Annotated in this window: 42 protein-coding genes; 7 read left to right on the top strand and 35 right to left on the bottom strand. The window is 46.9% G+C overall.

Annotation, left to right across the window (positions count from 1 at the left end; all coding sequences use genetic code 11):
• On the bottom strand, positions 1–241 hold a 241-nt coding region (locus F8N00_RS01370; protein ID WP_421017624.1), incomplete at its 3' end, for a Mur ligase domain-containing protein.
• Positions 242–498: 257 nt separating this feature from the next.
• On the opposite strand from F8N00_RS01370, the gene F8N00_RS01365 reads away from it, so the two are divergent.
• Entirely contained in the window at positions 499–927 is a 429-nt protein-coding gene (locus tag F8N00_RS01365; protein ID WP_023469008.1) for a MarR family winged helix-turn-helix transcriptional regulator, read from the top strand.
• Positions 924–2111 carry an MFS transporter gene (locus F8N00_RS01360; RefSeq protein WP_035396569.1) on the top strand — a complete coding sequence of 396 codons (1188 nt, stop codon included), beginning with the start codon at positions 924–926 and terminating at the stop codon, positions 2109–2111. Before F8N00_RS01365 ends, F8N00_RS01360 begins: the two co-directional genes overlap by 4 nt.
• A gap of 65 nt (positions 2112–2176) precedes the next feature.
• On the opposite strand, the gene pheT is transcribed toward F8N00_RS01360, so the two are convergent.
• The 8 genes from pheT to infC all read right to left on the bottom strand — a co-directional run bounded on the left by pheT (position 2177) and on the right by infC (position 9522).
• Positions 2177–4573 (bottom strand): phenylalanine--tRNA ligase subunit beta, encoded by a 2397-nt coding sequence (pheT, locus tag F8N00_RS01355; RefSeq protein ID WP_174316481.1) that lies wholly within the window; start codon positions 4571–4573, stop codon positions 2177–2179.
• Positions 4574–4585: 12 nt separating this feature from the next.
• Entirely contained in the window at positions 4586–5608 is a 1023-nt protein-coding gene (pheS, locus tag F8N00_RS01350; protein ID WP_421017623.1) for a phenylalanine--tRNA ligase subunit alpha, read from the bottom strand.
• Between the two features lie 308 nt (positions 5609–5916).
• The gene (locus F8N00_RS01345) at positions 5917–6702 is read right to left on the bottom strand and encodes a TrmH family RNA methyltransferase (RefSeq protein ID WP_371811222.1); all 786 of its coding nucleotides are present in this window, start codon (positions 6700–6702) and stop codon (positions 5917–5919) included.
• Entirely contained in the window at positions 6677–7759 is a 1083-nt protein-coding gene (locus F8N00_RS01340) for a M42 family metallopeptidase (protein WP_023469013.1), read from the bottom strand. The genes F8N00_RS01345 and F8N00_RS01340 overlap by 26 nt, the downstream gene beginning before the upstream one ends.
• 12 nt (positions 7760–7771) lie before the next feature.
• A complete protein-coding gene (locus F8N00_RS01335; protein ID WP_023469014.1) occupies positions 7772–8254 on the bottom strand; it encodes a dUTP diphosphatase in 483 nt (160 codons plus the stop codon).
• Positions 8255–8372: 118 nt separating this feature from the next.
• Positions 8373–8732 carry a 50S ribosomal protein L20 gene (gene rplT / locus F8N00_RS01330; protein WP_012371057.1) on the bottom strand — a complete coding sequence of 120 codons (360 nt, stop codon included), beginning with the start codon at positions 8730–8732 and terminating at the stop codon, positions 8373–8375.
• 37 nt (positions 8733–8769) lie between these two features.
• Entirely contained in the window at positions 8770–8964 is a 195-nt protein-coding gene (gene rpmI / locus F8N00_RS01325) for a 50S ribosomal protein L35 (protein WP_023469015.1), read from the bottom strand.
• 27 nt (positions 8965–8991) lie between these two features.
• Entirely contained in the window at positions 8992–9522 is a 531-nt protein-coding gene (infC, locus tag F8N00_RS01320; protein ID WP_029342318.1) for a translation initiation factor IF-3, read from the bottom strand.
• 434 nt (positions 9523–9956) lie between these two features.
• Between infC and F8N00_RS01315 the strand changes: the two genes are divergently transcribed.
• Positions 9957–11426 (top strand): catalase, encoded by a 1470-nt coding sequence (locus F8N00_RS01315; RefSeq protein ID WP_023469017.1) that lies wholly within the window; start codon positions 9957–9959, stop codon positions 11424–11426.
• Positions 11427–11473: 47 nt separating this feature from the next.
• On the opposite strand, the gene F8N00_RS01310 is transcribed toward F8N00_RS01315, so the two are convergent.
• The 13 genes from F8N00_RS01310 to F8N00_RS01250 all read right to left on the bottom strand — a co-directional run bounded on the left by F8N00_RS01310 (position 11474) and on the right by F8N00_RS01250 (position 26994).
• Complete coding sequence (locus F8N00_RS01310) at positions 11474–12682, bottom strand: right-handed parallel beta-helix repeat-containing protein (protein ID WP_174316482.1); 1209 nt, start codon at positions 12680–12682, stop codon at positions 11474–11476.
• Positions 12683–12882: 200 nt separating this feature from the next.
• The gene (gene thrS, locus F8N00_RS01305) at positions 12883–14823 is read right to left on the bottom strand and encodes a threonine--tRNA ligase (RefSeq protein ID WP_421017622.1); all 1941 of its coding nucleotides are present in this window, start codon (positions 14821–14823) and stop codon (positions 12883–12885) included.
• Between the two features lie 311 nt (positions 14824–15134).
• Positions 15135–16052, bottom strand: coding sequence for a primosomal protein DnaI (dnaI, locus tag F8N00_RS01300; RefSeq protein ID WP_023469020.1), 918 nt, complete (start codon positions 16050–16052; stop codon positions 15135–15137).
• Positions 16053–16064: 12 nt separating this feature from the next.
• Positions 16065–17426, bottom strand: a complete 1362-nt coding sequence (locus tag F8N00_RS01295; RefSeq protein ID WP_023469021.1) for a replication initiation and membrane attachment family protein — start codon at positions 17424–17426, stop codon at positions 16065–16067.
• Between the two features lie 72 nt (positions 17427–17498).
• Positions 17499–17975, bottom strand: a complete 477-nt coding sequence (gene nrdR / locus F8N00_RS01290; RefSeq protein ID WP_023469022.1) for a transcriptional regulator NrdR — start codon at positions 17973–17975, stop codon at positions 17499–17501.
• 13 nt (positions 17976–17988) lie between these two features.
• Positions 17989–18357, bottom strand: coding sequence for a hypothetical protein (locus tag F8N00_RS01285; protein ID WP_023469023.1), 369 nt, complete (start codon positions 18355–18357; stop codon positions 17989–17991).
• A gap of 107 nt (positions 18358–18464) precedes the next feature.
• Positions 18465–18851, bottom strand: coding sequence for an adenosylmethionine decarboxylase (gene speD / locus F8N00_RS01280; protein WP_023469024.1), 387 nt, complete (start codon positions 18849–18851; stop codon positions 18465–18467).
• A gap of 258 nt (positions 18852–19109) precedes the next feature.
• Complete coding sequence (locus tag F8N00_RS01275; protein WP_023469025.1) at positions 19110–20153, bottom strand: glyceraldehyde-3-phosphate dehydrogenase; 1044 nt, start codon at positions 20151–20153, stop codon at positions 19110–19112.
• Between the two features lie 132 nt (positions 20154–20285).
• On the bottom strand, positions 20286–20891 hold the full coding sequence (gene coaE, locus F8N00_RS01270; protein ID WP_023469026.1) for a dephospho-CoA kinase: 606 nt from the start codon (positions 20889–20891) through the stop codon (positions 20286–20288).
• Positions 20888–21718 (bottom strand): DNA-formamidopyrimidine glycosylase, encoded by an 831-nt coding sequence (gene mutM, locus F8N00_RS01265; protein WP_035396555.1) that lies wholly within the window; start codon positions 21716–21718, stop codon positions 20888–20890. The genes coaE and mutM overlap by 4 nt, the downstream gene beginning before the upstream one ends.
• A gap of 16 nt (positions 21719–21734) precedes the next feature.
• On the bottom strand, positions 21735–24332 hold the full coding sequence (polA, locus tag F8N00_RS01260) for a DNA polymerase I (protein ID WP_035396554.1): 2598 nt from the start codon (positions 24330–24332) through the stop codon (positions 21735–21737).
• 212 nt (positions 24333–24544) lie between these two features.
• Complete coding sequence (pnpS, locus tag F8N00_RS01255) at positions 24545–26278, bottom strand: two-component system histidine kinase PnpS (RefSeq protein ID WP_023469029.1); 1734 nt, start codon at positions 26276–26278, stop codon at positions 24545–24547.
• Positions 26275–26994 (bottom strand): response regulator, encoded by a 720-nt coding sequence (locus F8N00_RS01250; RefSeq protein ID WP_370448377.1) that lies wholly within the window; start codon positions 26992–26994, stop codon positions 26275–26277. The genes pnpS and F8N00_RS01250 overlap by 4 nt, the downstream gene beginning before the upstream one ends.
• Before the next feature lie 212 nt (positions 26995–27206).
• Here F8N00_RS01250 and F8N00_RS01245 point away from each other — a divergent pair, with 212 nt between their 5' ends.
• Positions 27207–27632 (top strand): divergent PAP2 family protein, encoded by a 426-nt coding sequence (locus F8N00_RS01245; protein WP_421017621.1) that lies wholly within the window; start codon positions 27207–27209, stop codon positions 27630–27632.
• Between the two features lie 59 nt (positions 27633–27691).
• Here F8N00_RS01245 and F8N00_RS01240 read toward each other — a convergent pair whose 3' ends face one another.
• The 11 genes from F8N00_RS01240 to dnaE all read right to left on the bottom strand — a co-directional run bounded on the left by F8N00_RS01240 (position 27692) and on the right by dnaE (position 41971).
• Positions 27692–28831 (bottom strand): zinc-dependent alcohol dehydrogenase, encoded by a 1140-nt coding sequence (locus F8N00_RS01240; protein WP_023469032.1) that lies wholly within the window; start codon positions 28829–28831, stop codon positions 27692–27694.
• A gap of 455 nt (positions 28832–29286) precedes the next feature.
• The gene (gene mdh / locus F8N00_RS01235; protein WP_058713773.1) at positions 29287–30225 is read right to left on the bottom strand and encodes a malate dehydrogenase; all 939 of its coding nucleotides are present in this window, start codon (positions 30223–30225) and stop codon (positions 29287–29289) included.
• A gap of 22 nt (positions 30226–30247) precedes the next feature.
• Positions 30248–31522 (bottom strand): NADP-dependent isocitrate dehydrogenase, encoded by a 1275-nt coding sequence (gene icd, locus F8N00_RS01230; RefSeq protein WP_050677651.1) that lies wholly within the window; start codon positions 31520–31522, stop codon positions 30248–30250.
• Positions 31523–31593: 71 nt separating this feature from the next.
• Positions 31594–32706 (bottom strand): citrate synthase, encoded by a 1113-nt coding sequence (gene citZ / locus F8N00_RS01225; protein ID WP_053454034.1) that lies wholly within the window; start codon positions 32704–32706, stop codon positions 31594–31596.
• Positions 32707–32924: 218 nt separating this feature from the next.
• Entirely contained in the window at positions 32925–33395 is a 471-nt protein-coding gene (locus tag F8N00_RS01220; protein WP_023469036.1) for a DUF441 domain-containing protein, read from the bottom strand.
• A gap of 59 nt (positions 33396–33454) precedes the next feature.
• Positions 33455–35203, bottom strand: coding sequence for a pyruvate kinase (pyk, locus tag F8N00_RS01215; RefSeq protein ID WP_058264723.1), 1749 nt, complete (start codon positions 35201–35203; stop codon positions 33455–33457).
• A gap of 65 nt (positions 35204–35268) precedes the next feature.
• Positions 35269–36237 carry a 6-phosphofructokinase gene (gene pfkA / locus F8N00_RS01210; protein WP_023469038.1) on the bottom strand — a complete coding sequence of 323 codons (969 nt, stop codon included), beginning with the start codon at positions 36235–36237 and terminating at the stop codon, positions 35269–35271.
• Positions 36238–36384: 147 nt separating this feature from the next.
• A complete protein-coding gene (gene accA, locus F8N00_RS01205; protein WP_023469039.1) occupies positions 36385–37320 on the bottom strand; it encodes an acetyl-CoA carboxylase carboxyl transferase subunit alpha in 936 nt (311 codons plus the stop codon).
• Positions 37307–38167 (bottom strand): acetyl-CoA carboxylase, carboxyltransferase subunit beta, encoded by an 861-nt coding sequence (gene accD / locus F8N00_RS01200; protein WP_023469040.1) that lies wholly within the window; start codon positions 38165–38167, stop codon positions 37307–37309. The genes accA and accD overlap by 14 nt, the downstream gene beginning before the upstream one ends.
• 21 nt (positions 38168–38188) lie before the next feature.
• A complete protein-coding gene (locus F8N00_RS01195; protein WP_023469041.1) occupies positions 38189–38707 on the bottom strand; it encodes a FadR/GntR family transcriptional regulator in 519 nt (172 codons plus the stop codon).
• A gap of 102 nt (positions 38708–38809) precedes the next feature.
• A complete protein-coding gene (dnaE, locus tag F8N00_RS01190) occupies positions 38810–41971 on the bottom strand; it encodes a DNA polymerase III subunit alpha (RefSeq protein WP_421017620.1) in 3162 nt (1053 codons plus the stop codon).
• Positions 41972–42117: 146 nt separating this feature from the next.
• Between dnaE and F8N00_RS01185 the strand changes: the two genes are divergently transcribed.
• Positions 42118–42312: a hypothetical protein gene (locus F8N00_RS01185; RefSeq protein WP_023469043.1), complete on the top strand. Its 195-nt coding sequence runs from the start codon at positions 42118–42120 to the stop codon at positions 42310–42312.
• Positions 42313–42377: 65 nt separating this feature from the next.
• Here F8N00_RS01185 and F8N00_RS01180 read toward each other — a convergent pair whose 3' ends face one another.
• Entirely contained in the window at positions 42378–43313 is a 936-nt protein-coding gene (locus F8N00_RS01180) for a DHH family phosphoesterase (RefSeq protein WP_421017619.1), read from the bottom strand.
• 63 nt (positions 43314–43376) lie between these two features.
• Between F8N00_RS01180 and F8N00_RS01175 the strand changes: the two genes are divergently transcribed.
• Positions 43377–43685, top strand: a complete 309-nt coding sequence (locus F8N00_RS01175; RefSeq protein WP_023469045.1) for a YtpI family protein — start codon at positions 43377–43379, stop codon at positions 43683–43685.
• Positions 43686–43736: 51 nt separating this feature from the next.
• On the opposite strand, the gene F8N00_RS01170 is transcribed toward F8N00_RS01175, so the two are convergent.
• The gene (locus F8N00_RS01170; RefSeq protein WP_023469046.1) at positions 43737–45047 is read right to left on the bottom strand and encodes a DRTGG domain-containing protein; all 1311 of its coding nucleotides are present in this window, start codon (positions 45045–45047) and stop codon (positions 43737–43739) included.
• 155 nt (positions 45048–45202) lie between these two features.
• Between F8N00_RS01170 and F8N00_RS01165 the strand changes: the two genes are divergently transcribed.
• Positions 45203–46306, top strand: a complete 1104-nt coding sequence (locus F8N00_RS01165; protein ID WP_055968759.1) for a M24 family metallopeptidase — start codon at positions 45203–45205, stop codon at positions 46304–46306.
• Positions 46307–46429 lie beyond the last annotated feature (123 nt).

Here is a 46429-nt window from a genome sequence, read left to right as displayed (position 1 = left end):
CGGTAATGACGGGAATCGGGCAATCCGGAAACGATCGTTCAGCTAAAATCGCCACAGCCCCGTTCTCGATTGCCTGATTGATATAATCGTGACCATCAACCGTGTAGCCGTTGATACAGATGAATAATCCGCCAGGTGTGATTTGTCGCGAATCGGTTGCGATATTCGTAATGAGTGGATTGATTGCTTCCTTTATAGTGAGTGGTAATAGTTCATTCAGAAGCTTCGCTAGTCGATTCATGATGTACTCTTCCCTTCTTGTCTCTTCTCTATGTCAAGATGAATTAGTCAACCAATCACATAAACAGTCGTATCCATTGTTTCAAGTAAATCAAATACTCTTTTACGGAACATACCCGCTTTAAGACCTGCCTAATCTTTTATCATGCTAGAAAATTATTCTCTTCAATGCTCGAAATGAGTGTTTCTTCCCTTGCACCTCTTAATCAGCTTTGATACACTCTTAAAGTTAACTAGTTAACTAAAAGGAGAAATAGGATGCTTTACACACAAGAAGATGTACTCGGACAACTATCAAAAGTCTCACGTCTCGTAAAACGAGAGATTGATGCTACCTTGCTTCCCTACTCGTTACATACGGGTCAATGGGCACTAATAAAAGCAGTTGCATTACTACAACCTGTCTCACAAGTCCAACTGGCCGATTACTTAATCATTGAAAAACCAGCTGTGACGAAAACCGTCTCACGTCTTGAGACGCTTGGTTTCATCACTCGGATAAAAGAAGGACGAACACACTTTGTCTCATTGACACCTTTAGCCATTGAACGGTTCGACCAAATCGATGCTGCGGTCCAAGAGACCCACCAACGCTTACTCGCCTCCTTCTCCCTCACCGATCAGCAACAGCTTGGTGAGTGGATGACGCACCTACTTACTCTACATCGACAGGAGGAATCTTCATGACCACTCGGTTATTCTCGCGTCATTACGTCATGACGCTGATCATTAACTTATTGCTCTTCATCACGTTTTATCTACTTAATGCCTCACTTCCTTTACTCGCTGCTAAACAGTTTCCAGTCTCCGCTTCAGCACTCGGGTGGATCGTGACGAGTTTCATCCTGGCAACCGTCTGTTCTCGTCCACTGATCGGTCACTGGTTAGATCGTTATGATTTAAAGCGTGTCTTAATGGTCTCTGCAAGTCTCTTTACATTAATGAGCCTCTGCTACTTGCTTGTCCTACCACTGGAATCATTCTTCTATTTAATCGTTATTCGTATCATCCACGGGTTTAGTTTCGGAATGTTATCTTCTTCGATCAGTCTCGCCGTTACGACATTGATTCCAAAAACACGTCAAGGTGAAGGGATGGGCTATTTCGTCCTATCGATGAACTTGGCATCCGTCCTCGGTCCTGTCATTGGTCTAACCTTTATTCAAGAAAAAGCATTCGTTCTGTACTTCGTGACAGTTGCTGCCCTAGCAGTCATCGCCTTGTTGTTAATGATGCGTCTACCGCTGACGAGTCAACATATTCCAAGCACGTCCGCGTTTCGTTTAAGTCAGTCCCTCTTCTTATCACGTCCGCTTTTATTGATAGCAACTCTGTTGGCAGGCGTTGCGATTTCTAGTACATCAGCGTTTATCTCACTGTATACGGACTCGATCGGACATGTCGCATATGCTTCTTATTTTTATGCATTAGTCGCTCTCGGGATGGTCGGGATTCGACCGATTGCCGGAAAATTGTTTGATCAGCGAGGAGCTGCATTCGTGTTGTTGCCATCGTATGTTCTTTATATGATAGGCTTTGTCATTCTCGGCATGTATCCTTCGTTTGCCGGTTTATTGCTTGCAGCCGTCATTATTGGAGTCGGTTCTGCTTCCATCTTCCCGGGCCTTCAAACCGTCCTCTTGAATTTCGCACCTCCTGCACAGAAAGGGAAAGCCATCTCGACCTTTTTCCTTGCTTACGACACAGGTTTTGGAATCGGTGCCTTGATTCTTGCTTCTGTCGCAAGCGGTATCGGCTATTCCAATATGTTCTTGTCCTGTAGTCTGATCGTTCTCGTAAGTGGTCTACTGTATTTCACCTTTACGAAACGACAAGCTGCTTCATCTGAAACAGAAGAACTTGCTTCTTGAATCTGTCGTCAAACGAAAAACAGCCGCCTTCCTCTGAAAGGAAAGCGGCTGTTTGTTTATCCTGATTATGCGCGAAGTTCCGCATTGAACGTTTCTTTCACTGCATCTACGACTCGCTGTTGCGCTGTCGTGATTTCTTCATCGACTAACGTCCGTTCTTTGTTTTGATAACGGAGGGAGAAAGCGAATGATTTTTCATTCTCTCCGACGTTCTCACCCGTGTAGACATCGAACAATTCGATTGTCTGAAGAAGTGGACCGGCTGCTTCCGTCATGACATCGACGATGGATTGCGCCGTCACTGATCGCTCGACGACGATTGCTAAGTCGCGTGTCATTGATGGGAAACGTGAAATTTCCGAGTAGACCTGCTCTTCTTTCGTACGCAGTGCCATCGCCTCTAATTCAAAGACGTACACTTCTTTTAGACCATACTGTTCTTTTGACAGACCAGGATGCACTTGACCGACGAATCCGATCGCTTCTCCGTCAAGCAAAATGCGCGCCGTCCGTCCTGGGTGCATCGATGGAATGCTCGCTGCCTCGAACGTCAACGTAACACCGACTGCAGAAGCGAGTGTCTCGACGATTCCTTTCATGACGAAGAAATCTGTTTTGACGAGCGTTCCGTGCGCACGGTGTTGTTCTGACACACCGACTGCGACGCCACCGATCATTTCTTGTTCAATCGGGAGTGTCTCAAGTGACGCATCCCGTTGCAGATAAACACTGCCGAGTTCATAAAACGCGACATCGGCATGCTGTCGTGCGACGTTATGCTGCGCGACTTCAAGGAGTCCCGGAATGAGTGACGTCCGCAGTGTCGAACGTGCTTCACTGATTGGCATCGCCAGTTTGACCGGATGCAAATCTTCTCGTTCATTGAATTGCATCGCGCGTTGTTCGCTCGTCAATGAATACGTGATAGCTTGCGAAAGACCTGCTCCCTGCAATGTCCGGCGTAAATGACGACGGTGAATGTTCCGTTTTGGTAAGAAACCACGGCTCGCTTCAGACGGTAAGCTTGAAGTCAGTGCATCATATCCATAGAGACGAGCGACTTCTTCCGCTAAATCAGCTGGAATTTTCAAGTCTTGGCGGCGAGTCGGTACGCTGACTGTCAAGGCATCACCCGATAATTCAACACCGAGACCAAGACGTTCGAGTAACGTTTGCATGACCGTTCCTTCAATCTCCATACCAAGACGGTGATTGATGTACGAGACACTCGCTTCAATCAAGTGATCGTCAAGCTCGAGCGTTCCTGCTTGAGCGACACCAGCCTGAACCGCTCCACCCGAGAGTTCAGCAATCAAAGTTGCAGCCCGATCGAGTGCTAACAAGACACGACGTGGATCGACGCCCTTTTCGAAACGAGCACTCGAGTCCGAGCGAAGTCCAAGAACACGGCTCGTCTTCCGGACGGAAATCGGTGCGAAGTAAGCTGATTCTAAAATGATCGATGTCGTGTTTTCATCGACTTCGGTATTCGCTCCACCCATGACACCAGCAAGCGCGACCGGGCGTTCACCGTCTGTGATGACGAGCATCGAAGAATCGAGCGTCCGCTCTACTTCGTCTAACGTCGTGAACAACTCTCCTGCGTGCGCTTGACGCACGACGATCCGTTTTCCAAGTTTTTCAGCATCAAATGAATGAAGCGGTTGACCTGTCTCGAGTAAGACGAAGTTCGTAACGTCGACGACGTTGTTGATTGGACGAATGCCGTTCGCGATCAAGCGGTTTTTTAACCAAGTCGGTGATTCTTGAATCGTCACGCCTTGAATTTCTCGTGCCGCGTAGAACGGGCAGTCCTCTGAATCAAGCGTCACGTCGACTGCCGTCGCAGTTTCTGCTTCTTTGACTTCAACGGCCGGGAAAGTCGGTGTCGTATCATAAAGCGCAGCCACTTCGTATGCGACACCATACATGCTGAGGCAGTCCGAACGGTTCGGCGTTAACCCAAGTTCGAGGATTTCATCGCGTAGACCGAGTAACTCCAAGACGTCCTGTCCTGGTGTGACTGGTTCTCGGAACGTATGGATCCCGTCCTGCTCATCTTCTCGGATATATTTCTTTTCGAATCCGAGTTCTTCGAGTGAACAGATCATCCCTTCTGAGACGACACCTCGTAATTTAGCACGTTTGATTTTAATACCTGGCAGGCGAGCTCCGACGCGTGCGACGATGACATCTTGTCCGGCTTCGACGTTCGGTGCACCACATACGATTTGGACCGGTTCGTCTTGCCCGATGTCGACCGTCGTGACATTCAATTTATCTGCTTCTGGATGTTTTTCTTTCGTTAATACACGTCCGACGACGATGTTGTTCAATGCCTCATCCCGGACATCTACGCCTTCGACTTCGATTCCGCTCTTTGTAATCAAATCAGCCAAATCTTGTCCTGATGTATGACTGACATCCACATATTCGTTCAACCATTGTTTTGAGACTAACATCTGCGTTCCCCCTTAAAACTGTTCGCTGAAGCGAACGTCATTCGTATAGAAGTGGCGAATATCATCGACACCGTATTTCAACATGGCAATCCGTTCGATACCCATCCCGAATGCGAAACCTGACATTTTCGTGCTATCATATTCGGCCATTTCGAGCACGTGAGGATGAACCATTCCAGCGCCCAGAATTTCAATCCATCCCGCCTGTTTACAGATGTTGCATCCTTTACCGCCACATTTGAAGCACGAGACGTCGACTTCGACGGACGGCTCCGTGAACGGGAAGAAACTTGGGCGTAAGCGGACTTCACGTGCTTCACCGAACATCTGCTTCGCGAAGGCTTCAAGCGTTCCTTTTAAGTCTGCCATCGAAATCGATTCTCCGACGACGAGTCCTTCGACTTGCATGAATTGGTGCGAATGCGTCGCATCATCTTCGTCTCGACGATAGACTTTACCTGGGCAGAGAATGCGGATCGGTTCACCTTTAGAAGCGAGCATCGTCCGTGCTTGGACCGGTGACGTATGCGTTCGCATCAAAATTTCTTCCGTGATGTAGAACGAGTCTTGCATATCACGTGCCGGGTGATCCTTCGGTAAATTCAACATCTCGAAGTTGAACAGATCTTGCTCGACTTCTGGACCTTCCGCAATCGTATAACCGAGTCCGACGAAGATGTCTTCGATCTCATCCGTCACCTGTTGCAAGAGATGCGCATGACCGACCTTTTTCGGACGTCCTGGTAACGTGACGTCAATTGCTTCCGCTGCCAGTTTTGCATCCATTTCTTGTTGTTTGACAGCTGTCAGACGTCGTTCCAATTGCTCTTGGATCGCTTGACGAACCGTATTTGCGATCTCACCGACAACTGGTCGTTCTTCCGCTGATAACTTTCCCATTCCTCGTAATACTTCTGTGATTGGTCCCTTTTTCCCGAGATACTTGACTCGGACGTCATTGAGATCTTTTTGAGTTGTTGCCTGATCGACTAATGTCAACGCTTCATCGCGTAATGCTTCTAATTGCTCGCGCATCTTTCCCACTCCTTTAGTTGAAGATATAAAAAAACGTCCCTCCGGCAAATGCCGAAGGGACGATGTAAACACCGTGGTACCACCCTTGTTTGACTTTTCAATCGAAAAGTCCTCCAATTGCGCGATAACGGGCGCATCCCGTCACGATCTCTCGTGCGACTCCGGAGTGAATTCGGTTAGCAGATTCATGAAGCAGTTTTCAGTCTACGACCGCTTCTCCCTGATTGAATCGTTCCCTAACGTACTCTGTTCCATCAACGTCCATGATGTATTCCTGATGTTCACTTTAGCATGAACGCTTGTCGGTTTCAATCCACGCTTGCAAAATGATAGAGCAAAATACCAGCCGCTACTGCCGCATTCAACGACTCCGCTTTACCGCGGATCGGGATGTAGGCACGCTCATCACAGTAAGAGAGCAATTCTGGCGCAACGCCTTGTGCTTCGTTCCCGATGATTAAACCGAGTGCATCCATCGGTGCGATCGTTTGATAAGACGTCGCTCCTTCTAACGCCGTGCCGATTACCGCAATTCCTTGTTCGTGCAGGGCATTGACTGCCTCTTCGAGCGGCATGGAGATGACAGGTAGATGGAACAGCGATCCTTGCGTCGCACGGATGACTTTTCCGTTATAGACGTCAACTGTTCCCGGTCCGACGACGACACCATCGAATCCAGCTGCGTCAGCTGTCCGAATCATCGTCCCGACGTTCCCTGGATCTTGTAGACGATCGAGCAACAAATAGCGTCCTCGTTCTAATTGTGCCGAAGCTTGTTTCATCTCACAGACAGCGAAGATGCCTTGCGACGTTTCCGTCTCAGCCAGTACTTTGATGACGGCTTCATCGATCGTAAAGACATCGGCATTTCGTTTCCAAGAACCGGGTACTTGGTACGATTCACGCACGATCAATTCCTTGACGATTCCAGCGCGAACAGCTTCTTCAATCAGATGTTCTCCTTCGATCAAGAAACGGTTCGTCTGCAGACGTCCTTTTTTCGTTAAGAGTTTTTTCCATTGTTTAACGATTTCGTTCTTTGCTGATGCGATGTGCTTCATTATTTTATTACCCCTCGTAGATCGCTTGGACAGTCTCCGCATCAAGACGTTTTGTCACAGCAACGACTAAATCGACGGCTGCTTCGAAATCGGCTTTATGCATGATTGAGACGTTCGTATGCAAGTAACGGATCGGTACAGTCAATGCAAGTGATGGAACACCTGTATTAGACAAATGGAATTTCGCTGCATCCGTTCCGCCACCTGGTGTTAAGTCCAGTTGATACTTGATATTTTCTTCTGTTGCGACTTTCGTCACGAAATCGATCAATCCACGATGTGCGATCATCGTTGCATCGAACATGATGACTTGAACGCCTTCACCTAATTTCGACAATGCTTCACGATCGGTCATTCCTGGCGTGTCACCCGGGATACCTGTATCGACAGCAAAGGCGATTGATGGTTTCAGCAGGTGTGCGACAGTTTGAGCCCCACGTAATCCGACTTCTTCCTGAACAGTCGCTCCTGCGAAAATCGTGTTCGGATGACCGTCTGCTTTTAAGCGTTTGATTGCTTCGATTGCGATGGCACAACCAATCCGGTTGTCCCACGCTTTTGCCATCAAGAAGTTCTCATTTTTCATCACAGTAAATTCGCAATGTGGAACGACCGTATCACCCGGACGAATTCCCCAACCGTCGACTTCTTCTTTTGATGAAGCACCGATATCGATGAACATGTCTTTAATGTCGACCGGCTTATTGCGCGCTTCCGGTGGTAAAACATGAGGTGGTTTTGCTCCGATTACACCTGGAATGACTTCACCAGATGACGTCACAATATTCATACGCTGTGCCAAGAGGACCTGACCCCACCAACCGCCGAGTGGTTGGAAACGAAGGAATCCTTTTTCATCAATCTTCGTGACCATGAATCCGACTTCATCCATGTGACCCGCAATCAATACACGTGGCGCATCTTCGCCTGCGCCTTTATGTTCAGCAAAGAGGCTACCGAGACCATCCTGGTGGAATGCTTCTGCATGAGGTTCTAAATATTCACGCATGAGGTTCCGGACTTCTTTTTCGTTTCCCGGTACACCTGTTGCGTCCGTGAGACGTTTTAGCATATGTAATTGTTCGTTCATCTGATTTCCTCCTTAGTAACCGTTGTCTTGTCGCACATGGTTTGCTTCATTTTTAGAAATGTAAGCCTTGAAAATCATATCCTGTGTAAAGCCTAGTGTAGCACCTAATGCAAGGTATGCACCAATTAGAACATCATAACTTTGTTCCGTCCGCGAAATCGCAAAGACGTTCGTTTTGTTATAGACGTCTAAAAAAGCATCTGTTGCTGTCAAATAGAAGTCACCTTCTGTAAAATGACTTTTCTTGTAATCAAGTGCTAAACCTAGTGAGAGTAGAAAATGGACGCCATCGACATATTCCTCAAGAATTGTGACTTGAGCGGATGGTCCCTTCTTCGACCAGAACTTAAAGCAACGTGTCTCGTTCGCAAGTTCACCGAGTTCGACCAATAAGGCGAGCAGACGCTCGTCGAATTGATTGCCTGTCAATTGATGTTCTGACTGAATCCGTTTATCCAACTGTTCTTGCATCTCAAAAAGTGTCAACCAATCCATCTTTAATTCTCCTTCTATCTAAAAAAATCATATGACCGTCTCATCGACGTGCCTTCTTATTTTATCATTAAATCGAAAAAAACGTCGGAGAATTAAATTCCCCGACGAATTGTAGAACTTAAGCGTTCAATTTTGCTTTTGCTGTGTCAGCAAGTGAAGCAAATGCAGTTGCATCTGTAACTGCGAGGTCAGCGAGCATCTTACGGTTAACGTCGATACCTGCTAATTTAAGACCATGCATCATGCGGCTGTAAGAAAGACCGTTGATACGTGCTGCCGCATTGATCCGAGTGATCCAGAGGCGACGGAAGTCACGTTTCTTTTGACGACGGTCACGGTAAGCGTACATGAGAGATTTCATGACTTGCTGTTTCGCAACCTTGAAGAGTGTATGTTTCGAGCCGTAGTAGCCCTTAGCTAATTTGAGTTGTTTTTTACGACGTTGACGAGTCGTATATCCGCCTTTTACGCGTGGCATATAAATTCCCTCCTAAATCTGTATACGATTGGATAAATTACTTCGCGATCATGTGACGGATGCGTTTGAAGTCACCCGTAGATACCATGCTAGCTTTACGTAATTTACGTTTCGCTTTTGTTGATTTGTTACCGAACAAGTGGCTTGTGTAAGCACGACCACGTTTCAATTTGCCAGAAGCAGTACGTTTGAAACGTTTAGAAGCACCGCGGTGCGATTTCATTTTAGGCATGAGAGATTCCCTCCTACTTCGATTCGATTAGTCTTCTTTCTTAGGAGCAAGCACGAGGAACATGCTGCGTCCTTCCATCTTCGGTCTCTGTTCCACAACACCGAACTCACTTAAATCCGTTGCGAGGCGTTCGAGAACGCGTTTACCGATTTCCGAGTGAGTGATGGCACGACCGCGGAAACGAATGCTCGCTTTCACTTTGTTACCATTCTCCAAGAATTTCTTCGCATTACGGAATTTCGTTTGGAAGTCGTTCTCCTCGATCGTCGGGCTAAGACGAACTTCTTTCATCTGAATCACTTTCTGATTCTTCCGAGTTTCTTTGTCCTTCTTTTGCATCTCGAAACGGTATTTACCGTAGTCCATGATCTTACAAACTGGCGGCGTCGCTTGTGGAGCGACCATGACGAGGTCAAGTTCCGCTTCCTCTGCGAGACGTAGCGCTTCGTTGCGTGATTGGACACCTAGTTGAGCACCATCCGCTCCGATAAGACGAACTTCCCGGGCACGGATGCTTTCATTGATTAACAGATCTTTGCTAATGGTTAGCACCTCCATCGTGCATTGCACGAAAAATGAATGATAGAAAACGCTATAAAAAAAGCGTCGGCAGTTCTTCCCGCCCACACTCATAAGGAACGTCAAAGCATAGCAGTCGCTACACATTGCGTATCTTCATGATGAACCAGTACGAGTCGTCATACATGGTGAGAAGCGGGATGCTTCTGCTTTGTTGTCATTTCACTTTGCTATCATAGCACTTGTTTTCCCGTGATGTCAAGCCGCTTTCTATGTTCTTACAGAACGTTGCTCACATACTTGATTATAATAGCAATCCTTTGACGGATAAGCAAGAAGTTTCTAACCTGTTTTTCACGGGTACACTCTTAACATGGAAAAAAAGATTCAGAACATTCGCAAGCAAAATTGTTTATTTAGAATGATTATTGTTTTATAATCAATTTAATCTTACATAAGGGGGAGAATAACAGATGACTGAAAAACGATTAACGACCAATCAAGGTGTACCAATCGGAGACAACCAGAATTCACGTACGGCTGGACGTCGCGGACCAACGTTATTAGAAGACTATCAATTAATTGAAAAGATGGCCCATTTCGACCGGGAACGTGTACCTGAGCGTGTCGTACACGCTCGTGGATTCGGTGCTCACGGTGTCTTCACTGTCAAAAACTCAATGAAAAAGTACACGAAAGCTGCGTTTTTACAAGAAGAAGGGACAGAAGTTCCTGTCTTCGCCCGTTTCTCGACTGTTATTCACGGCACGCATTCTCCAGAGACACTCCGCGATCCACGTGGATTCTCTGTCAAGTTCTATACAGAAGAAGGAAACTGGGATTTCGTCGGGAACAACCTTCCTGTCTTCTTCATTCGTGACGCTATGAAGTTCCCGGATATGGTCCATTCACTTAAACCAGATCCACGCACGAATATTCAAGATCCCGACCGTTACTGGGACTTCATGACACTTCGTCCGGAATCGACGAACATGCTCATGCATCTCTTTACGGATGAAGGGATTCCTGCAAGTTACCGTAAAATGCGTGGTTCTTCCGTCCATTCATTCAAATGGGTGAACGCTCATGGCAATACGGTTTACGTCAAACTACGCTGGGTACCGAAAGCTGGCATTCATAATCTCTCAGCAGAAGAAGCGACAGAGATTCAAGGAAAAGACTTCAACCACGCTTCAAACGATACGTTCCAAGCGATTGAAGACGGAGATTATCCGGAATGGGATCTGTTCGTACAGGTGCTCGATCCGGCTGACGTCGATCAGTTCGATTTCGATCCGCTCGACGCAACAAAGGATTGGTTTGAAGATGTCATCCCGTTCCAACACGTTGGTACGATGACACTGAACAAAAACGTCGATAACTACTTCGCTGAAACAGAATCTGTCGGATTCAACCCAGGTGTCTTGATTCCAGGAATGTTACCATCTGAAGATAAGTTGTTACAAGGTCGTCTATTCTCTTACTCAGACACACAACGCTACCGTATCGGAACGAACTACCAACAACTTCCGATCAACTGTCCGTTCGCACAAGTGAACAACTACCAACGTGATGGTGCAATGCCAGTTGGTCAGCAAACGAGTCCGGTGAACTACGAACCAAACCGATATCAAGAAGAACCAAAAGAAACACCAGAGTATACGGAAGAAAACCAGCCGTTACTTGATGATAAACACGGTCGTCTCGAAATCGAGAAGACGAACAACTTCGGTCAAGCCGGCGAAGTATACCGTCGTCTGACAGAAGACGAGCAAGCAGCTCTTCTGAAGAACCTCGTCAATGATCTCGAGCAGGTTCGCCATGAGAACACAGTCTTGCTCGCAATCTGTAACTTCTACCGTGCTGATGCTTCACTCGGTCAGAAACTATCAGAAGCGCTTCAAGTCGATATCGAACCGTTCTTGCAACAAATGCGTTCATAACGTAAAACAAGCACCCTCGACGCTAGTCTTGGGTGCTTTTGCTTGGTTTAGTACGGAACAAAGTCATATCGTTCAGCTGTTGCATACGTATATTCATTTAGTTTCGTAAATAAGACGATTCTATTTAATTGAACATCTTTGGCAGTATTTTGTTGCATGTACTGTTTTTCTGTTTCCGTAAATGAGTTATAAATTGGTGCATATCCATCGCTTTGAAACGGTTGCATTTGAATCGCACGATCGGCGTTTTCGAATGTATTATAGCGAATCGTCCCACCGATGATGCCTCGCCCTAAAATCGTCATTGCTTTTCCGTCTGCCCGGTGTACATCTCGAATCGTATTGTTGATGACGGTCGGATTTTTCCAGTTCATCATCGAAATGGCATAGTCCTTCGTCTTTTCGATCAAGTTATTTTCAATCCGGATATTCGTGTGTAAACGATTCTCTGTATATTGATGTGTGCCAATGGCGACGTTGATGTTAGAAAAAACATTGTTTCGAATCGTGATATCCGAATTTGGTGTACCATCTTGAGCAGACCACTTCCACGGAAAACCTTTCGTGATTGGATCCGGTGTATCTAAGTTAATCGATTCATTTGGTCCTGTATTCGCTATCATTGTCGCATCCACGAACTTCATATTTTCAATCGTCGCGTTTTTCGTCGCGTCTAACTCCATCGCATGTGATCCTTTTTGATTACGCACTGTGATGCCACCGATATATAAATTTTGGTTGTGTGCAATCGCAAAGGCAGATCCTCGCGAAAAGCCGTTTAAGTCGATTTGTGCGTTTCCTTTTCCGATGATCCGTGCGTTTTTCGTACCGTTGTATTTCGACATTTTTTTATTCAGACGTAACACAGACGGTGCTACTAAATCAAAGACACTCGTCGTCGCACTGATTTTTGACGTCCCCGTTTCAGATGTCTTTTTGATGATGACTCCGTCTTCTAAAATGACCGTCGTGTTCGATGGAATTCCGACACGCAGTGGAGATAGATACGTTCCTTTTTTTAGAACAAGCGTGCCTCCCCCTTCTTTTTCAAGTCTTTCTAAATAAGAACGCATCGTATAATGATTCCGGGTTTTCGCATTATACGTCGTGTATTTTCGAATCAAGGGATCAATAGGCTTTGTTGTAGGGTCAATAATATAATATGGTTTTTTTGTTGTCGCTGCTTTTGGCTGTTCAGCTGAAGTTCCCATAAACAAGAGGGAGGCAGCAAGCGTTACTGTCAGTGTTCGTTTCAATGTCATACGTCCTTTCTACTCATAAAACAAATTTATCCATTTCCCATTACATTCTAATCCTTTTCCAAATAAAAATAAATATTTCCATCTTCTTTTTTTTTAAAACTAACTCTCTTGTTTATCGGATCTACTGCAGTTGTTTTAAAGGACATACAAAAAAACCGATCATCCCGTAAAACGGAACAATCGGTTATTCTTCATTATTTTGAACGGTTCGCGATTTCTGTTTCTAAATCGGATACGAATTGTTCAAGTGATGCGTTGCTTGAGTCTTTTGAGCCGTAGCGACGAATGTTGACTTCGCGTGATTCGACTTCTTTATCACCTAAAACGAGCATGACAGGTACTTTGTTGACTTGTGCTTCACGAATCCGGTATCCGAGTTTCTCGTCACGGAAATCTGTTTCGACACGAATTCCTTTTTTCAGCAAGATTGCTTTGATTTCACGGGCATAGTCTTCATGCACTTTAGAAACCGGAATCAATTTCACCTGAACAGGTGCGAGCCATGTTGGGAACGCGCCTTTGTATTCTTCGATCAAGTATGCGACGAATCGTTCCATCGTCGAAACGACACCACGGTGTAAGACGACCGGACGGTGATCTTGTCCGTCATTTCCTTTGTACGTCAATTCGAATCGCTCTGGTAAGAGGAAGTCGAGTTGAACTGTCGAAAGCGTCTCATCTTTACCAAGTGCTGTCCGAACTTGAACGTCAAGCTTCGGTCCGTAGAAGGCAGCTTCGCCTTCTGCTTCGAAGTATTCCAGTTCAAGCTCATCCATTGTTTCTTTTAACTCACGTTGTGCCATTTCCCAAATTGCATCGTTATCGAAGTACTTCTCTTTATCCGCTGGGTCACGGTACGAAAGACGGAATTTGTAATCTGTGATTCCGAAGTCCGCATAGACTTCTTGAATGAGGTGAACGATGGCTTTGAACTCATCTTTCATTTGGTCAGGACGGACGAACGTATGGCCATCGTTTAGGACCATGTAACGAACACGCTGAAGACCAGTTAAGGCACCAGACATCTCATAACGGTGCATACCACCAAGCTCCGCGACACGAAGCGGTAAATCACGGTACGAACGCGGTTCGTTCTTGTAGACCATCATGTGGTGTGGACAGTTCATCGGACGAAGAACGAGTTCTTCATTGTCCATCTCCATTTTCGGGAACATATCATCTTGATAGTGATCCCAGTGACCCGATGTCTTGTATAGATCGACTGAACCGAGGACCGGTGTGTAGACATGCTCATATCCAAGTTCGAGTTCTTTATCGACGATATAACGTTCGACTGTCCGACGGATCGCTGCTCCTTTTGGTAGCCACATCGGGAGTCCTTGACCGACTTCTTGAGAAGTGAAGAACAATTCAAGTTCCTTCCCGAGTTTACGATGATCCCGCTCTTTCGCTTCAGCAAGGAAGTGGAGATGTTGTTTCAACTGATCTTTTGTCGCCCATGCTGTACCGTAAATCCGTTGTAACATCTTGTTTTTTGAATCCCCACGCCAGTAAGCACCAGCAATGCTCATCAATTTGAAGACTTGTAGCTTAGCTGTTGCTGGAACGTGTGGTCCACGGCAGAGATCGAAGAATTCGCCTTGACGGTAAATCGTCAAATCCTGATCAGCAGGAATCGATTCGATCAATTCGACTTTCAACGGATCATTGAGTTCTTTATAAATCGCGAGTGCTTCGTCACGCGAGACGACTTCCCGTTCGATCGGCAAGTTCTCACCGGCGATTTTATTCATCATTTTCTCGATTTCTGGTAAGTCTTCTTCTGTCAGACGACGTTCCATATCGATGTCATAGTAGAAACCATTCTCGATCGTCGGTCCGATTCCAAGATGAATCGTTTCATCCGGATACAGACGTTTGATGGCTTGTGCCATCAAGTGAGCTGAAGAGTGACGAATCAAATCGAGCCCTTCTTCTGAATCCGGCATGATCAATTCGATTGTGCCGTCCTCTTCGATTGGACGACGGTAATCGATGGCGTGCCCGTTTAGTTTGGCAGCAAATGCTTTTTTACGAAGTCCTGGGCTGATTGATGCAGCGACTTCTTCTGCTGTCGTACCGACTGCGAATTCCTTTACGGCGCCATCTGGAAATGTAAGTGCGATATTTGACATGACTGTTTCCCCCTTTAACAAAATAAAAAAGACTCATCCCTAAAAAGGGACGAGTCTTAATCTCGTGGTACCACCCTCGTTCCCGGACCATTCACTGGTTCGGCTCGAACACGCGTTAACGGGCGTGAGGCGCAAACGGATTAGCCCCGTTCGTGCTATGAGGGAGTAAAGACATGAATGATTCCATGAGAAGCTTCCACCGTTCTTCTCTCGCTAGTTTGGTCCATTTCATACTTCATATCCTCAATCGTTGCATCGTCTATTGACGTGTCATTAGTATAACGAATCGGTCGCTTCCTTGACAAGGAAAATTAGTAGCGACGTCGATTTTCGCCAAGGAACTCGATCGGTTGTGTCGTCGTCCGGATCCGCTCCATCAGTCGTGCGGCCTTTAATTTATCGCCTTGATCGTTCGTGATCCCGAAATGGAGCTCAAGTTCATCATACGATAAGTTCGAGCTGAACAATGTCGGCAGACGATGCATCATGCGGTATTGCAAAATGATTCCGAACAATTCATCCCGTACCCACGGACTGATCGATTCTGCACCGATATCGTCAATCAGCAATACTGGAATCGTTTGGAATCCTTCGAGGAACGTATCGAACGAGTCCGACCGGATCCGTCGTTTCGCTTCAGCGACGAAACCAGGAGCATGGACGAGAATCGTTGCAATCCGTTCTTTCTTCAGTGCATTCCCGATCGCAGCCAAGAGATACGTTTTCCCGACACCAAAGCTACCGTGCAGGTACAGTCCCTTTACATGCTCTTTTGAACGCAGATGATTGAGGAACTGAGACGCCGCACGTAAGGCGAGCTTCCGGTCCGTCGTCGACAAGTCGAAATCACTGAAGTTCGCATCACGCACTTCATCCGGCAGGAACAGGCTCTTGAATTTCTTCTCAAGTGCACGTTCATCTTCTCGGTCTTTGAGTGCTTGTGACTTCTCATACGAGACGACGATCTGTCCTTTTTCGACGTGCAGGATCGGCTGATAACCTTCAATGACGGCCTTACTTTCAATCAGTCGATTCCCGTCCATCTGTTCCGCGTATTCATTCAGCTTGAGCATGCCCCGCTCGATCATTCGTTGATCGATTTCCGGATGGGTCCGTAAGAACATGACGACCCCCGGATGAGACAACACCCGTTGTTGAATCGCTCGAACCGATTCTGCGACATCCGGTCGACTTAATATTTTTTCGATAGATGATTGGATATGTTCCATGTCCCGACTCCTTTAGTTCCCCTTCAGTTCTCGTAAGATTCGTTCCATCTCTTCATCGTCTGGAACATCCGCTTCGAAACTCGCTTTTTTAGAGGCTTCATACTGTTGCTGTTTCGCCTTCTCTTCTTGCAACCATTTCGGATTCGGACCGCCGTTCGTATTGCTGGTCCGTCCCCGACGTCCACCAACGGTCTGACGCGCGCGTTCTTGTTTTTGCTCCTGCTTCTTCGCGATCAAGTCATCCTGCTCCTGCGTCTTCGCCAGTGCCTCGGATGCTGTCACGTACCCCTTCTGTTTCCAATCATCGACGATCGATAAGAGGAAGTTCTTACTGAAGCGATTATCCTTTTTAACGACGAGCGCATAATAGTAGGCGGCATTGACGATCCCAGACGACATTTCATAATCGATGATCAATTGCTGGATCAGCTCTTCATCTCGTTCTGACAGCGCTTTGACCTTCCGCAACTTCGCGACATAATGCTTCGGATGGGTGCTTTCCATCGTCTCCGTTGCTTCGACGTCTCCGACCTCGATCGTGTCGAGTGAGGCGACCTTCGCTTTTTTCTCTCGGCTGAGTTTTTGTTTCGCTGACAACATCATCTGTTTGCAACGTTCTTGTTTCTCAGCATCGGTCATCGGCAAGTATGCTTCGTGACGGAAACGGGCATTCAACAGTTCCGCCATCAATGCTTCATTCGACTGCGTGACGTAAGCAAGCTTCACGAGCAGATGATCGATCGCCTTTGAGTAAAAGGTCCGTGGTAAAAAGCGATCGGTTTGACGTTTCATCTCTTCTAAATCAAACGAATAATCGAATTCATATACTGCTCGTTCCTGTTTCGCATAGGCCTTCGGCTGATGCGCGGAAGCAAGACCAGCTTTCACATCGAACACTTGATCAAACCTGACCGTCCGATCAACGATGTTCTTCGGAAGCGGTTCTGTCCGGAAACGATGCTGGAGGGAGCGGAAACGAATTTCACCGACGCGGTAAAATAGCAGACTCGATAACACCCCGTCATTCAAGAAAGTGTTCGGCGCGAGCGGCACCCGGATTTGATAGATGTAGCGATACGCGGCTTGGCGCGCTTCGAACGTCCGGATCAAACCGATCCCTTCTAGCTTGAATAACTCTTCCTTGAATTCATCGACGGAAAAACCGAGTAGCGTTCCGAGTTCCGCATGGGAGATGTATTGGGATTTTGTTTTTCCCGGAATCATCTCGCTCCAAAACGTTTGATAGAGTCCAAGAGCTTTGACACCAATGATCGGCTGGTACAAATAATATAAAGATTGATAGGCTTCACGGTCGACGACACCATTGCTCATCACTAAGCAAAGATCGGTACCGGAAAGTTCACGTTCTACCATCTGACTCGTCCTTTCCTTAGGGAGAAAAAGAGAGGTGCGCTGACCGGACAGACGACCTCTCTTATATCACGTTCAATTTTCACGGTCATTTTCTTGATGTCGCTCCATCAGCTCAGAGAGCTCTTGGAAGAAGACATTGATGTCCTTGAATTGTTTATAAACACTCGCAAAGCGGACGTATGCCACTTCATCGACGGAAGCTAATTCATTTAACACGAGACGTCCGACCTGCTCACTTGGAATCTCATGCTGAGCCGTCGCCCGCAATGCCTTTTCGACCCGACTGACGACTGTTTCTAGCTGTTCAATCGAAATCGGTCGTTTTTCACAGGCACGCACTAGTCCCCGCAAAATTTTATCACGATTGAACTCGTCGCGCGTTCCGTCTTTCTTTACGATGATTAAAGGGGTCTGTTCGACCATTTCGAAAGTCGTAAAGCGATAGCCGCAAGACTCACATTCACGTCTCCTCCGAATCGAACCGAAATCCTGGACCGGTCTTGAGTCCAGTACTTTTGTTCCGTTAAAATTACAGGCTGGACAGCGCATGCCGTACCTCCGTTCACGTGATTTCTTTTGTTCCAATCATTTTTAATCGATATCCCGCATCAAGTGATGCATAGATTCGCTCGATGTGTTTTTCGAGATCAGGTCCGAGAAGACTTTCACGATGTAAGAATAAATCGACGGCCGTACGTCCGCCCGCCACCATAATGACGGTCGCGAGTCCGTCGACTTCTTTTAATGTAAAAGCGAGTTCTCCACGTTCCGCGTCAACACGACGAACCGTTCCGCCCTCTTGCTTTAAGATATTTTCTAAACCAGCAAACAACATCTCGACTGTTGCCGCATAGTAGTGTGTGCGTAAATTTTCGTTTTTATGTGTATCGGATGTCTCTAGCTGTTTTTGCAAGCGTTCCTTCAGTCCCATGGTCATCCTCTTTTCTTTGTTTCTTCTACTATTAAGAATAACAGACGTCAGACATATTAAAAAGCCCTCGTCTGAACGACGAGGGCTTGACGAATTCGTGTGTGTTGTCAGTTGACGTGCTGGACAGTAGCCGCTGGAACTTGAACTGGTCCCATACCACGTGGAATTTCGACATTTTCACGGATTTTCGCATCGAGCTTTTCAGCAATGTAGTTCGCTGCGATGGCTGGATCGATCCGATCCCCACAAGTAAAGACATCAACCGATGCATACCCGTGCTCTGGGAAACTGTGAATCGTCAAGTGCGATTCAGAGATAATGACGACGCCACTGACGCCGTGTGGTGCAAACTTGTGGAATGCTACTTCTCGTACTTCTGCACCTGCTTGAAGTGCTGCGTCAACGAAAAGTCGTTCAACGAATTCCATGTCGTTCAATTTTTCAGGATTACAATCCCAAAGTTCTGCAATAATGTGTCTTCCCATAGTATCCATTTGTGGATCCCCCCTACATTCAATGGTCTTCAAAGTAGTTGATCACTTACTTTGCGCCTGAGTCGTTCGCACCCACGGGGGAAAGTTAGTCCAGAGAGGTCCTAACCCTTTAAGCTGCGATTGCCAGACCGATTGAAGTTCACGATTTGAATTATAGCGAGTATCAAAAAGATACACAAGGATAAATTTCAAAAATTAATACATTTCTAGAAAAAAAACGGGACAGGTCCCGTCGTTACTGGGATCTGCCCGTTGTCATTAATTCAATTCAAGTTCTTTTTCAACCGTTCCCATCGCCTCTAAGTGCGCCGAAACAAGGTGTACGAGGTCGACGACGCGGCAGGAGTAACCCCACTCATTATCGTACCAAGCGAGGACCTTCACCTGACGACCACCCATGACCATCGTCGAGAGTCCATCGACGACCGTCGAACGCTCTTCACCGTTGAAGTCGATCGAAACGAGCGGTTCCATCGTCATTCCGAGAATGCCTTCAAGCGCACCGTCCGCTGCTTTCGTGAACGCTTCGTTCACTTCAGCAACCGTCGTATCGCGACTGACTTCGACGACGAGATCGACGAGTGAGACGTTCGGTGTCGGAACACGAAGCGCGAGTCCATTCAATTTTCCTTCCAAGTGTGGCAAGACGAGAGAAATCGCCTTTGCCGCACCTGTCGATGTTGGAATGATGGATGAGCCACATGCACGGGCGCGTCGTAAATCCTTATGTGGATTATCAATATTATTTTGATCGTTCGTAAACGCGTGAACCGTCGTCACGAGACCCGATTCGATTCCGAATGCCCGGTCGATGACTTGCACGACAGGTGCGAGACAGTTCGTCGTACACGATGCGTTCGAGACGATAGCATCTGTTTCATGATCATACATGTCGTCATTGACACCCATGACGATCGTCCGGACATCCCCTTTAGCAGGTGCCGTGATGACGACCTTTTTTGCGCCTGCCACTAAATGCTTCGCAGCACCCGTATCTGAGTTGAACTTTCCTGTCGCTTCGACGACGATATCGATGCCGAGTTCCCCCCACGGCAATAGTTCAGGATTGCGTTCACTGACGATTTGAATTTGTCTTCCGTCAACCATCAACGCCCCATCGATGATGTCGACCGGATAATTGAATTTCCCATGTACCGTATCGTACTTGATTAAATGTGCGAGTGTTTCGACTGGATAGCTTGCATTGATTGCTACGACTTCGCTTTTCCCCTCAGCGATCAGACGTCGAAAGACCATTCGACCAATTCGACCAAAACCATTGACTGCCACCTTGACTCCCATGTGCGGATCCCCCTTCAATGTGACGGATGTAGCTCCGTTTACAGATAGAACTATATCATGAAATGTAAGCGATTTCATTATGTTCTCTAAAAAAAGTGAGAGAAGATGGAAACTTCTCTCACTTCACACTTTTCATGTACCACTCTCATGCTTATCGGTGTCATATAATACTAACCATTTATCGATTTGTTGATATAACGAATCAAGACTCCCATCATTGAAGAACACATCATCCGCAAGCTCTTTTTTCTGTTCAATGCTAAGTTGCGAATGAATACGTGCATATGCTTCTTCTTCCGATAGATCATTACGTTGCATCAATCGTCTTAACTGCATGTTTTCCGGACAATAAACGACTACGACACGGTCGAACAGCGTCCGCCAATCGCCTTCAAGTAATAACGGAATATCAAATACGACGAGCGAATGTCCTGAACGTTCATAGGCATCTGCTTCATCAAGCATCTGTTGTCGAATACTTGGGTGCATCAACTGATTCAGCTGTTGTCGTTTTTCGCTATCCTGAAAAATGATTTGTCCGAGTTTTGGACGAACGAGACGTCCTTCTTCGAATGCTTCCGGGAAGGCCATCTTGACCCCATCATAGGCTCGCCCTCCTGGTTCAATGACTTCTCGCGCAACAAGATCCGCATCGATGACCGCTATTCCTTTTTGCTTCAGATAGCTAGAGACCGTACTTTTACCGGTGGCGATACTGCCCGTCAGACCAACCCTCATAAGGCGACCTGTTGGCACGTCGGACAGAAGTGCGTTCCTCGTCCACCGACTTTGATTTTTTCAATGGCAGTGCCGCAACGGGGACATGGTTCGCCCTTTTGACCGTATACCGCGAGTTGAAGCTGGAACTCACCTTTTCCGGAAGGTGAGACATAACTTCGGATCGTACTTCCCCCTGCTTCTACCGCTTGTCGTAAGACGTCGACACCGGCTTGATGGATGCGTGAAATATCATCAAGCGTCAAGGCACCAGCCTTCGTCAACGGATGGACACGTGCCGCATGAAGGGTCTCATCGACATAGATGTTACCGAGACCAAGGAAGATCGATTGGTCGAGCAATGCCGTTTTGATTGGACTTCTTTTTTTACGAATTAAATTCTCCGCTAACACTTCTGCTGTGAACTCTGGATCAAATGGTTCACGCTCCAGCTGTGCCAGTGGAGCAGTTTGCATCGCTGTTTCCTTATCACGTAATTCCATCGTTCCGAACTTCCGGACGTCATTGTAATGCAGCTCCGAACCATCCGTGAAACGGAAGACGACATGAGTATGTTTATCCCGCTCGACCGGTTGCGGATACGGGAAGTACTTCCCTTCCATCCGCAAATGGCTGACGAGATAAAAACGATCAAAATCAAAGAGTAGGAACTTACCGCGACGTTCGACGCGTTCGATCCGTTCTTGATGTAAGGCATCTGCAAATGGTGCCACTTCCATCCCCCGAATCATTTTCGGGTGGTAGACTTTGACGGAAGAGACTGTTTTTCCAGAGACCGAACGTTCTAAACTGCGACGAACGGTCTCGACTTCAGGTAATTCAGGCACGTCTATTCCTCCTTGCTTACTTCGTTTCGTACCACGTATGTCCTGCGCCCCCATCAACGCGTAGCGGTACGGATAATTCGACGGTCTGCTCCATCGCTTGTTTGACAAGCGCTTGTAAAGCGTCGAGTTCCTCGTCTGGTGCTTCAAAAATCAACTCATCGTGTACTTGTAATAACAAACGCGCTTTCAGATCAGATGCCTGTAAAGCAGCATGGACATCAAGCATCGCTTTTTTTATGATATCCGCAGCGGAACCTTGAATCGGCGTATTGATTGCCGTACGTTCCGCAAAACCACGTAAGTTGAAGTTTTTCGAATTGATATCCGGGATGTTACGGCGCCGGTTCATCAACGTTTCGACGAATCCATTCGCTCGTGCCGTCTCGATTGCCGTGTCCATGAACTGTTTGATTTGCGGGAACAGCTCGAAATAACGATCGATGAACGATTGTGCTTCCTTCCGCGTGATGTTCAAGTTTTGTGACAGTCCATAATCGCTGATTCCATAAATGATGCCGAAGTTGACAGCTTTCGCCTGACGCCGCATATTTCCTGTGACATCCTCCGGTTCAACACCAAAGACACTACTTGCCGTTTGAGTATGGATATCCTCATCATGTAAGAACGCATCGACAAGCGTCTGATCCTGCGACATATCGGCCATGACACGTAATTCGATTTGTGAATAATCGGCAGCGTACAGTGACCAGCCTGCTTCACTTGGAACGAAGGCTTTTCGAATCTTCCGTCCTTCTTCAATCCGAATCGGGATATTCTGAAGGTTCGGATTGACCGAACTTAAACGGCCTGTCTGGGCAATCGTCTGAGCAAAACGGGTATGAATCTTTCCGTCTTCCTTGATGACTTTTTGTAAGCCTTCGACATACGTCGACTGTAATTTTTGGAGCTCCCGGTATAACATGATGTGATCGATGACCGGATGCAGCGGACGCAGTTTTTCAAGGACGTCTGCGGCAGTCGAGTAGCCGGTCTTTGTTTTCTTGAAGGCGGGCAGTTCGAGTTTTTCAAACAGAATCACACCAAGTTGTTTCGGTGAATTGATATTGAACGACTCACCTGCCGCTTCAAAGACCAACGTCTCAAGTTCCGTTAAACGTCCGGCAAGATCTGCTTGCATCGATTGGAGCGTCGCGACGTCGACACGAATCCCGGTCCACTCCATCTCAGCGAGGACACCTGACAATGGACGCTCTAGTGTTTCATACAGCTCATATTGCTGATTCGCCTTCAACTCTTCCCGGACTTTCGGGAACAATAACTCGATCATCCGTGCTTTCTCTGCAAGATAAGGGTGTAATACGTCATCCGCTGGGGCTAGACGTTTGGCTCCCTTACCGAGGACCGCTTCTTCGTTCGGTGCCATCAATGCATAATGACCAGCAATTGAAGCGAGCGTCGTGCCGCCACTTAAATTCAATAAGTAACCCGCTAATAACAAATCCTCATAACCGTTTAAGGTTAAGCCATGCTTACGCAACGCGAATGCGACTTGTTTGGCATCGAGACAAATCTTCCGATGTTCCGACTCGATCCATTGGCGGAATGCCGGATCCTCGACGAGCGTTGGAGCAGCAACATAGATCGTGTCAGGCGTCGCGATCGCAAACCCGATGATGTCTTCTTCCATGTAATCCTCTCGTAGCTGTTCAGCAAGCAACACCGCATCGGTGACGTCTTCAGGAAGTGAAGTGATCGTCACGACGTTCAACTGCTCTTTATCCTCTTCTTTGACGACAGGAGCAAATCGATTCGTCAACGACTTGAAGCCAAGCGACTGGAACAACGAATACGGCACTTGGGTATCAACGTCGCGAATTTGCAAATCCTCTAGCGTCGTCTCGAGCGGGACATCAACTTTAATCGTCGCAAGTTCTTTCGATAGTCGTGCGAGTTCTTCGTTCGCGATGACTTTTTCCTTCTGCTTCCCTTTTAAGTCTTCAACATGTTCATACAGTCCTTCGACAGAACCGTATGCCGAAATCAATTTAACTGCCGTCTTTTCACCAATCCCAGGAATCCCTGGAATGTTATCCGACTTATCCCCCATTAACCCCTTCAGGTCAATCATTTGAATCGGCTTTAGACCACCATACGTCTCAGCGAACAGTTCCTCCGTCATGCACTGGACGTCCGTGATCCCACGCTTCGTGATCAAGACTTCGACCTTATCTGTGACAAGTTGAAGTAAATCTTTATCACCTGTGACGATCCGCGTCCGATCCGTCGACATCGTTCGTGCGAGCGTACCAATCAAATCATCTGCCTCATAGCGATGGAGTTCCATCATTTGAATACCGAGCGCTTCACAGATATCCCGGACGATCGGGAATTGCTCACGTAGTTCGGACGGTGTCTTTTCCCGACTTCCCTTATACTCCTGATATACATCATGACGGAACGTTTCACTCGAAGCATCGAAGGCAACGAGCATATGTGTCGGTTGTTCTTCCTCGAGCAACTTCAATAACATCATCGTAAAGCCATAAGCTGCGTTCGTATTTCGTCCTTGCGCATCCGTCATTGGTGGTAAGGCGAAAAACGCCCGATAGGTCAACGAGTTCCCATCAATCAATAGCAATTTATTTTCCATCATCTACGCCCCTTTAATCGATTTTCTGTTCCTATTGTATCACTCTACACACATTTGTTCGCTAAAAATGACCAAAAAAAGACGATTGACTCACGGAGAGTCAACCGCCAAGGGCATGACGACATGGGAGCTGATCCAGTCGCCATACAGATGATGAAGAAGGTACTTTCATCATAAGATACATCTATTAAGGAAATGTGAATCCACTGTGAAATTCAGCCATGTTTTGGTAAACGAATCGTAAATGTCGTGCCTTTGTGCTCTTCCGATGCGATTTCGATCTCACCGTGATGGAGGTCGACAATGTGTTTGACGATGGCTAGTCCAAGACCCGTTCCCCCAGAATTACGGCTTCGTGCCTTATCGACACGATAGAAACGTTCGAAGATTCGTTGGGTTTCTTTCGGATGAATACCAATTCCATCATCTTTGATGATGAGTTGGACAGACTCTTCTCCATCCTCGAGCTGAATCCAGACGTTGCCGCCGTTCGGCGTATAATTCAACGCATTCGCAACCAAGTTAACGACGACCTGTTTCAGACGATTCAGATCTGCTCGGATGAAGACTTCCTCTTCCATTTCGATATGAATCGTCATCTCTTTTTCTGTTGCTCGTCGATGCAGGAGTGCTGCTGTCTCCCGAACGAGACTTGTCACGTCAACGATTGCAGTCTCGAGCTGATAGTTATCTTGTTCTAAACGAGACAGCTCAAGCAAATCTTCTACCAATGTCTGCATTCGTTCCGATTCATCGTGGATGATCCGTAAGAACTGCTCTCGGATTTCCGGAACCTCTTGCGCACCATCGAGTAACGTTTCCGCAAATCCTTTAATGGACGTTAGTGGTGTCTTTAATTCATGGCTGACATTCGCGACGAAGTCTTTACGCATTTGTTCCAGTTTTTTGATTTCCGTGATGTCGTTAAAGACGACGGTCGTTCCCTGCACGCGACCGTTCTTATCGAAAATCGGAGCGGCACTGACCATGAACGTCCGGCTATTGATGCCAAATCGAACACTCGACTGCTTTCGATTCGGTTTTTCCGTCAGATAGACATCTTCAATCACCTGACTCATTTTTTCGTTCGGAAGTACACGATAGTACAGCTTCCCACTAGACGGTTCATGAATGTTGAACATTTCCCGATACGTCCGGTTGACGAGCAGGACGTAGCCCTTCTCATCAATCAACATAAGACCGGCGCCCATGTATTCGATCAAAGATTCGAGACGTGCTCGTTGCATTGCTTCACCAGACGATGCGTTTTCGAGATTTCGCGCTAATAGATTGATAGAGCGCCCTAAATCGCGTGATTCATCCGGTGCCGCTAATTCATACACACGCGACTTGTAGTTCCCGTGCGACAGTTCATGTAAAACATCTGTTGCTTCTGCGATTGGACGTAGGAATCGTTTCGTCGACCGATAGATCGTCAAGAATATGATCACTAACGAGGCGAGTAGGGACAGAATGATGACCGTCCAAATCCGTGAATAGATGACATTCAAGTCTTGGGCGTAACGAATGAAACTGACGTAGACTTCTCCCCCATCCGCTGTCGGAACAGGTTTTGTAAATTGGACGACACTATCATCAGTTTTCGATTCAAATGTGCCCTCGTCAGGAATGGCTGAAAAATTGAGGGTCGCTACTTTTAATTTCGTCACATCAACAGGTGTTCCAGCAATGATTTCTCCACGGCTGTTGAATAAAATCATATCGAAATTCGATTCAGCATATAGTTCATTTACATACCGAGACATGTCTGGTACTTCTCGATCTCTCAAAATCGTCTCAACTAGCGCTGTTTCATCCATCAATTTTTCTTTTTCATTTTGGACATAGAATTCTTTGAAGGATTGACCTAATAAAAATCCAAGTGCTACAAGGACGAGACTGATGAACGAAATCATTTTAAAGATAAACCGTTTGCGATACTTACTCATTCCGCCTTCGGCTCTTCCATCTTGTAACCTAAACCGCGAATCGTTTTAATGTAAATCGGTTTTTTCGTATTCGGCTCGATTTTCTCTCGGACATGACTAATATGGACATCTACGATACGGGTATCGCCAACAAAATCATAATTCCAGATGGCAGATAACAACTGGTCGCGAGTCAACACACGTCCTTTATTTTTTGCAAGGTAAACAAGTAACTCAAATTCTTTTGGCGTGAGCTCTAACCGCTCTTCGGCTTTAAATGCTTCGTAATTGTCAGGAACGATTTTGACATCTCCGATAATGATTGTTCCATCCGTCACTTCTTCCGACGAAGTCGTTTGATGACTCATGCGACGTAAAATTGCTTTTACGCGCGCAACGACTTCACGTGGACTGAATGGTTTCGTCAAATAATCATCCGCTCCAAGTTCTAATCCGAGAACTTTATCAAATTCGTCATCTTTTGCCGTCAACATCAAAATCGGTGTATTGATTTTTTGCTGGCGGAGACGTTTACATACTTCAAGACCATCAAGCTCCGGTAACATCAAATCTAAGACGATCAATGCCGCATCTTGTTTTTCTGCTAATTTTAAACCAGACATCCCATCATGAGCTGTTTCAACGATGAAGCCGGCTTGTTCTAAGTTGAACTTCAACAACGTTGCAATCGACAACTCATCATCTACCACGATAATTTTATCTTTCAAACCTTGCATCCCCCTCAAGTTTCCTTCTTTTCGAATGAGGAATTCCGTGGAATCCGCTTCGTCTGTCTTCATCTTACCGACTTTTAATGGAAAACCACAAATCTTTCTGCAGTTTCTTTACATAATCTTTAAAGGAGATGCCGAATCCAACTAGATCGTTCGTGTAAAAGCTAATAAAACGGGGAAACAATACATATCGTTAATTGTAGGAGGTAGAATGTATGGAATGGAACCATCCCCTTTTTGCAGCCATCACGGCGTGGTTCATCGCTCAAGCAGCGAAGCTTGTCACGAGTTTGGTTCGGACACGAAAGTTCGACCTGGAAATCATGTTTGCTTCCGGTGGTATGCCTAGTTCACATAGTTCGACTGTCGTCGCCTTAGCCGTTGTCATCGGTTTTCAGGAGGGCTTCTCGTCTTCGATTTTCGCACTGACTGTCATCTTTGCGACAATCATCATGTATGATGCGACCGGTGTCAGACAAGCAGTCGGTGTTCAGGCAAAACTACTCAATGATTATTTCAAAGGAATTCGCCATGAGACTCCTCTCCTGAATGAGCTCGTCGGTCATACCGAGTTTCAGGTGTTCGTCGGTCTGTTACTCGGACTAGTCGTCGGTCTTCTATGGCCCGTCTTCTTCTTTTAATCCTATGATGTACAACAGCCCATCCAATAATCGGATGGGCTGTTTGAGTATGATATAGCTTATGGTTTCAAGACGACCTTGATGCATCCATCTGTCCGATCATTAAATGTCTGATAGGCAGAAGCAGCATCATCAAGTGCCACTCGGTGTGTCACGATATCCGTCGGATCAAATTCTTGATTGATGATTTTCTGGAACAGTTCCGGCATCAAATGAATGACTGGTGCTTGTCCCATTTTCAGCGTAATATTTCGGGTAAAGAAATCGCCAAGTGGAAACTGATTATATTTTTTAGCGTAGACGCCTGTCAACTGCACAGTACCAAATTTCCGGACAGCGTCCTTTGCAATGTCAATGGCACTCAACGTTCCACCTTGTAGACCAATCTTTTGTTCAATTTTTTCTACAGGGGACATCTTCCCATCAAAACCGACGCAATCAATTACGACGTCTGCTCCACCTTGTGTCAGCTCTTTAATATACGCACCACTTTCTGCGTGATCCGAGAAATTTACTGTCTCGACTTTATTCGTGACTTTAGCATGATTTAATCGATACACTTGATCATCCACCGCAATGACTCGCTTTGCTCCTTGCATCCATGCAAATTTTTGTGTCATTAGTCCAACTGGTCCTGATCCGAGTACGACGACCGTATCTCCTTTTTTCACACCCGCATGCAGGACACTCCAATACGCCGTAGGTAAAACATCAGATAAGAACAATAATGCCTCATCTTCTAATTCGCATGATTCAGGAATCACGAGTGGCATGAAATTCCCGAACGGAACTTTTAAATATTCCGCCTGACCACCGGGATGTCCACCAAACTCTTCTGTAAAACCGAAGTACCCACCTGTATCGACATGGGGATTTCCGTTCGAGTTATCACATTGACTCTCCATATCATGTTCACAAAAGAAACAGTGACCACAAGCAACATTAAACGGTAACACGACGCGGTCGCCACGCTTGACCTTCGTCACACCTGGTCCAACCTCTTCAACGATGCCCATCGGTTCATGACCAATGACATAATCTTTGTGAGCCGGCATATTTCCTTGATAGATGTGTAAATCTGATCCACAAATGGCAGTCGATGTGATTTTGACGATGATATCATCGTTTTTATCAATCGATGGATCCTGGACTTGTTTGACTTGAACATCTTTTGCTCCTTGGTATGTTACGGCGCGCATATGGCATCCCCCTTAGTGGAATAAAATGACGTACCTTTGTCCTTACCCTAATACAATCTTTTTTTCTACATGTTTATTGAAATTGGAACTTTTCTCCTATGTGTATCGTATGTTGTGAAAAACACACTTTACACAATTAACCTATGAATGAAAGGAGGCACTCGCGTGGCACGATGCACCGTTTGTCGTCAATCCTGGCCTGCTCGAACAATCTATCGTTTAATGTGGTCTGCTCACGGACTGCCCTGTCCGCATTGTCAAAACTCACAACACCTCCATATGGAACATCAAGGTCACTTCCTTCGAATCGGATATTTGATTCCGTGGCTGACATTTCTTCTTATACTGGTCTGCCCTTGGTATGCCAAGTTATCGCACTATGCTTCTCCTCATCGATTATGACGAGATGAAAAAAGACGAACTTGTCGAAAGTGACAAGTTCGTCTTTTTTTGAATCAAGATTTTAATAAGTCGAGTACAGAACGGACTGTAGAGGCAGAGCGATTCAAAGCCTCTTGCTCCTCAGTCGTCAGTTCGAGTTCATAGACATGCTCGACACCGTTTCCGCCAAGAATGACCGGTACACCGAAATACATATCGTCATATCCATATTCGCCTTCGAGATAAGCAATGGCAGGTAGAATACGTCGCTGGTCCTTCAAGATCGCCTCGACCATCTCAGCAATTGCTGCTGCCGGTGCGTAGTAAGCGGAACCGTTTCCGAGTAACTGAACGATTTCACCGCCGCCTTTACGTGTTCGGTCAACGATCGCCTCTAACCGCTCCTTGGATATCAGTTTCTCGATTGGAATGCCTCCCGCCTGAGAATAGCGCAGTAGTGGCACCATGTCATCCCCGTGTCCGCCGAGTACGAATCCCGATACATCCTTTACAGAAACGTTCAGTTCCTCTGCTAAGAATGTCCGGAAACGTGCCGTGTCGAGGACACCGGATTGACCGATGACACGCTCTTTCGGAAAACCAGATGCTTGATAGACTGTATACGTCATCGCATCGACCGGATTCGTCAAAACGATGATGATCGATTCCGGTGCATGCGCGACGATTTCCTTCGTCACAGCCGTCATGACGGCAGCATTCGTACTCACGAGGTCCTCGCGGCTCATCCCTGGCTTCCGAGCGATACCGGCAGTGATGACGACGATATCCGCACCGTTGATGTCGGCATAGTTCGATGTCCCTTTTACTGATGCATCAAACCCGAGGATCGGCGCTGCCTCTTGCATATCGAGCGCCTTTCCTTTCGTCGGATTCTCTTGCTCGGGTCGGTCGACGAGGACGACATCTCCTAGCTCTCGCTGAGCAAGATAGAGTGCTGTCGTTGCGCCCGTAAAGCCACTTCCTATGACTGCGATCTTCTTCCGTCTGTTCATCGACTCATTCCTCCTGATCGGATTACATGTTTTTGATGAGTTCGTCCGCGAATTCAGAACACTTCACTTCAGTCGCACCATCCATGAGACGTGCGAAGTCGTATGTGACGACTTTCGATTCAATCGATGTTTCCATCGATTTGATGATGAGATCTGCTGCTTCGTTCCAGCCGAGGTGACGGAACATCATTTCGCCTGACAAGATGACAGACGATGGGTTTACTTTATCAAGTCCAGCGTATTTCGGTGCTGTACCGTGAGTGGCTTCAAAGATCGCATGACCTGTCATGTAGTTGATGTTTGCTCCAGGTGCGATTCCGATACCACCGACTTGTGCAGCAAGTGCATCTGAGATGTAGTCACCGTTCAAGTTCATTGTCGCAACGACATCGAACTCTTTTGGACGAGTCAAGATTTGTTGTAAGAAGATATCAGCGATTGAGTCTTTCACGATCAACTTACCAGCAGCTTCTGCGTCTGCTTGTGCTTTATTCGCAGCATCTGTTCCTTCTTCTTCCTTGATGCGATCATATTGGTTCCAAGTGAAGACGTGTTCTGCGTATTCACGCTCAGCAAGCTCATAGCCCCAGTTTTTGAAAGCACCCTCAGTGAACTTCATGATGTTTCCTTTATGAACGAGCGTCAACGAAGCGCGTTTGTTCTCGAGTGCATATTCGATTGCTGCACGGACGAGGCGTTCTGTTCCCTCTTTTGAAATCGGTTTGATTCCAAGACCAGATGTCTCAGGGAAGCGGATTTTATTGACACCCATTTCGTTTTGAAGGAACTCAAGCAGTTTTGCAGCGCCTTCGCTACCTTCTGCGTATTCGATTCCGGCGTAGATGTCTTCAGTATTTTCACGGAAGATGACCATGTCTGTATCTTCTGGGCGTTTAACCGGTGAAGGCACACCTGTGAAGTAGCGGACTGGACGAAGACATGTGTACAAATCAAGCTCTTGACGTAGAGCAACGTTCAACGAACGGATTCCGCCGCCGACTGGTGTCGTCAGTGGTCCTTTGATTGCGATGATGTGCTCACGGATGAGATCAAGTGTCTCTTCTGGTAACCAGTTGCCTGTTTTGTTGAATGCTTTTTCACCAGCGTAGACTTCTTTCCATTCGATTTTCTTCTCACCGTTGTATGCTTTTTCAACTGCTGCATCAAACACACGTACCGCTGCGTTCCAGATGTCAGGTCCTGTTCCGTCACCAATGATGAACGGAATGATTGGAGCGTTTGGAACTTGAAGTGTACCGTTAGTTACTGTGATGTTTTCGCCTTGAAGTGTAGCCATGTCTAAAAATCCCCCTTAAGTAATTGTAATCTACATCAAAAATCAGGAGAGGATTGCTCCTCCCCGTCCTTTTAACGTTCTTCGATGGACACGTATGTCCGGTGCGTTTCACCCGTGTAGTCTGCACGCGGGCGAATCAGACGGTTATCGCTATACTGCTCTAAAATGTGCGCCAACCAACCTGACATCCGACTTACTGCAAAGATTGGAGTGAATAGTTCTGTATCAAGTCCAAGTGCATGGTACGTAGAAGCGGAATAGAAATCAACATTTGGTTTCAATCCTTTTTCCGATTGGACGATTTCGTCGATCTTAACTGACATCTCATACCATTTCGGCTCCCCGATTTGAGCAGTCAGCTGACGACTCATTTCTTGAAGGTGCTTCGCACGTGGGTCGCCGTCCTTGTAGACACGGTGACCGAAGCCCATGATTTTTTGCTTGTTCTCAAGTTTATTATGAACATACTCGTCAACCTTTTCAACCGAATCAATTTCTAACAACATCTTCATGACGGCTTCGTTCGCGCCACCGTGAAGTGGTCCTTTTAATGCGCCCATCGCTGCCGTCACACCTGAGTAGACGTCAGAGAGCGTCGCGACACACACGCGTGCTGTGAACGTCGAAGCGTTCAACTCGTGGTCAGCGTGAAGAACGAGCGCTTGGTTGAAAGCTTTTTCTGCAACTTCCGTTGGCTCTTCACCCGTCAACATGAACAAGAAGTTTCCTGCGTATGAAAGACCCGTTTTAGGTGCAATCGGCTCTTGTCCTTTTTTAATACGGGCGTAAGCTGTGACGAGTGTTGCGATTTGTGCCTGTAATTTGATGGCTTTAGCGTAATTCGCCTCAGTCGACATATCTTCCGATGTCTCATCGTAAAGCGCGAGTTGAGAGAGCGCTGTTCGAATCGTCGCCATCGCATTCGCCGACTTCGGTGCTGCCTTCATTGTTTCAAGAACGGCAGTCGCAACCGTTGCTTCGGAAATGAGTGCTTCCGATAGTTGCTTCAATTCCTCTTCTTTTGGTAGACGGTCGTTCCACAACAAGAAGACGACTTCCTCAAATGAGGCGTGCTCCGCCAAATCATCAATCGTATAACCGCCATACGTCAATTGACCATCGATGATCGAACTGATTTTCGATGAAGTCGCGACGATTCCTTCTAAACCTTTAGTTTGCGTCATGACAATAATCCCCCTTTTTTTCCCCAGAAATTTAAAACGCTTTCATTTCCGTATTGAAAAAAAGACGTCCACTCAAGAGTCGTTCCCCATGCTTGTAGCGCTGTACTCTTGAATAGACCATCTTGTTTCTGTTCTTAGTATAAACAAAAATACCCAAAAAGTGAATGAACTTGCATACTATTATCAAAAAATTAATTCAGTTACTTTGCTGATTCGGTTCATCCTGTGAACGCTTTTGCGATGACATCCCACATTCCAATGACGAGCGCCGCGATTCCAGCACCAATCAATGGTCCAACCGGTACACCTCTAAAGAGTCCGACTGCAAGAATCGTTCCAGCTAGCAAGGCTGTCGTCACGAGTGGATCTTCTTTCATCAGTCCAACACCGTGTGCTGCGACGATTGCAACAAAGATTCCTGATAAAAATGAGATGATGCCGATGTGTCCCCGAATACTTTGGAGCAACTCCTTAAATCCGATATCCCCTGCTGCAATCGGTACGAGGATCGCTGCCGTGATCAATGTGACGCCCCACGTGATCCCTTTTGCCTGTAAGGAAGGAAACAGTCTACCATCCAGCCCGATCGCCTTGATGATCAGCAGGAAGGCTGCAGCGATGATTAATGATTTATTTTGTGCGATGACCCCAATGAAGACGAGGGCAATCAAAAAAAGATAAGCTTCCATACGTCCTCCTCATACAAAAAAAGACGGACATGACCTAAGTCACGTCCGTCATGAATGGATTATGCGTTATATAGTTTACCTGTCAATGGATCGATTGAGATCATTTGACCGTCTTTGAAGACTGTCAATGCATCTTCGACACCAACGATGACTGGTTTACCGAGTGATGGTCCAACGATTCCAGCATGGCTTGTCAATCCGCCATCAACTGTGATCATCGCTGCAGCCATCTCGATTGCAGGCATCATGTCACGATCAGTTGAGTTCGTAACGAGGATCATGCCTGGCTTCGCTTTCGCGTTTGCTTCTTCAGCATTGTTTGCGATGACGACTTCGCCAACGACTCCACGCTCACCGATACCGCGACCGTTTGCGATCTCTTTACCGACGATGTGGATTTTCAACATGTTCGTTGTACCAGCAGTCAAAGCAGGAATACCTGCTGAGATGACGACGAGATCACCATCTGTGACGAAACCAGCGTCTTTTGCTGTGTCCGCAGCAAGTGTCAACATATCATCCGTGTTGTCTGAAAGATGATCAACGACGATTGGGTACACGCCCCATACGATGTTTAACTGACGTGCGACACGTGCGCTTGGTGTAACCGCGACGATGTTTGGCTCCGGACGGTATTTCGAGATACGTGCAGCCGTGTAACCCGATTGTGTCGGTGTCAAGATTGCTTTTGCGTCCAAGTTGATTGCAGTGTGCGTAACCGCTTGAGCGATTGCATCCGTTACTGTGTGCTCACTACGTGTCTGACGATCTTTCAACAAGAGCTTGTAGTCGAGCATTTTTTCTGTACGTTTTGCGATCGAGTGCATCATTTGGACAGATTCGATTGGGTAGTCCCCTGCTGCTGTCTCACCTGAAAGCATGATTGCATCCGTACCATCAAGAATCGCGTTCGCGACGTCTGATGCTTCAGCACGTGTTGGACGTGGGAAACGTTGCATCGAGTCAAGCATTTGTGTTGCTGTAATGACTGGTTTACCGAAGTCGTTACAAAGCTTGATCAAGTCTTTTTGAGTTGGTGTGACTTCTTCCGTTGGAATCTCGATACCGAGGTCACCACGCGCTACCATCAAACCGTCCGAAATCGCAAGGATTTCTTCGATGTTATCGACACCTTCTTGGTTCTCGATTTTCGGGAAGATTTTGATATGGCTCGCGTTGTTTTTCTCAAGCAATTGACGAATCGCAACGACGTCTGACGCACGGCGTACGAAAGATGCCGCGATCAAATCGATATCGCTCTTGATACCGAACTCGATATCCGCAATATCTTTTTCTGTCAAAGCAGGAAGGTTAACCTTCACGTTTGGCAAGTTAACGCCTTTTTTCGTCTTGATGACGCCTTCGTTTTCGATGGAACAACGAAGCTCACGGTTCGGAAGTTTTTCAGTGACACGAAGACCGATGAGACCGTCATCAAGCATGATCATCGAACCAACTTCGACGTCATCATAGAGTCCTTCATACGTGACTGAGAATTTATCTTTCGTTCCGACGATTTCGTTTGCGTCTCCGCTAACGATGATGACTTCTTGACCACGTGCGAGAAGCGCTTTTCCTTCTTCAAACGAATGTGTCCGGATTTCTGGTCCTTTCGTATCAAGAAGAATCGTAACGATTTTGTTTGCTTCTTTCGCTGCACGACGGATATCCGTGATACGTGCACCGTGTTCTTCATAATCGCCGTGTGAGAAGTTCAAACGAGCGACGTTCATACCTGCTTCAATCATTTCTGGAAGACGTTTTTCTGACGCCGGTCCAATCGTACATACAATTTTAGTTCTACGCATATTCCATAAACCTCCTACGGTGTTTGGCCAAGTTCTCTTGTCCATTTCAATCCTATCGACGTTCGTTAAATCGAAAGCTGTTTTGAAAGCTCAAGAATATCAAGATCCAGCTCATGTTTATTTTCGTCGAGTGCCTCATCGATATCGAGATCGATCATCTTACCACCACGTACACCTACGACACGTCCTTGTTTTCCTTGAAGTAGGATTTCGATGGCATGCGCCCCCATCCGACTTGCAAGTACACGGTCCGCTGCCGTTGGTGCTCCACCACGTTGAACGTGACCAAGTACCGTGACGCGTGTATCGAGACCTGTTTCTTTTGCGATCGCGTCTCCCACGTCCTGAGCACGACCTGCTCCTTCAGCGACGATGACGATTGAGTGCTTCTTACCGCGGTCGACACCACTTTGAATACGGGAAAGCACTTCTTTTAAATCTTCAGGACGCTCGGGAACAAGAATCGATTCTGCTCCACCAGCAAGTCCTGCATATAATGCGATATCACCCGCATCGCGTCCCATGACTTCAATGACATACGTTCGCTCATGCGACGATGCCGTATCACGGATTTTATCGATCGCTTCAAGCGCCGTGTTGAGCGCTGTATCAAAACCGATCGTATAGTCCGTTCCAGGGATGTCGTTATCGATCGTACCTGGAAGTCCAATTGTCGGGAAACCAAGTCCCGTCAATTTTTGGGCACCACGATACGACCCGTCTCCGCCTACGACGACGAGTGCATCAATTTCAAATTTCTTTAGATTGACGACCGCTTTTGCTCGTCCTTCTTCTGTACGGAACTCAGGGCAACGTGCTGAACGTAGGAACGTTCCGCCTCGTTGAATGATGTCACCGACTGATCCAAGGTTCAACTGGACGATGTCCCCGTTGATTAATCCTTGGTAGCCATTGTAGACACCGAATACTTCTAAGCCATGAAAAATCGCTTTACGCGTGACAGCACGCACCGCAGCGTTCATACCGGGTGCATCGCCGCCACTCGTTAAGACAGCAATCCGTTTTAAACTCACGTTAATCACCTCTCCATTAATCTGAATCTAAAATAGCACGTTGTTTTCTTGTTTTACAACAGGGCAGATTGCATAAACTTTCACTAGCTTTTTCATCATCGATTCCGGAAATGAGGAATATCAATCATGATAGCGATTACATGGTGCTTATGTGCCAATTTGGTGATATTTTTCAGTCCGCTGATCAATGAGCTCTTCCTTGGTCAGATGAACCAATGATTCGAGCTTCTGTACCAATACAGTTTTTAATTTATCCGCCTGTAATGACACATCGAGATGCGCCCCTCCGACGACTTCTGGAATGATGGCATCCGCGATCCCGAGTCGTAATAAATCAGGCGCTGTGATTTTCATCGATTCTGCCGCTTTCTCCGCAAGACTTGCATCTTTCCATAACAATGCTGCAGCACCTTCAGGAGAGATGACCGAATACGTTGAATTCTCGAGCATCAAGAGTTGATCACACACTCCGATTCCTAAAGCACCACCTGATCCACCTTCACCGATGACGATCGAGATGATTGGAACCGTCATACCAGCCATCTCAAACAAGTTTTTCGCGATGGCCTCACTCTGACCACGTTCTTCTGCTGCACGTCCTGGGTAAGCCCCTTTCGTGTCGATGAACGTAATGATTGGTCGATTGAATTTCTCCGCTTGTTGCATGAGACGTAGTGCTTTTCGGTACCCCTCCGGATGTGGCATCCCGAAATTACGACGAATGTTTTCTTTTGTATCTTTTCCGCGTTGATGACCGATGATCGTCACCGGACGACCATTCAGTGTTCCGATTCCACCGACGATTGCCGCATCATCATATCCATGACGATCGCCGTGCAACTCGATGAAGTCTTCACAAATGGATTCAATGTAATCGAGTGTCGTTGGACGTTCTGGATGACGTGCCAATTGAACGCGATTCCACGCTTTCATATTCCCGTAAATATCGAGTTCTAACCGATGAAGGCGTTCTTCAAGAAGTTGGAGTTCTTCCTTGAAGTCTAGTCCTTGTGTTTCCGCCATATCATGGAGCTCAAGAATTTTTTCGCGTAACGCGATGACTGGTTGGTCAAATGGTTGCATGGTTCGTTCCCTCCGCATGTAGCTTTAAGATTCGCGTATAGTACGTTTTCAGATCATGTCGTGATACGACATCGTCCAGTTGACCTGCTTGTAATAAGAATTCTGCTGTTTGGAAATCTTCCGGTAGTTTTTCACGTATCGTCTGTTCGATGATCCGTCGACCTGCAAACCCGATCAACGCCCCCGGTTCAGCGATGTTAAAGTCACCGAGCATCGCAAAACTTGCTGATACCCCGCCGGTCGTCGGATGCGTCATACAAGAAATATAAAGTAATCCAGCATCTGAATGCTGTTTTAAGAAGAGACTCGATTTCGCCATCTGCATGAGACTAACCATTCCCTCTTGCATCCGTGCTCCACCTGAAGCGGAGAAAATCGTGACAGGTAGACGATGTTTTGTTGCGTAACGAACCGCTTCAGAAATCGCAGCACCGACTGCTGCACCCATCGAGCCCATGCGGAATCGTGCATCCATGACACAAGCGACGAGTGGGTGACCATTCACATTCCCGACGCCACAGACGATCGCTTCCTCAAGACCCGTTCTGACTTGGTCGCCCTTTAATTTTTCCGGGTAATCCTGGAATCCAAGCGGATCCGCTTGAACTGCCGGTAAGTCGAAATACGTCACCGAACCTTCATCGAATAATTGCGTAAAACGTTCTTGCGCGGTCAACGGGTGATGATACCCACATGAACAGACACGTAAGTTCGCCTCCAGTTGTTTCGTATATTGGATTAATTTACATTTCGGACATTTCGTCATTAGGCCAACTGGCACATCGACACGCTGCTCCTTCGAAGTCAGCGTGACGAACTTTTTAGGTTTTCGAAAAAATGCTTGCACGTTCAGTTCCCCCTTGTCATCCTATGGGCGGTTCAAGAGTTGTTCCCGTTCCGCCTGCGTATAGAGTTCCCCTTGACCGAAGCTTTTATGGAAGGCATTGACTTGTCGCCAGATTCGTTCAAACAAATCGTTATCGACCGTCTGAATCAACGTCTCACGAAACGCTGCATCGGATGATACGACTGGTGCAAGCACCGAAAGGTCATCCAGCTGCGTGAGCGCTGCTTGCTCAAGCAAGCGGAGCGTTCCTGCCAAGTCTTCGAACTTCGAATCGCCAGTCACTAAGAATTGAGCGATGATTTGAATATAGGTATGATCGTCACGGTTCAATAGAAAGCTTCCGCCTCCATGTCGTGTCTCGACGATCCCTAAATAAGCGAGCGTCCGTAATGCTTCTCGCACGGACGGTCGACTGATGGATAGTCGTTCTGCCAGTTCCCGTTCTGATGGAATACGGTCTCCTGGAACTAATCCATCTTGTTCGATCATCAATTTAATCGCCGCGATATTGGCTTCAAACGCATTTCGTTTCTTCTCCATATCGATACGGCACCACCTTTCTGACCCTTCAGTCGGTTGCTTCAATCGGTGGCATTGGTCAGACCAATTACCCCTTATTATAACAAATCTTATTACCTAGTACTAGTTTGAGCGGGGGACATTTTTCAGGACGACATGATCCTCGCCAAACCGAATACGTAGCCGAGCTAGTAATTCCTCATCATGCTGCACTGCATAGAGCGGCGGTAACGATTTCGTCTCGCGTGAATCCGCGTAGCGAACGACGACTGGAATATCGCCTGGTACTGCTTCAAGCAACTGTTCGAGTGCGGCCAGCTCATTTTTTGATGTTAACTTGACGAATAGCACATCTTGCCCAAGCGGACGCAGACGTTCCAAAATGAACTGACGCTCCCCTTCGCGATCCTGCACCTTTAGTTCAATCAGCAAGACGTTCCCTAAATAAAGTGATCGACGGAATCGTTCATATTGATTCGGGAAGACGACGACCTCTTCATTCGAATATCCGTCGACTGCCTGAATGACCGCCATCGTTTGACCGCGTTTCGTCTTGAATTCTCGAATCTGATCAATATAACAGACTAAATAATGTGTTTCCGAACCGACGCCAAGGTCATGGAAATAAGCAGATTCAACCGGAGCTTTCATTGCTGTCGTCAACGGCGAATACGTCAACCAGAACCCAAGCGCTTCCCGTTCTAATCGTGCCCAATCGGAATCACTTCGTTTCGAGGACTTCTGTGTCCGGCGTTTCCCGAGAATTGCCAACTCGTCTGGAAGTAATGTATTCGACGACTCAGTGAAATATTCGAGTACTTCTTGTTCAGCGAGTCCGCGATCGCCGTGTGTCGCTCGATCTAGCGCACCACTGTAGAGTAACAATTCGATTTTTGCGCGCTCCTTCTTACCCCATCCGACGTGGGTCAATAGATCAGCAATCGTCGCCGTGTGCTTTGATGCTTCCTTTACACGTTCGAACTCTCGCTCGGAAATACCTTTAATCACATGTATTCCGAGACGAATCCCTTTGCCTTCTAACGAAGAACGGTAATCGGAAATCCAGACGTCCGGCGATAGGACAGGAAGATGTCGTTCGCGCATCAATCGGACGAGACGCTCCGGTTGTTCGACCGAGACGAGTAAGAAAATGTGTGGGAAATGCGCTTTGATATATCCGAGGGCGTAACTAATCTTTGAATAGGCGACCGCATGGCTTCGGTTGAATCCATACCCAGCAAATCGCTCAATTTGTTCATAGAGTGAATGTGCAATCGCATCATCGAATCCATTCGATTTTGCTCCTTCGAGAAAACGAACCCGTTCCTGTTCGAGCGAATCCGTACTTTTCTTAGAAATCGCACGTCGTAATAAATCTGCTTGTGCGAGTGTAAATCCAGCCACTCGACGAGTGATTTCCATGACTTGTTCCTGATAGACGATGATGCCATACGTTGGTGCAAGTACGTCTTCTAATACGGGATGTAACATCTGATAAGGTTGACCAGCTTTTCGTTTCGCGTACAGATCAATGAATTTCATTGGTCCCGGACGATAGAGTGACATCGTTGCTACCAAATCCTCGAACCGATTCGGTTTGACTTCGCGCAACGTCTGTTTCATACCCGTCGACTCGAATTGGAAAATATCATCCGTCTCGGCGCGGGCAAAGACTTGGAATGTCGCGCGGTCTTCTTCCGGAATTTGCGTGAGCGTAAAGGATGGCTGTTCTCGTCGAATCAATTCTTCCATCCGACGCAAACGACTGAGATTTCGTAATCCTAACAAGTCAATTTTCAACAATCCTTGACGTTCCAATGCCTGCATCAAAAACTGCGTCACATAGCGTTCATTTGGTCCCGTTTCAACGGGTGTCGTCTCGACGAGCTGTTCAGATCCAATGACGACGCCAGCCGCGTGAACCGAACGTTGTCGCGGGAGACCCTCGACCGCTTGCGCTAGTTGCAACAGTTGCCGGCGCTTTTCGCTTCCAGAGAACCAGCGATATGTCTGTTTGTTTTGTTCGATTCCTTGTAACGTCGTGGATTTTCCAAGCTGTTTGACCGCAGCATCTAATTCATCCTTCGAAAACTCTAGCGTCCGTCCGACGTCTCGCAAAGCGGCTTTGGCACCGAGCGTCGACAATGTACCGATTTGAGCGACGTGATCTTTTCCATAACGCATCACGAGATCCTCTAATACTTCTTCGCGTCGTTCATCTTCGATATCGATATCGATATCCGGCATCGAAATCCGCTCGGGGTTCAAGAAACGTTCGAATAGTAATCCATACTTCAATGGATCCACCGTCGTGATCCCAAGCGCATAGCTGACAAGTGATCCGGCTGCTGAGCCTCGACCGGGTCCAACGAAGATGCCTTTCGCTTTTGCACTACGTACGAGTTCTTCAACGATTAAAAAATAATCGGCAAATCCTGTCTTATGGATGACTGATAGTTCATAAGCGAGACGTTCCCGCGCTTCATTACTTTCATGACCATGTGCCAGTAACCCTTCCTCAGCACGTTTCCGTAATAACGCATTCGAGTCTTCCGCGACACGCGGCAGTGGACGTTGTTGAAACGGTAATTCCAAGCGTTCAGATGTCGTAGCAAACTGCTCCGCCATCGTAATTTCTCGCTCGGTAAAGTCTTCGAGTAACTCTTCCCGGGTCTTTAAATGCATCAGACGATCTGTCTTTTGGTCTTGGAACGTCGTCGCTTCACCAATCGCACGTATCGCTTGATACGCTGACGCTTCATCTCGACGGATGTAACGAACAGGATCGACTGGGACGGTCTCAACACCAAGCGCTGCTGCGACTTCGCGGTAACGCGCACGACTCTCTCGTTCGACCGTTGAGCGACTAGAGGTCACACCCATATATGTACGCGCTCCTTGAACATGTCCCATCCATTGAACGAAGGAACGACGTAGACGCGTCGCATCTTCAGAGGCTTGACGCAGTGGCACGAGCACCGCGATCAGTGATGAAACTTCAGTCTCCCCTTGTTGACTGGCTAGTCGATACAGTTGACGCAGTCCATCAGAAGAAAAAGCAAACCATAAGATACAAAATTCTTCTTCTTCGATTCGCTGCTCCCATCCGACGATCGGTTGCATATTTCGACGCTGACATGCATCGATGAATGCGGGAACTCCTGTCAATGTCGTTTCACAGATGACCGCTCGTCCGATGTGTCGACGGACTAGTTCATCGAGATAGGGCTCGATTCGAACTAAACTCTGTAATGGACTAAACTGCGTTCGAACATTTATATGCATCTTCCATTCTCCTTTCTCTTCTGATGGATGTTTTTAAAAGTTTTCAGAACCTTCATATCTAACTGACTCAAGTACTCGCCATCTGATTTATTATTCGATACAATAAGTATAGAAATATCATGACGGGTACGGAAGGAGCGTTTCTCATGATTTTGAATCGCAGTCAAATCGCACGTGAAAAAGTCGAACAATTAAAGCTCGGTGTTACCGCTTTTACTGAAACGGAAGAAATCGCTGAGAAGATTCGCAAATCTGTCGCTGAACTTCAACTGAATGTCATTGAAGATCACACAGATCGTGGCGTTTGGTTCATTCCGCAAGACGAAACAAAAACGCAATAAGCGTAAAAAGGCTGTTCGCTTCGCTTCCTCAATGAGAGGAGTGAGACCGAGCAGCCTTTTTCCATTTAAAACTGGAAGTTAGCAGCGACCTCGTCCAGACGACGGATGACACGTTCGACTTCACTCAACTGTCCAATCGTTGCACCAGACGCCATCGGATGTCCACCACCATTGAATTCTTTTGCTACTTCATTGATGACGGGACCCTTCGAACGAATCCGGACGCGAACCTCCGTATCCGTCTCAAGGAACAATGCCCAACACTTCATGCCTTTTAAACCGGCAAAACTATTGACGAGCAACGATGCTTGCTCAACCGTCGCACCAAACTGCTTCAACGTATCTTGTGTCAATACGACATAACCGACACCTTGATCCGTCAATTGAATATGTTGCAGGACGTATCCTTGTAAATGAAGCGCCGCAAGTTCTGTTTCGTACATATTGCGATACAACCAGTCCGTATCGATTCCTGCATCAATCAATTGCGCTGCGACTTCAAATGTTCGTTTCGTCGTGCCACGGAATTGGAAACGTCCCGTATCACCAACGATCCCAGCGTAGAATTGAATGGCAGCTGATGTTGGAATCTCGTATCCCCATTCGTTCAATAAATGAACGAGCAGTTCCGATGTCGAACTCATCGTCGTATCGACGAGTTGTACTGGTGCGTATAGATCTTCATCCGGATGATGGTCGATTTTAATGACGTCTTTTCCTGTCATTGCGACCTTCCCGTCAATCCGCGCTTGATTCGCTGTATCCAGAATCACGACTAACGCCTCTTTGTATAATTCATCGTCTACTTGATCGAGCTCTCCCATGAATGACAATGATGTCGCCATTTCTCCGGCCGTTAATACCGTTTTGCTAGGGAATTGATGTTGTAACGTCAATTGCAAACCGAATTGACTACCGAGTGCATCGGGATCTGGACGTTCATGACGATGAATGATGATCGTATCTGCCGCTTCAATCATTTGTTTGATTTGCTCTTTCACTGTGCACAGCTCCTCTAATCTTGATATGATATGAGATGAAGACAAAAAGGAGGTCCTTTTAACATGCAATTCATCCTCATCGCCCTCATCGTTTTCTCGCTTGGTGGGTATTTGTTAGCAAAACGCCGCGCGTTCCATACGAAAAGCACGAACCGAAAATACTTGTTCAATACGCAAGCGAGCATTTGGTTGAGCTTGTTCGTTATCCTATTTGCCGTCAACCAGTTCGTTTCTGGAAACGGATTAACGACACTCGTCGGGAAAATCGTTTGTTCCATTTTAATCATCGTCGGTGTTGCTTCATTCATCGCCGGATTCATCCGTTACAAAAAGATTTATCCGTATGTCGTCCGCGAGATGGAGCAATCCTGAGCTAGATTCAGAGGAACCGAAGTCCATTGACTTCGGTTCTTTTTGGTTCATTTAACGATCGATGAGTTGGGATGTCACGAGTGCCTTCGCAACGATTTGTGTGCCTTGATACATCTCGACATCGACTTTCCCGAATTTTCGACCGACGTCAAAGACATTCGCCCGGATCGTTACCGTGCTCTCGATTTGAACAGGTTTAATGAAATAGATGCTGACGTTTTCGATGACAAGGTCACCTTTCTTCATGTGACGCAACATTCGCGTCGCCCCTTCGACTAGAAGTGTCGTCAACACCCCACTCGAAGCAGTCCCCATGAAGTTCGTCATTTGTGGTGAGACCTCAAGCGATAAGTACGGTCCCCGTTCGTCCTCTGCCGCCTTGATTTGCCCCGTGATTAGATCGTCGAACGTCTCTCCGACTTGTGGCTGACGATTCGCGAGTTGCAGTGCCTTGAGGACGTCTTGACGGCTAATGATCCCGAGCAATCGACCGTACTGGTCGATGACCGGCAGCATCTCGATTCCTTCCCAGACCATCTGATGCGCAGAATTCGTGACACTCGTTCGAATACCGACCGTGATCGGATGACGGGTCATGACTTTTTCAACAGCCCAGTCATGTGGACGGTCAATGATGTCCTTCGCTGTCACGACACCGACGACCTTCATTTGTTCATCGATGACGGGATAACGGTTGTGTTTCGTCTGCTCATTCAACTCGTGCCAGCGTGAAATCGGATCCGTCGTCTGTAAATAGAACGTATCATGCAACGGAATTAAAATATCCGAAACGAGTAAAATCTCCTTTTTGATCAATCGATCATAAATCGCTCGGTTGATCATCGTCGCGACCGTGAACGTATCGTAGGACGTCGAAATGATCGGCAACTCCATCTCATCTGCCAGTCGTTTTGCATCCTCCGTCGTATCGAAGCCACCGGTAATCAATACAGCAGCTCCAGCTTCAAGCACGAGTTCATGTGCTTTTTCGCGGTTTCCGATGATGACGAGACTATCGACATCGATATAGCGCATCATCGCTTCGAGCTTCATTGCGCCAATGACGAATTTCGTCAACGTCTTGTGTAATCCATTTCGACCACCGAGTACCTGACCATCAACGATATTCACGACTTCCGCGAATGTCAGCTTCTCGATATTTTCTTTTTGTTTCTTTTTAATCCGAATCGTTCCGACTCGCTCAATCGTCGAAACGAACCCTAAATTTTCTGCTTCCTTGATGGCGCGATAAGCCGTCCCCTCGGATACGGTCAAATCCTTCGCGATTTGTCGGACGGAAATCTTTGTTCCGACATCAAGATCTTCGATATGTCGAATGATCTGTTCGTGTTTCGTAGGCATACTGTATCCCTTCTTTTCCTTTTTTCTACTCTCCTGTCATTATACTGTACTACTCTAAAGATGAAAACGTGTACTAGTCTGATTTACGATAAATGTTTTTCGAACCGGACGATGATATACTTATGTAGAAAATGAGTAGAGAGGTGGAATCATATATGAGCGAACGTACGAATCAAATCAGTGAATTCCTGAAAGAACAAGGAATCGACTTAGCCATCGTCACTTCGAAGGCAAATGTGTTTTACTTCTCAGGAGTCTACGCTGAACCCCACGAACGTGTCATGGCGGTCCTCGTCGATGTAACCGGCAAACATGTATTATTCTGTCCGGCACTCGAAGCAAGTATCGTTGCAGCGAGTCCTTGGGAAGGAGACGTCGTGACCTATGAGGATCACGAAAACCCATTTGATCGATTAGCAGAATTATTCGCGACATTCGAGCACTCGAATAACCGAATCGGTATCGAAGGAGAACACATGACGTTTAGTCGCTATCAGGAACTAAGCTCACGTCTCGAGAACGCAGCCATTCTTGATATCGGTGAGTCTTTACAAGCGCTTCGTCTGAAGAAAACACCGGAAGAAATCGCTATTCTTCAAGAAGCAGCCACACTTGCGGATGAAGCAATCGAAATCGGTAAACAAGCAATCCGCCCAGGGATCACGGAAATCGAAGTCATTGCAGAAATCGAATATGAAATGAAGAAAAAAGGTGTCCGTGAGATGTCATTTGATACGCTTGTCCTATTTGGTGCAAACAGTGCTGATCCGCACGGTGTACCCGGCGACCGTGTCATCCAAGAAGGCGACTTCGTCTTATTCGACCTCGGCGTCGTTTGGAAAGGCTACTGTTCCGATATTACACGGACCTTCATTTATGGCGAAGCGAACGAAGAACAGAAAAAGATCTATGAAACGGTTCGCCAAGCACTTGAAACCGCGACAGAAGCGAGTCAGATCGGCACGACACTCGGTGCGTTAGATAAGGCAGCCCGTGACGTTATTACAAACGCTGGCTACGGACAGTACTTCACGCACCGTGTCGGTCACGGACTCGGAATCGAGGTTCATGAATTCCCGTCCCTCGCGTCAAACAACCTACTGACGGCTGAAGCTGGTATCGTCTACACACTCGAACCAGGCATTTATGTTCCAGGTGTCGGTGGCGTCCGTATCGAGGATGATATTCATCTCACTGCGGAAGGTCCAGTTGCGTTAACTCGCACACCAAAACATCTTCAATCCATTCCATCATCTTAACTCAAGAAAAATGGAGCTGACTCAACAGTCAGTCTCTATAAAGATAAGGGTGGCAGAATTATAATCTGCCACCCTTATCTCGTGGATGACGCGTCACACGCCACTCCTACAGGAAAAACGCAT

The sequence above is a fragment of the Exiguobacterium sp. A1_3_1 genome (assembly GCF_048985645.1).
In the GTDB taxonomy this organism is placed as follows: domain Bacteria; phylum Bacillota; class Bacilli; order Exiguobacteriales; family Exiguobacteriaceae; genus Exiguobacterium_A; species Exiguobacterium_A indicum.
The sequence above is the reverse complement of the archived record's forward strand: the minus strand, read 5'-3'. Positions and strand labels throughout refer to the sequence as shown.

Excerpts from the sequence above, each read along its gene's own strand:
- F8N00_RS01365 (WP_023469008.1), top strand. The coding sequence starts at position 499 with ATGCTTTACACACAAGAAGATGTACTCGGACAACTATCAAAAGTCTCA.
- F8N00_RS01360 (WP_035396569.1), top strand. The coding sequence starts at position 924 with ATGACCACTCGGTTATTCTCGCGTCATTACGTCATGACGCTGATCATT.
- pheT (WP_174316481.1), bottom strand. The coding sequence starts at position 4,573 with ATGTTAGTCTCAAAACAATGGTTGAACGAATATGTGGATGTCAGTCAT.
- pheS (WP_421017623.1), bottom strand. The coding sequence starts at position 5,608 with ATGCGCGAGCAATTAGAAGCATTACGCGATGAAGCGTTGACATTAGTC.
- F8N00_RS01340 (WP_023469013.1), bottom strand. The coding sequence starts at position 7,759 with ATGAACGAACAATTACATATGCTAAAACGTCTCACGGACGCAACAGGT.
- F8N00_RS01335 (WP_023469014.1), bottom strand. The coding sequence starts at position 8,254 with ATGGATTGGTTGACACTTTTTGAGATGCAAGAACAGTTGGATAAACGG.
- rplT (WP_012371057.1), bottom strand. The coding sequence starts at position 8,732 with ATGCCACGCGTAAAAGGCGGATATACGACTCGTCAACGTCGTAAAAAA.
- rpmI (WP_023469015.1), bottom strand. The coding sequence starts at position 8,964 with ATGCCTAAAATGAAATCGCACCGCGGTGCTTCTAAACGTTTCAAACGT.
- infC (WP_029342318.1), bottom strand. The coding sequence starts at position 9,522 with ATGGAGGTGCTAACCATTAGCAAAGATCTGTTAATCAATGAAAGCATC.
- F8N00_RS01315 (WP_023469017.1), top strand. The coding sequence starts at position 9,957 with ATGACTGAAAAACGATTAACGACCAATCAAGGTGTACCAATCGGAGAC.
- thrS (WP_421017622.1), bottom strand. The coding sequence starts at position 14,823 with ATGTCAAATATCGCACTTACATTTCCAGATGGCGCCGTAAAGGAATTC.
- dnaI (WP_023469020.1), bottom strand. The coding sequence starts at position 16,052 with ATGGAACATATCCAATCATCTATCGAAAAAATATTAAGTCGACCGGAT.
- F8N00_RS01295 (WP_023469021.1), bottom strand. The coding sequence starts at position 17,426 with ATGGTAGAACGTGAACTTTCCGGTACCGATCTTTGCTTAGTGATGAGC.
- nrdR (WP_023469022.1), bottom strand. The coding sequence starts at position 17,975 with ATGCGCTGTCCAGCCTGTAATTTTAACGGAACAAAAGTACTGGACTCA.
- F8N00_RS01285 (WP_023469023.1), bottom strand. The coding sequence starts at position 18,357 with ATGGGACTGAAGGAACGCTTGCAAAAACAGCTAGAGACATCCGATACA.
- speD (WP_023469024.1), bottom strand. The coding sequence starts at position 18,851 with ATGGATACTATGGGAAGACACATTATTGCAGAACTTTGGGATTGTAAT.
- F8N00_RS01275 (WP_023469025.1), bottom strand. The coding sequence starts at position 20,153 with ATGGGAGTCAAGGTGGCAGTCAATGGTTTTGGTCGAATTGGTCGAATG.
- coaE (WP_023469026.1), bottom strand. The coding sequence starts at position 20,891 with ATGAGGGTTGGTCTGACGGGCAGTATCGCCACCGGTAAAAGTACGGTC.
- polA (WP_035396554.1), bottom strand. The coding sequence starts at position 24,332 with ATGATGGAAAATAAATTGCTATTGATTGATGGGAACTCGTTGACCTAT.
- pnpS (WP_023469029.1), bottom strand. The coding sequence starts at position 26,278 with ATGAGTAAGTATCGCAAACGGTTTATCTTTAAAATGATTTCGTTCATC.
- F8N00_RS01250 (WP_370448377.1), bottom strand. The coding sequence starts at position 26,994 with ATGCAAGGTTTGAAAGATAAAATTATCGTGGTAGATGATGAGTTGTCG.
- F8N00_RS01245 (WP_421017621.1), top strand. The coding sequence starts at position 27,207 with ATGGAATGGAACCATCCCCTTTTTGCAGCCATCACGGCGTGGTTCATC.
- F8N00_RS01240 (WP_023469032.1), bottom strand. The coding sequence starts at position 28,831 with ATGCGCGCCGTAACATACCAAGGAGCAAAAGATGTTCAAGTCAAACAA.
- mdh (WP_058713773.1), bottom strand. The coding sequence starts at position 30,225 with ATGAACAGACGGAAGAAGATCGCAGTCATAGGAAGTGGCTTTACGGGC.
- icd (WP_050677651.1), bottom strand. The coding sequence starts at position 31,522 with ATGGCTACACTTCAAGGCGAAAACATCACAGTAACTAACGGTACACTT.
- citZ (WP_053454034.1), bottom strand. The coding sequence starts at position 32,706 with ATGACGCAAACTAAAGGTTTAGAAGGAATCGTCGCGACTTCATCGAAA.
- F8N00_RS01220 (WP_023469036.1), bottom strand. The coding sequence starts at position 33,395 with ATGGAAGCTTATCTTTTTTTGATTGCCCTCGTCTTCATTGGGGTCATC.
- pyk (WP_058264723.1), bottom strand. The coding sequence starts at position 35,203 with ATGCGTAGAACTAAAATTGTATGTACGATTGGACCGGCGTCAGAAAAA.
- accA (WP_023469039.1), bottom strand. The coding sequence starts at position 37,320 with ATGCAACCATTTGACCAACCAGTCATCGCGTTACGCGAAAAAATTCTT.
- F8N00_RS01195 (WP_023469041.1), bottom strand. The coding sequence starts at position 38,707 with ATGGAGAAGAAACGAAATGCGTTTGAAGCCAATATCGCGGCGATTAAA.
- dnaE (WP_421017620.1), bottom strand. The coding sequence starts at position 41,971 with ATGCATATAAATGTTCGAACGCAGTTTAGTCCATTACAGAGTTTAGTT.
- F8N00_RS01185 (WP_023469043.1), top strand. The coding sequence starts at position 42,118 with ATGATTTTGAATCGCAGTCAAATCGCACGTGAAAAAGTCGAACAATTA.
- F8N00_RS01175 (WP_023469045.1), top strand. The coding sequence starts at position 43,377 with ATGCAATTCATCCTCATCGCCCTCATCGTTTTCTCGCTTGGTGGGTAT.
- F8N00_RS01170 (WP_023469046.1), bottom strand. The coding sequence starts at position 45,047 with ATGCCTACGAAACACGAACAGATCATTCGACATATCGAAGATCTTGAT.
- F8N00_RS01165 (WP_055968759.1), top strand. The coding sequence starts at position 45,203 with ATGAGCGAACGTACGAATCAAATCAGTGAATTCCTGAAAGAACAAGGA.